This is a genomic window from Bradyrhizobium sp. Leo78 (genome assembly GCF_059512425.1).
Genome location: NZ_JCAMOT010000021.1, coordinates 1 through 56,253 on the forward strand (window position 1 = coordinate 1; position 56,253 = coordinate 56,253).

49 protein-coding genes, 1 other RNA gene and 1 riboswitch (1 of these 51 only partly in view) are annotated in these 56,253 nt (G+C 64.4%); of the genes, 23 read left to right on the top strand and 27 right to left on the bottom strand.

Annotated elements, in window-relative coordinates; all coding sequences use genetic code 11:
• Positions 1-120: 120 nt before the first annotated feature.
• Positions 121-717 (bottom strand): gamma-glutamylcyclotransferase, encoded by a 597-nt coding sequence (locus AC5ZG1_RS24535; protein WP_028163760.1) that lies wholly within the window; start codon positions 715-717, stop codon positions 121-123.
• Between the two features lie 108 nt (positions 718-825).
• On the opposite strand from AC5ZG1_RS24535, the gene AC5ZG1_RS24540 reads away from it, so the two are divergent.
• Complete coding sequence (locus AC5ZG1_RS24540) at positions 826-2,013, top strand: DUF2125 domain-containing protein (protein ID WP_496134312.1); 1,188 nt, start codon at positions 826-828, stop codon at positions 2,011-2,013.
• Between the two features lie 105 nt (positions 2,014-2,118).
• Here the strand turns inward: AC5ZG1_RS24540 and AC5ZG1_RS24545 are convergent, their stop codons facing one another.
• The 3 genes from AC5ZG1_RS24545 to AC5ZG1_RS24555 are packed head-to-tail and all read right to left on the bottom strand — an operon-like array spanning position 2,119 to position 5,007.
• Positions 2,119-3,054 carry a prephenate/arogenate dehydrogenase family protein gene (locus AC5ZG1_RS24545; RefSeq protein WP_496134313.1) on the bottom strand — a complete coding sequence of 312 codons (936 nt, stop codon included), beginning with the start codon at positions 3,052-3,054 and terminating at the stop codon, positions 2,119-2,121.
• A complete protein-coding gene (gene hisC / locus AC5ZG1_RS24550) occupies positions 3,051-4,148 on the bottom strand; it encodes a histidinol-phosphate transaminase (RefSeq protein WP_496134314.1) in 1,098 nt (365 codons plus the stop codon). The genes AC5ZG1_RS24545 and hisC overlap by 4 nt, the downstream gene beginning before the upstream one ends.
• A 10-nt stretch (positions 4,149-4,158) precedes the next feature.
• Positions 4,159-5,007 carry a chorismate mutase gene (locus AC5ZG1_RS24555; protein WP_496134315.1) on the bottom strand — a complete coding sequence of 283 codons (849 nt, stop codon included), beginning with the start codon at positions 5,005-5,007 and terminating at the stop codon, positions 4,159-4,161.
• A 307-nt stretch (positions 5,008-5,314) separates the two neighbouring features.
• Positions 5,315-5,394, top strand: a riboswitch (SAM riboswitch).
• Between the two features lie 82 nt (positions 5,395-5,476).
• Here AC5ZG1_RS24555 and metX point away from each other — a divergent pair.
• The gene (gene metX / locus AC5ZG1_RS24560; RefSeq protein ID WP_496134316.1) at positions 5,477-6,682 is read left to right on the top strand and encodes a homoserine O-acetyltransferase MetX; all 1,206 of its coding nucleotides are present in this window, start codon (positions 5,477-5,479) and stop codon (positions 6,680-6,682) included.
• On the top strand, positions 6,682-7,350 hold the full coding sequence (gene metW / locus AC5ZG1_RS24565) for a methionine biosynthesis protein MetW (protein ID WP_130229631.1): 669 nt from the start codon (positions 6,682-6,684) through the stop codon (positions 7,348-7,350). Before metX ends, metW begins: the two co-directional genes overlap by 1 nt.
• A 276-nt stretch (positions 7,351-7,626) precedes the next feature.
• Here the strand turns inward: metW and AC5ZG1_RS24570 are convergent, their stop codons facing one another.
• Positions 7,627-8,487 (bottom strand): alpha/beta fold hydrolase, encoded by an 861-nt coding sequence (locus AC5ZG1_RS24570; RefSeq protein ID WP_130229632.1) that lies wholly within the window; start codon positions 8,485-8,487, stop codon positions 7,627-7,629.
• Between the two features lie 258 nt (positions 8,488-8,745).
• Between AC5ZG1_RS24570 and AC5ZG1_RS24575 the strand changes: the two genes are divergently transcribed.
• Positions 8,746-9,393, top strand: a complete 648-nt coding sequence (locus AC5ZG1_RS24575) for a TIGR02594 family protein (RefSeq protein WP_496134376.1) — start codon at positions 8,746-8,748, stop codon at positions 9,391-9,393.
• A gap of 404 nt (positions 9,394-9,797) precedes the next feature.
• Here AC5ZG1_RS24575 and AC5ZG1_RS24580 read toward each other — a convergent pair whose 3' ends face one another.
• Positions 9,798-11,174 carry a lipopolysaccharide biosynthesis protein gene (locus tag AC5ZG1_RS24580; RefSeq protein WP_496134317.1) on the bottom strand — a complete coding sequence of 459 codons (1,377 nt, stop codon included), beginning with the start codon at positions 11,172-11,174 and terminating at the stop codon, positions 9,798-9,800.
• A gap of 220 nt (positions 11,175-11,394) precedes the next feature.
• Complete coding sequence (locus AC5ZG1_RS24585; protein WP_028163749.1) at positions 11,395-12,234, bottom strand: protein-disulfide reductase DsbD domain-containing protein; 840 nt, start codon at positions 12,232-12,234, stop codon at positions 11,395-11,397.
• A gap of 135 nt (positions 12,235-12,369) precedes the next feature.
• On the opposite strand from AC5ZG1_RS24585, the gene AC5ZG1_RS24590 reads away from it, so the two are divergent.
• A complete protein-coding gene (locus AC5ZG1_RS24590) occupies positions 12,370-13,020 on the top strand; it encodes a YqgE/AlgH family protein (protein WP_456640916.1) in 651 nt (216 codons plus the stop codon).
• Between the two features lie 115 nt (positions 13,021-13,135).
• Here the strand turns inward: AC5ZG1_RS24590 and AC5ZG1_RS24595 are convergent, their stop codons facing one another.
• The gene (locus tag AC5ZG1_RS24595) at positions 13,136-14,023 is read right to left on the bottom strand and encodes a TauD/TfdA dioxygenase family protein (protein WP_496134318.1); all 888 of its coding nucleotides are present in this window, start codon (positions 14,021-14,023) and stop codon (positions 13,136-13,138) included.
• Positions 14,024-14,154: 131 nt separating this feature from the next.
• On the bottom strand, positions 14,155-14,934 hold the full coding sequence (locus AC5ZG1_RS24600) for an SDR family NAD(P)-dependent oxidoreductase (RefSeq protein WP_496134319.1): 780 nt from the start codon (positions 14,932-14,934) through the stop codon (positions 14,155-14,157).
• 102 nt (positions 14,935-15,036) lie between these two features.
• On the opposite strand from AC5ZG1_RS24600, the gene AC5ZG1_RS24605 reads away from it, so the two are divergent.
• Both AC5ZG1_RS24605 and AC5ZG1_RS24610 read left to right on the top strand, forming a co-directional pair.
• Complete coding sequence (locus tag AC5ZG1_RS24605; RefSeq protein ID WP_456640919.1) at positions 15,037-15,771, top strand: SDR family NAD(P)-dependent oxidoreductase; 735 nt, start codon at positions 15,037-15,039, stop codon at positions 15,769-15,771.
• A 61-nt stretch (positions 15,772-15,832) separates the two neighbouring features.
• A complete protein-coding gene (locus tag AC5ZG1_RS24610) occupies positions 15,833-16,201 on the top strand; it encodes a CsbD family protein (RefSeq protein WP_028163744.1) in 369 nt (122 codons plus the stop codon).
• 116 nt (positions 16,202-16,317) lie between these two features.
• Here AC5ZG1_RS24610 and AC5ZG1_RS24615 read toward each other — a convergent pair whose 3' ends face one another.
• Together AC5ZG1_RS24615 and AC5ZG1_RS24620 are read right to left on the bottom strand one after the other, a co-directional pair.
• Complete coding sequence (locus AC5ZG1_RS24615) at positions 16,318-17,997, bottom strand: SGNH/GDSL hydrolase family protein (RefSeq protein ID WP_496134320.1); 1,680 nt, start codon at positions 17,995-17,997, stop codon at positions 16,318-16,320.
• A 147-nt stretch (positions 17,998-18,144) separates the two neighbouring features.
• Complete coding sequence (locus tag AC5ZG1_RS24620) at positions 18,145-19,479, bottom strand: lytic murein transglycosylase (protein WP_496134321.1); 1,335 nt, start codon at positions 19,477-19,479, stop codon at positions 18,145-18,147.
• Between the two features lie 249 nt (positions 19,480-19,728).
• Between AC5ZG1_RS24620 and AC5ZG1_RS24625 the strand changes: the two genes are divergently transcribed.
• Positions 19,729-20,610, top strand: coding sequence for a UTP--glucose-1-phosphate uridylyltransferase (locus tag AC5ZG1_RS24625; protein WP_130226494.1), 882 nt, complete (start codon positions 19,729-19,731; stop codon positions 20,608-20,610).
• Positions 20,611-20,746: 136 nt separating this feature from the next.
• On the opposite strand, the gene AC5ZG1_RS24630 is transcribed toward AC5ZG1_RS24625, so the two are convergent.
• Positions 20,747-22,240 (bottom strand): GGDEF domain-containing protein, encoded by a 1,494-nt coding sequence (locus AC5ZG1_RS24630; RefSeq protein ID WP_496134322.1) that lies wholly within the window; start codon positions 22,238-22,240, stop codon positions 20,747-20,749.
• A 137-nt stretch (positions 22,241-22,377) separates the two neighbouring features.
• Between AC5ZG1_RS24630 and AC5ZG1_RS24635 the strand changes: the two genes are divergently transcribed.
• Complete coding sequence (locus AC5ZG1_RS24635; RefSeq protein WP_456640923.1) at positions 22,378-22,656, top strand: DUF7662 domain-containing protein; 279 nt, start codon at positions 22,378-22,380, stop codon at positions 22,654-22,656.
• 101 nt (positions 22,657-22,757) lie between these two features.
• Here AC5ZG1_RS24635 and AC5ZG1_RS24640 read toward each other — a convergent pair whose 3' ends face one another.
• Positions 22,758-25,634: an EAL domain-containing protein gene (locus AC5ZG1_RS24640; protein ID WP_496134323.1), complete on the bottom strand. Its 2,877-nt coding sequence runs from the start codon at positions 25,632-25,634 to the stop codon at positions 22,758-22,760.
• 119 nt (positions 25,635-25,753) lie between these two features.
• Positions 25,754-26,755 carry an NAD(P)H-quinone oxidoreductase gene (locus tag AC5ZG1_RS24645; protein ID WP_496134324.1) on the bottom strand — a complete coding sequence of 334 codons (1,002 nt, stop codon included), beginning with the start codon at positions 26,753-26,755 and terminating at the stop codon, positions 25,754-25,756.
• A gap of 154 nt (positions 26,756-26,909) precedes the next feature.
• Between AC5ZG1_RS24645 and AC5ZG1_RS24650 the strand changes: the two genes are divergently transcribed.
• On the top strand, positions 26,910-27,101 hold the full coding sequence (locus AC5ZG1_RS24650; protein WP_496134325.1) for a DUF1192 domain-containing protein: 192 nt from the start codon (positions 26,910-26,912) through the stop codon (positions 27,099-27,101).
• Positions 27,102-27,368: 267 nt separating this feature from the next.
• Here AC5ZG1_RS24650 and AC5ZG1_RS24655 read toward each other — a convergent pair whose 3' ends face one another.
• The gene (locus tag AC5ZG1_RS24655; protein ID WP_456640924.1) at positions 27,369-27,560 is read right to left on the bottom strand and encodes a hypothetical protein; all 192 of its coding nucleotides are present in this window, start codon (positions 27,558-27,560) and stop codon (positions 27,369-27,371) included.
• On the opposite strand from AC5ZG1_RS24655, the gene rcdA reads away from it, so the two are divergent.
• Positions 27,559-28,071: a protease adaptor protein RcdA gene (gene rcdA, locus AC5ZG1_RS24660; RefSeq protein ID WP_028163735.1), complete on the top strand. Its 513-nt coding sequence runs from the start codon at positions 27,559-27,561 to the stop codon at positions 28,069-28,071. The genes AC5ZG1_RS24655 and rcdA overlap by 2 nt on opposite strands.
• A gap of 207 nt (positions 28,072-28,278) precedes the next feature.
• Here rcdA and rpmE read toward each other — a convergent pair whose 3' ends face one another.
• On the bottom strand, positions 28,279-28,506 hold the full coding sequence (gene rpmE / locus AC5ZG1_RS24665) for a 50S ribosomal protein L31 (RefSeq protein WP_028163734.1): 228 nt from the start codon (positions 28,504-28,506) through the stop codon (positions 28,279-28,281).
• 185 nt (positions 28,507-28,691) lie between these two features.
• Between rpmE and AC5ZG1_RS24670 the strand changes: the two genes are divergently transcribed.
• A complete protein-coding gene (locus AC5ZG1_RS24670) occupies positions 28,692-30,551 on the top strand; it encodes an ABC transporter ATP-binding protein/permease (RefSeq protein WP_028163733.1) in 1,860 nt (619 codons plus the stop codon).
• An 18-nt stretch (positions 30,552-30,569) separates the two neighbouring features.
• Here the strand turns inward: AC5ZG1_RS24670 and AC5ZG1_RS24675 are convergent, their stop codons facing one another.
• The 3 genes from AC5ZG1_RS24675 to AC5ZG1_RS24685 all read right to left on the bottom strand — a co-directional run bounded on the left by AC5ZG1_RS24675 (position 30,570) and on the right by AC5ZG1_RS24685 (position 33,404).
• The gene (locus tag AC5ZG1_RS24675; RefSeq protein ID WP_456640925.1) at positions 30,570-31,064 is read right to left on the bottom strand and encodes a GNAT family N-acetyltransferase; all 495 of its coding nucleotides are present in this window, start codon (positions 31,062-31,064) and stop codon (positions 30,570-30,572) included.
• Positions 31,065-31,152: 88 nt separating this feature from the next.
• Positions 31,153-32,181 (bottom strand): peptidoglycan -binding protein, encoded by a 1,029-nt coding sequence (locus AC5ZG1_RS24680; RefSeq protein ID WP_456640926.1) that lies wholly within the window; start codon positions 32,179-32,181, stop codon positions 31,153-31,155.
• A gap of 221 nt (positions 32,182-32,402) precedes the next feature.
• Positions 32,403-33,404: a flagellar motor protein MotA gene (locus AC5ZG1_RS24685; RefSeq protein WP_130226488.1), complete on the bottom strand. Its 1,002-nt coding sequence runs from the start codon at positions 33,402-33,404 to the stop codon at positions 32,403-32,405.
• A gap of 590 nt (positions 33,405-33,994) precedes the next feature.
• On the opposite strand from AC5ZG1_RS24685, the gene AC5ZG1_RS24690 reads away from it, so the two are divergent.
• Positions 33,995-35,206 (top strand): efflux RND transporter periplasmic adaptor subunit, encoded by a 1,212-nt coding sequence (locus tag AC5ZG1_RS24690; RefSeq protein WP_456640927.1) that lies wholly within the window; start codon positions 33,995-33,997, stop codon positions 35,204-35,206.
• Positions 35,207-35,212: 6 nt separating this feature from the next.
• Positions 35,213-38,365, top strand: a complete 3,153-nt coding sequence (locus AC5ZG1_RS24695; protein ID WP_456640928.1) for a multidrug efflux RND transporter permease subunit — start codon at positions 35,213-35,215, stop codon at positions 38,363-38,365.
• A 53-nt stretch (positions 38,366-38,418) separates the two neighbouring features.
• Here AC5ZG1_RS24695 and AC5ZG1_RS24700 read toward each other — a convergent pair whose 3' ends face one another.
• The 8 genes from AC5ZG1_RS24700 to tkt form a co-directional block, all read right to left on the bottom strand.
• The gene (locus AC5ZG1_RS24700) at positions 38,419-39,210 is read right to left on the bottom strand and encodes an inositol monophosphatase family protein (protein WP_028163727.1); all 792 of its coding nucleotides are present in this window, start codon (positions 39,208-39,210) and stop codon (positions 38,419-38,421) included.
• A gap of 87 nt (positions 39,211-39,297) precedes the next feature.
• Entirely contained in the window at positions 39,298-40,398 is a 1,101-nt protein-coding gene (locus AC5ZG1_RS24705) for an SEL1-like repeat protein (RefSeq protein WP_496134326.1), read from the bottom strand.
• Positions 40,395-41,081 (bottom strand): thiamine phosphate synthase, encoded by a 687-nt coding sequence (locus AC5ZG1_RS24710; RefSeq protein ID WP_496134327.1) that lies wholly within the window; start codon positions 41,079-41,081, stop codon positions 40,395-40,397. Before AC5ZG1_RS24710 ends, AC5ZG1_RS24705 begins: the two co-directional genes overlap by 4 nt.
• The gene (locus tag AC5ZG1_RS24715; protein WP_456640931.1) at positions 41,082-42,107 is read right to left on the bottom strand and encodes a class I fructose-bisphosphate aldolase; all 1,026 of its coding nucleotides are present in this window, start codon (positions 42,105-42,107) and stop codon (positions 41,082-41,084) included.
• A gap of 286 nt (positions 42,108-42,393) precedes the next feature.
• On the bottom strand, positions 42,394-43,461 hold the full coding sequence (gene fba, locus AC5ZG1_RS24720) for a class II fructose-bisphosphate aldolase (RefSeq protein WP_130226481.1): 1,068 nt from the start codon (positions 43,459-43,461) through the stop codon (positions 42,394-42,396).
• A 46-nt stretch (positions 43,462-43,507) separates the two neighbouring features.
• Complete coding sequence (locus tag AC5ZG1_RS24725) at positions 43,508-44,701, bottom strand: phosphoglycerate kinase (RefSeq protein WP_130226480.1); 1,194 nt, start codon at positions 44,699-44,701, stop codon at positions 43,508-43,510.
• A 151-nt stretch (positions 44,702-44,852) separates the two neighbouring features.
• The gene (gene gap / locus AC5ZG1_RS24730) at positions 44,853-45,860 is read right to left on the bottom strand and encodes a type I glyceraldehyde-3-phosphate dehydrogenase (protein ID WP_496134328.1); all 1,008 of its coding nucleotides are present in this window, start codon (positions 45,858-45,860) and stop codon (positions 44,853-44,855) included.
• A gap of 142 nt (positions 45,861-46,002) precedes the next feature.
• Positions 46,003-47,988 carry a transketolase gene (tkt, locus tag AC5ZG1_RS24735; protein WP_496134329.1) on the bottom strand — a complete coding sequence of 662 codons (1,986 nt, stop codon included), beginning with the start codon at positions 47,986-47,988 and terminating at the stop codon, positions 46,003-46,005.
• 396 nt (positions 47,989-48,384) lie between these two features.
• Between tkt and AC5ZG1_RS24740 the strand changes: the two genes are divergently transcribed.
• The 9 genes from AC5ZG1_RS24740 to AC5ZG1_RS24780 all read left to right on the top strand — a co-directional run.
• Entirely contained in the window at positions 48,385-48,708 is a 324-nt protein-coding gene (locus AC5ZG1_RS24740) for a DUF4164 domain-containing protein (RefSeq protein ID WP_028163719.1), read from the top strand.
• The gene (locus AC5ZG1_RS24745) at positions 48,705-49,088 is read left to right on the top strand and encodes a cell division protein ZapA (RefSeq protein WP_028163718.1); all 384 of its coding nucleotides are present in this window, start codon (positions 48,705-48,707) and stop codon (positions 49,086-49,088) included. Before AC5ZG1_RS24740 ends, AC5ZG1_RS24745 begins: the two co-directional genes overlap by 4 nt.
• Before the next feature lie 96 nt (positions 49,089-49,184).
• Positions 49,185-49,345: non-coding RNA, 6S RNA (ssrS, locus tag AC5ZG1_RS24750), on the top strand.
• A gap of 250 nt (positions 49,346-49,595) precedes the next feature.
• Entirely contained in the window at positions 49,596-50,171 is a 576-nt protein-coding gene (locus AC5ZG1_RS24755; protein WP_496134330.1) for a 5-formyltetrahydrofolate cyclo-ligase, read from the top strand.
• Between the two features lie 6 nt (positions 50,172-50,177).
• Positions 50,178-51,002, top strand: a complete 825-nt coding sequence (locus AC5ZG1_RS24760; RefSeq protein ID WP_496134331.1) for a TIGR00282 family metallophosphoesterase — start codon at positions 50,178-50,180, stop codon at positions 51,000-51,002.
• 200 nt (positions 51,003-51,202) lie between these two features.
• Positions 51,203-52,591: a hypothetical protein gene (locus tag AC5ZG1_RS24765; protein ID WP_496134332.1), complete on the top strand. Its 1,389-nt coding sequence runs from the start codon at positions 51,203-51,205 to the stop codon at positions 52,589-52,591.
• Positions 52,592-52,764: 173 nt separating this feature from the next.
• Positions 52,765-53,223 (top strand): hypothetical protein, encoded by a 459-nt coding sequence (locus AC5ZG1_RS24770; RefSeq protein WP_130226475.1) that lies wholly within the window; start codon positions 52,765-52,767, stop codon positions 53,221-53,223.
• 122 nt (positions 53,224-53,345) lie between these two features.
• Positions 53,346-55,100: a type I secretion system permease/ATPase gene (locus tag AC5ZG1_RS24775; protein ID WP_496134377.1), complete on the top strand. Its 1,755-nt coding sequence runs from the start codon at positions 53,346-53,348 to the stop codon at positions 55,098-55,100.
• Positions 55,097-56,253: the 5' portion of an HlyD family type I secretion periplasmic adaptor subunit gene (locus tag AC5ZG1_RS24780; RefSeq protein ID WP_496134333.1), read on the top strand. Its footprint extends 268 nt past the window's final position; 1,157 of the gene's 1,425 nt are visible here — the first part of the coding sequence; the start codon lies at positions 55,097-55,099; the stop codon falls past the right edge of the window. The genes AC5ZG1_RS24775 and AC5ZG1_RS24780 overlap by 4 nt, the downstream gene beginning before the upstream one ends.

Here is a 56,253-nt window from a genome sequence, read left to right on the forward strand (position 1 = left end):
CAACAGACCTGAACGAAACGAGAATTGTGTTACCTATGTCGTCGGTCTGAACTGTTACCTATGTCGCCGGTTGCTCAAAACGCTGCCACGCCGATTCAAACAAGAGCCATCCCGCTTTAGCTACGTTCCTTCCTGCAGCGGCAGCTCGATGGGATGCGCGTCGTGCAGCATCGTCGCGAGCTTGTGCAACTGCGGATCGCGAAAACCCTGCTTCTCGATCGCGAGCACCGTGGACAGCACATAGTCGCGGTTGTTGCCCGAGCGGCCGTGGCCCTGCTGCACGTAGCGGAGCTGGTCGGCCAGCGTCAGCCGGCCGGCGTACTGCACATGGCTGCGGTCTACGACGTAAGTCAGCGCGGCCACCCGTGACCGCGGGTCGTCTTCGAGCCACACCGAGCGGTGCACCTCGCGATAGACGTTGGTGGTCTGCTCGCGGCCGCGCAGATAGGCGATGGTCTCGCTGCGCCGCTTGGCCGCGACGCGGAACGCGATGCCGCGGCAGGCGCCGCCGCGGTCGAGCCCGAGCACCAGCCCCGGCTTTTCCGGCGTGCCGCGATGGTCGAAGGAATACACGCAGAGCGCGCGATGCTCGCCGATCAGCCGCGCCTGCACCTGTTCCTCGAAGTCGAAACCCGGCTTCCACATCAGCGAGCCGTAACCGAATACCCAGAGGTCGCTGTCACCTGATTCGGGCGGGGAGAGGAGTTGCGCGGACATCGGCGCAAGGGCTAGCAAAAGCGCGGAGCGAAGCGAAGCGGTTTCATCGGCTTTCCGGCCGGCATTTGCCGCTTACATTTGCCAAAATTGACAGCCAGAGGTCGCCGCATGCCTGATATGACCCCCGCGCCGCACCGGCGCTCGCGTTGGCGTCTCTTTGCCGCCCCCGTCCTCGTCCTGATCCTCGCCGTGGCGTGGAGCGCGTTCTGGTTCTATGCCTCGTCCCAGGTCTGGGTGCAGGCCGATGCCTGGCGCGCGCAGGAGGCGAAGGCGGGCCGGGTCTATGATTGCGGCAAGCGATCGGTCGCGGGTTACCCCTTCCGTCTCGAGATCAGCTGCGAGGACGCCAGCGTGACCTTGATCTCGCAGACGGCCGGCGCGCAAACGCCGTTCACCGCGCGGCTCGGCGAGATCCTGGTGGTGGCGCAGGTCTACGACCCCACACGCGTGATCGCCGAATTCAAGGCGCCGGCGACGCTCGCCGAGCGCGGCGCGCAGCCGTCGCTTGCTGTGAACTGGCGCTCGGGGCGCGCCAGCGTGGCGGGCCTGCCGGCGGTGCCGCAGCGCGCCTCGCTGGTGTTCGACGATCCCGCGATCGACCGCGTCAACGGCTCGGTGCAGACGCCGCTCGGCCGCGCCAGCCACGTCGAGTTGCACGGCCGCCTCGCCGAAGGCTCCTCCCTGGACAATCCGGTGATCGAGACCGCGCTGCAGATCAATGGCGGCAGCCTGCAGGACGTGCATCCGGTGCTGGCAACGCCGTTCGATGCCGACATCCGTACCAAGATTTCCGGCTTGAAGGACTTCACGCCAAAGCCGTGGCCGGAGCGTTTCCGCGAGATCCAGGCCGCCGGCGGCCATGTCGAAATCGTGCAGTCGCGCATCCAGCAGGGCGAGATGATCGCGATCTCCGCGGGTACTTTGAGCCTCAACGCGAGTGGCCGCATCGAGGGCGAATTGCAGATGACGGTCACCGGCCTCGAGCGCGTGATCCTGGCGCTCGGCATCGAGAAGATGCTGGAGGAGGGCGTGCCGCAATCAACGCTCGACCGCGTCGCGCCCGGCGTGAAGACGCAGGACCTCAACAATCTCTTCGGCGCGCTCGACCGCGCGGTCCCAGGTCTCGGCAAGATGGTCAAGCAGAACGCCAATGTCGGCGTTGCCGCCAGCATCAATTCGCTCGGCAGCGAAGCCATGCTCGAAGGCAAGAAGGCGCGCAGCTTCCCGCTGCGCTTCGTCGACGGCGCAGTGCTGCTAGGCCCGATCAAGGTCGGACAAATCCCGCCGCTGTTCTAGCTTCCGTAGCCCGGGTGAGGCGCAGCGCAACCCGGGGTCTGCTGGTGACGCGGATAAACCTGCCCCGGATTGCGCTTCGCTCCACCCGGGCTACCAAGCCCCGCGCTATTTCTTCTCCAGATTCGCATGCGGCCGGCCGAAGTCCGGCGCGGCCGAATCCTGGCCGATCTCGACGATGCCGCGGCGGATGGCGCGGGTGCGGGTGAAGTGGTCGAACAGCGCTTCGCCGTCGCCGCGGCGGATTGCGCGCGTCAGTTTCGAGAGATCCTCGTTGAAGGTGCCGAGCATCTCCAGCACCGCGTCCTTGTTGCTCAGGAACACGTCGCGCCACATCGTCGGATCGGACGCCGCGATGCGGGTGAAATCGCGGAAGCCGCCGGCGGAGAATTTGATCACTTCCGACGACGTCACCTGCGCCAGCTCGTCGGCGGTGCCGACGATGGTGTAGGCGATCAGATGCGGCAGGTGGCTGGTGATCGCGAGCACGAGGTCATGATGATCAGGCGTCATGATCTCGACCTTGGCGCCGAGTGCGGCCCAGAAGTCGCGCAGCCTGTCGACCGCGCCCGCCTCAGTGCCCTCGGGCGGCGTCAGGATGCACCAGCGGTTGATGAACAACTCGGCGAAACCGGAATCGGGACCTGAGTGCTCGGTGCCCGCCACCGGATGCGCGGGCACGAAGTGCACACCATCGGGGATATGTGGCCCCATGTCCCTGACGATGGCGCCCTTGACCGAGCCGACATCGGAGACGATGGCGCCCTTCTTCAGGTAAGGCGCGATCTCCGCCGCCACGGGTCCGCAGGCGCCGACGGGAATGCAGAGGATGACGAGATCGGCGTCTTTGACCGCCTCCGCATTGTTCTCCACCACGCGGTCGACGATGCCGAGCTCGGCGACCCGCGCGCGCGTCTTTTCCGAGCGCGCGGTGGTGACGATCTCGCCGACGAGCCCCTGCGCCCGCGCGCCGCGCGCGATCGAGCCGCCGATCAGGCCGAAGCCGATCAGCGCGATGCGTTGAAAGTGCGGCGCGGCGTTCACTTCTGATCCATGAAGTCGCGCAGGCCCTCGACCACGAGGCGGTTGGCCTCCTCGGTGCCGATGGTCATGCGCAGCGCGTGCGGCAGGCCGTAATTGTTCACGGCACGCAGCACCAGTCCGCGCTTGGTGAGGAACGTGTCCGCGTCGGCCGAGGTCTTGCCCTTTTCGGTCGGGAAATGGATCAGCACGAAATTGGCGACGCTCGGCGTCACCTTCAGCCCGAGCTTGCGGACCTCGTCCGTCACCCAACTCCGCCATTTTTCGTTGTGCACCCTGGACATCTCGACATGCGCGGTGTCCTCGACCGCGGCCACCGCCGCGAGCATCGCCGGAGTAGAAACGTTGAAGGGGCCGCGAATCCGGTTCACCGCATCGACGATATGCGCCGGGCCGAACATCCAGCCGACGCGGAGCGCCGCGAGCCCGTGGATCTTGGAAAAGGTGTGGGTCATGACCGTGTTCTCGGTCGTCGCACACAGTTCGAGGCCGAGGCCATAGTCGTTGCGCACCACGTAATCGGAATAGGCGGCGTCGATCACCAGGAGCACGTCCGACGGCAGGCCTGCGCGCAAGCGCTTGACCTCGTCGAACGGCAGATAGGTGCCGGTCGGGTTGTTCGGATTGGCGAGCCAGATCAGCTTGGTCCGCGGCGTGACCGCCTCAAGGATCGCATCGACACTTGCGGTGTAGTCGGTCTCCGGCACGACCACGTTCTTGGCGCCGTTCGCCTTGGTCGCGATCGGATAGACCAGGAAGCCGTGGGTGGTGGAGATCGCCTCCGAGCCCTCGCACAGATAGGTATGGGCGAGCAGGTTGAGGATTTCGTCCGAACCGGCGCCGCAGATGATGCGGCTCGGGTCGAGGCCATAGGCGCGGCCGATCGCCTCGCGCAGCACCTTTGAGGTGCCTTCCGGATAGTCCTCGAGATGTTCGGCGGCGTGCTTATAGGCCTCGATCGCCTTCGGCGAGGGACCGAAGGGCGTTTCGTTGGCGGAAAGCTTGAACACCTTGCGCCCCGGTTCCGCCACCGGGCTCTTGCCGGGGGTGTAGGGCGCAATATCGAGGATGCCGGGATTCGGCACGGGGCGGGACATCTCTAACTCTCTAGCTCCGGACTGTAGGGGCGGGGGGCACCGTATAGCGCGTTGCGTGGCTGCCGACGAGTGCCGATGAGCGCACCGAGGCCCCGGCGCGGATCAGGGCCATTTTGATCTCCTCGAAGCCGCGGCCGGCGACCGATACCAAAAGCGCCGCGCCGTCGAAGGCCGTATCCGGCACCGCGACGATCTCGGCGAGCGGGGCCAGCGCGCGGGCGATCTCGGCGTTCCAGCCGGAGACGCGGACGCTCCACATCTCGACCTCGGTCACCATCGCGTCGTCGGCGACGCGCGAGATCACGAACACGGGCAGCGCCGCGGGATGATCGGCGCGCTCCAGGAACGGCAATCGCGCGATGATCTTCGGCGCGCCCTCGGCCTCGAGGTCGATCCACCATGGCGTGCGGCTGGAAATGGCCGACACCAGCGCGAGGTCGCCCTTCGATTTCGCCACCGCTTCGACCGCCGCCTGCGCGCTGAAATGCGAGACGTAAGGCACCACGAAGCCGAAATGGAAGCGCGCCGAATCCCGCATCATGGATTCGCCGACCGAGACATCGGCATGCACCGAGAACGGCGCCTGGACATAAGTGAAGGTCGAGATGATGACGCGCCAGATGCTCTCGATGGTGTCGAGCGGCAGGATGCCACGATGGCGCTCGACCAGGCTGCGCATCATGGAGGCCTCGCGCGCCGGCCGGAATGCGGAGCCGACTTCCTGGGTCTGCTTCACCCTGATCAGGCGGTCGATGATGTCGCCGCGCGCCATCAACAGGCGGTGGACCTGCTCATCGATCGCGTCGATCTCTTTGCGCAACTCGGCCAGCGAGGGCGGCGCCGGAGGCGGTTTTGACATGCTAGGGCCCGTCGTTTCTCTTCAATCAGCAAGCAGACTCTTCACCTCTCCCCGCCTGCGGGGAGAGGTCGAAATTCAAGCGCAGCTTGAATTTCGGGTGAGGGGGAGCCTCCGCGAATCCGTCTGGTACCGTGTTCGCGGAGAGAGCCCCTCACCCCAACCCTCTCCCCGCAAGGGCGGGGAGAGGAAGAAAGTGCGAGCCCCCGTTCTGTCCCATGGGGCCAGATGGCGCAAGCTCGGCCTAAAGGTCACGGTTAGGTTAACGGCCCCACTTGCCTTGACGCAGGCCGGGTAAGGGACTACTTTCCCAGCACTCCGTGGTCATTTGAGCCGGCCGGCTTGCAGCCACGTTAAAGAATTCGCTAAACAGGCCGGGGACAGATCGATCCCGGCCGAACCTTTGTTCAGGCCGGGTTTTTCATGGCCTGATTTCTGTCCGGGACCTCCGCGTCGGAGGAAGGCGCCACAAATGACCAAGGTGCAGTCGATCAAGAGTCCGTCGATTCAGGGTGAGGATCGCGCCCATGAGGCCGATCATCCGTCCTCGCCGGTGGCGAAGTTCGGCATGGATCAGCCGTTGAAGCTCGACTGCGGCATTGACCTTGCGCCGTTCCAGATCGCCTATCAGACCTATGGCGAGCTCAATGCCGAGCGCTCCAACGCCATTCTGGTCTGCCACGCCCTGACCGGCGACCAGCATGTCAACAATTTGCATCCGGTGACCGGCAAGCCTGGCTGGTGGGAGACCATGGTCGGCCCCGGCCGGCCGCTCGACACCTCCAGATACTTCATCATCTGCTCCAACGTGCTTGGCGGCTGCATGGGTTCGACTGGCCCTGCCTCGCTGAACCCTGCGACCGGCAAGGTATGGGGCCTGGATTTTCCGATCATCACCATCCCTGACATGGTGCGTGCGCAGGCGATGCTGATCGACCAACTCGGCATCGAGACGCTGTTCGCGGTGGTCGGCGGCTCCATGGGCGGCATGCAGGCGGTGCAATGGGCGGCGGCCTATCCGGAGCGCGTGTTCTCGACGCTCGCGATCGCCTGCTCGACGCGGCATTCGGCGCAGAACATCGCCTTTCATGAGCTCGGCCGGCAGGCCGTGATGGCCGATCCGGATTGGCGTGGCGGAAGCTATGTCGACCAGGGCACGCATCCGCATCGCGGGCTCGCGGTCGCGCGGATGGCCGCGCATATCACCTATCTCTCTGACGCGGCGCTGCATCGCAAGTTCGGGCGGCGGATGCAGGATCGCGAGTTGCCGACATTCTCCTTCGATGCCGACTTCCAGGTCGAGAGCTATCTGCGCTACCAGGGCTCGTCCTTTGTCGAGCGCTTCGATGCCAACAGCTATCTCTATCTGACGCGCGCGATGGACTATTTCGACATCGCCGCCGACCACAATGGTGTGCTGGCGCAGGCGTTCCGCGGCGTCGAGACCCGCTTCTGCGTAGTATCGTTCACGAGCGACTGGCTGTTTCCGACTTCGGAGGCGCGGGCGCTGGTGCACGCGCTGAATGCCTCCAGCGCGCGGGTCTCGTTCGCGGAGATCGAGACTGACAAGGGTCACGACGCCTTCCTGCTCGATGTGCCCGAATTCTTCGACATCTCGCGCGCCTTCCTGCACTCGGCGGGCAAGTCGCGCGGCCTTGGCGATGCGGGGCTTAAGTGATGGCGCTTCAGGAGCAAACTCTGCCGCTGCCCGGCTTGGCGCCGCAGGCGAGCACGAGCCTTCGTCCGGACCATCTTCTCGTCGCCGAAATGGTTGAGCCCGGGTCGCGCGTGCTCGACGTCGGCTGCGGTGACGGCGATCTGTTGCAGCTTCTGGAGAGTCGCGGCATTGATGGCCGCGGCATCGAGCTGTCGCGCGAAGGCGTCAACCACTGCGTCGCCAAGGGACTCGCGGTGGTGCAGGGCGACGCCGACACCGACCTCGGCAACTATCCCGACGATGCGTTCGACTACGTAATCCTGTCGCAGACGCTGCAGGCGACGCGGCAGCCGAAGGCTGTGCTGGAAAATCTCCTGCGCATCGGCCACCGCGCCATCGTCTCGTTCCCGAATTTCGGTTTCTGGAAGATGCGGCTGCAGCTTTTGATCGGCGGGCACATGCCGCGCACCGAAAATCTGCCGGCCACCTGGTACGACACCCCCAACATTCATTTCTGCACCATCAAGGATTTCGTGCAGCTCTGCGACGAGATCCACGTCAAGATGGAGCGCGCCGTCGCGCTCGACCTCTACGGCCGCCCGGTGCCGCTGAACCTGCCGTGGTGGGTCTGGAACATGTTCGGCGAACAGGGCGTGTTCCTGCTGAGCAGGGGCGGGAAGGGACGCTGAGTACTCTCCCCGTCATTCCGGAAGACCTCTCCTCCGTCATTCCGGGGCGATGCGAAGCATCGAGCCCGGAATCCATTTCCTCCACGAACTCTGCGGCTCGATGGATTCCGGGCTCACGCTTCGCGTGCCCCGGAATGACAGGCTAAACTGTTGCCGCGAGCACCTCCCCTCGTCATTCCGGGATGCGCCGAAGGCGCAGGCCCGGAATCCATTGCGCCGCAAAACGCGTGGATGAATGGATTCCGGGTTCACGCTTCGCGTGCCCCGGAATGACGGTTACACCATCGACCGCGGATCGCGCGGCAGCCACCTTCCCGCTTCCACCAACGCAATAAACCGCTCGACCATCTCGTTGAACAGCGCGGGTTCCTCGAGATTGAGCACGTGTCCCGATTTCGGGAAGAACGTCAGCCCCGCCGCGGGCAAATGCTTCTTCAAAAACAGGCTCGGCTCGACGCAATTGTCGTCCTCGTCGCCGCAGATGATCAGCGCCGGCGTCGGCACGCGTCCGATCGCTTCCGCCATGGTGTAGATCGAGGGCCGGCCGCCTTGAAAGCTACGCATGGTGTTGGCCGATCCCTTGGCATCGTGGCGCGCGAGTGCGGCATAGAAGTCGGCATGTCCGCGCGGATCCTTGACCAGGAACGGAATCCGGCCCGGCGCCTCGCGCGTCACCTTGGCGACCGCTTCCGATCCAATCGTCTCATACTGCTCGGCATTGGCCCGGCATTGCGCACGGAAGGCGTCGAGGTGTTCGAGACTTGAGCCGGAGCCGACGCCTGCGAGCGTCATCGACATCACGCGCTCGGGCGCATTCAGCGCAACCTGCAGCGACGAATAGGAGCCCATCGACAGCCCGACGAAATGCGCGCGGGCGATGCCGAGATGATCGAGCACTGCGAGCGCATCGGTGTAGAAATGCTTGTAGCTATAGACCTCGGCCGATGGCGGGACGTCGGAGGGCGTGTAGCCGCGCGCGGAATAGGCGATGCAGCGGTGGCCGCGCGAGAAATAACGCATCTGCGGCTCCCAATTGGTGTGGTCGGCCGCGAACTCGTGCAGGAAGATGATTGGCGTTCCGCTCCCAACCTCTTCGAAATAGAGGCGGACATTATCCTTGGCGACGGCATAGGGCATTTTAACCTTTTCCTTCTTGTGAGCCTGCGCGGCGAGGATTGCAATTAACCTTCACGGCTGCAATGCGGCGGCATCGTTTCTTTTTCGCCGCCAAATGTTCGCGAAATCGTCCCGCAATTTTTCGCCGCAGCGCGGCACGACATCTTTGTCTTGCCACATTGAGCGGCACAAAACGCGCTGCGGCTGTCATCCAGATGTCATCCACAGACGGGCGCACCTGGGAAAACGGGGGTGTAACAGAAGGAAAAAATGGGAAGTATGGTTCAGTTGCGTGCGTTCCGCCGGTTGCTTCGAGTTCTGGCGCTGGCGTTGTGTTCGACGGTTATCGTCGCTTCTATTTCTCCCGCTTCGGCACGGCCTCATCACGGCGCAGGGCGCCACGCCAGGGCCTATCATGCCGGTCATCATGCCAAGCATCACCATGCGCATTATCGTCACCGCCACATGACGCGCGCCTCGCGCTGGGAGCGCGGCGTAGCGCGGATGCAGGCGCAGGATCTTGCCGATAGCAATGCGAGTCTGTCGCCGGAGCCTCAGCAGGCGGCAAGCCTCGGTTCGTCGAACATCGTCGATGAAGCCCGCCGTCACCTCGGCGGCAACCCGACCAGCCGCGGCAGCCTGTGGTGCGCGCGCTTCATGAACATGGTGCTGCAGCATTCGGGTTATCGCGGCACCGGCTCCGACATGGCGAGCTCGTTCGCCCGTTACGGGCAGCGAGTCTCCGGCCCGCAGGTCGGTGCCATCGCCGTGATGTCGCGGGGACGCCGCGGCGGCCACGTCGGCATCATCACCGGCATCGATGCCAAGGGAAATCCGATCATGATCTCCGGCAACAACGGCAACCGCGTCCGCGAAGCCCCGGTCTCCCGCGGCCGCATCTACGCCTACGTGATGCCGACGAATTAGCCGCTACACTCTCCACCGTCATCCCGGGCTCGATGCTTCGCATCGCCCCGGAATGACAGCCTTCGTCATTGCGAGCCAACGGGTCGCCCGAACGCGCGCCCGACGACAGGCTCCGCGAAGCAATCCATGCCTCCACTTGCGGCGCTATGGATTGCTTCGCTTCGCTCCACTTCGCGGTCGGTCGCAAAGTCGTCGGCATCGATCGAAGCTATGGCGTCGTCGATCGCGCACAGTTTGCCACAAGTGACGACATGGGCGTCGCCTCGCAGTTCACTCTCGATTTGCTCCGCAACGGCAGCAAGCTCGCCTTGCGAGCCTCGGCCACGCCTGAACGCGTTCCAGAAGATCTTTCAGGTCTGCTGCGGTCATGCTGCGATTACATGTGGCGCGGCCCGGGATTGCTATCAGCCGGAACCGATCTTCCCGAACGCCAGCACGTGCAGCCCGAGCCGCCGGCGGACGATCCAGAACAAGAGCACGGTCTCGAAGCTCAGCGACGTCGATATCGCTATGGCGGCGCCGTGGCCGCCGAAGCGCGGTACCAGTGCGACGCACAGCACCAGGTTCATGACGAAGGCGAGCGCGTAGGCGAGCGCGCAGATCTTCTGGTGGCCGAGCATGTTGAGCAGACGTTCGACCGGGCCGATTGCAGCGCGCACCACGAGGCCGATGGCGGCCAGGAACATGATGTCGTAGCCGACGACGAATTGCGGCCCGAACAGCCAGAGCAGCGGCTTGCCAAAGGCGAGCAGGAGGACGGTCGCGGCGAGCGAAGGCCAGAACGTCCACTGGATCGCATGGGTGACATAGGCCGATAGCCGCGCCTTGTCGCCGAGCGCGTTGTATTCGGCGAAGCGATGCGCCGTCGTCGCCGACATCGCGTAGTGGATGAAGGACACCAGCGCCAGCGTCTTCACCACGGCAAAGTAGACGCCGACCTCCTCGGAGGAGCGGAACTGCTGCAGCACCAGCACATCGGTGTAGGAGAGCAGCAGATAAAAGCTTTCGACCAGCAGGATTGGCAGTGAGACCGCAAGCCAGCCGCTGATGTCGTAGGCCTTCTCGCCCGGCTCGACGTGGGCCGCGAGGCGGCGGTTCAGCACCAGCATCTGGCCGATCATGGCGATCCACACCGCCGCGGCGCTGGCGAGCATCGCGGCGGTGGCGCCGAGATCGAAGCCGAGCACGACGGCGCCCGCGGTGAAGCCGATGATCAGTCCCTGGCGCACGATGAATTGCGGCATCAGCCCGAGCCGCATCCAGTCATGCGACCGGGCAATCCCGTCCTGGGTATTGGCGACCACGAACGCCGGCAGCGTCAGGCAGCCGATATAGAGCGGCACGACCGTATCCGTGCCGATCCATGGCGACAGCAGCTTGACGAGGCCTACGAGCAGCAGCGAGACGGCGGTCGACACCGCAAAAGTCAGCCAGCGGCTGCCGGAGAGAAAACCGCGCAATAGCGCGTGCTCGCCTGCCGTGCGGTATTCCGGAATGAGCTTCTGCGCCGAGCCGGAAATGCCGAAATCCATCATGCTGCCGAGCAGCAGCACCCAGGTCCAGACATAGACATAGACGCCATAGTCCGAGCTGCCCATCCAGCGCGCGAGCAGGATTTGCGAGAGATAGGCGGCGACGGCGCTGACGACGCGGATGACGAAGATCGTCCCCGCGAGCCGCCGCGTGACGGATGCCTCGCCGGAGCCGCCGATCAGGCCGCGCATACGCGCCATCATGCCCGTGGGCGAAGCGGTTGCGGATTGGGCGTCCATCACGGCCAAGGCGAAAATTCCCAAAATGCCGCGCGTTTGCGACAGGGGCCCTGAACTATCAACGAAACGTTAAGAATGGGTTGGGTGGATAACGGTGAAACCGTAGCCCGGATGGAGCCAACGGGTCGCGCGATGCGCGCCCGATGACAGGCTCCGCGCAATCAGGGGCCCGTCTTTCCGCGGGGCCACTGTCCCCGGGTTACGCTTGCGCTTCACCCGGGCTACAAATTCACTCCAGATTGGTGTTGAACTCGTAGGCGCGGTCGCCGCCGACCAGGGTCAATTTCAGCGCGGCGCCGTCCGGATTGGCGCCCGGCGGCAGGCCGTCGAGCTCGAAGGAGAACCGTTTCACCCCGGGTGGGGAGTTCGGCTCGAGCTTCGGCACCGGCAGGGCCCAGTCCGGCGTCGGTCCCTCGACGTACAGGCTGACGTCCTTGCCTTCGGGCGCGGCGACATCGACCAGCACGGTCGACTTGCCGCTGCGTTTGACGTCGCGGATCGTCACCGGGTTGGGATCGCCGATATTGGCCGGCTTCGGCACGGTGTCGAGCGCGGACGACAGCGCGCCGTCCTCGGTGGAGGCGACGCTCGCAAAAGCAAGCTCGACGCTGGTCTCCACAGGGATGCACAGCTTCTCGCACACCGCATAGTTAATGTTGGCGCGCAGCGTCAGCGGCTTGTCCGCACTCTTGGCGACGATCCGAAGCGGCAGCACCACCTGGTGCTTGTAGCCGAGCGAGGTGCCGCCGGCGCCGTCGTCAAATTTCATAGGCGCCGGCCACAACACTGTCACCGCGTCGACATTTTCCGACTTCGAGAAATCGAAACGCGGTGGCACACCGGAATCGCCGGGGGTACGCCAATAGGTTTTCCAACCGGGCTCGAGTTGGATGGCTATACCGCCTAGCAAAACCGCGCCGCTACGCGAACCTGCAAGCAGCCGTACCGCCGAATGGGCGTCCCGCTGCCAGGGCGAGGAATCCTCGGCATGTACCTCCGTCGCGGGCCAGACGACTGAAAGAGTGGCTAGCAGGCCGAGCGCAGCCCGCATGGGAACTATGGCGATCATGGAACGTCTTTACCGGCTGGTTATTGCGTAAACCATTGAATTGCGTGTGATGGATGGCGCGAATACGGCGCTCTGCTTGATTGACAGAAGCCTCACCCAATATCAGGATATCAAATCAGCATGGAGGCCTTTCAGATGACTCCTGAAGGCAAAGCACCAAAGACCGCCCGCGGCAAGGTGGCCGGCGTCGGCGACAATTCGTCGGGCAGCGGTTATCTCGACGGCCAGATCCTGATCGCCATGCCGGTTATGAGCGATCCCCGCTTCGAGCGCTCCGTCATCTACATGTGCGCGCATTCCGCCGAGGGGGCGATGGGCATCATCGTCAACCGTCCGGCCGGAAGCATCGATTTCCCGGGGCTCTTGGTGCAACTCGACATCATCCAGAAGGCCGACCAGATCAAATTGCCGGAAAATGCCGAGACCATGAAGGTGATGAAGGGCGGCCCGGTCGATACCGGCCGCGGCTTCGTGCTGCATTCCAGCGATTTCTACATCCAGGATGCGACGCTGAATATCGACGACGATATCTGCCTGACCGCGACCGTCGACATCCTGAAGGCGATCGCCAAGGGCTCCGGCCCCAGGCATGCGATCCTGGCCCTGGGCTATGCCGGCTGGGCCCCGGGGCAGCTCGAAAACGAGATCCAGCACAATGGCTGGCTGCATTGCGACGCCGATGCGGAATTGATCTTCGGCGACGATGTCGAGGACAAATACGACCGCGCCCTGCGCAAGATAGGCATCGACGTCGGCATGCTCTCGAACGAAGCTGGCCACGCGTGAGGCTGTCATTGCGGGGCTTGACCCGGCAATCCATCGGTCAAAAATTGCGTTCTTGAAGAGGTGATGGATGCGCGGGTCAAGCCCGCGCATGACGAGCGTTGATTGCGTACAACAGCTACTCCGCCGCCTGCTGCGCGACGGTCGGCTCGGTGCCGGCCACGGTTGCGCGGCGCATGTCGCGCGGCTGGGACTGGTCGTAGCGGCGGACGCGATGCATGGTCTGGCGATTGTCCCACATCACGAGGTCGTGCAGCTTCCACCTGTGGACATAGACGAATTCAGGCTGGGTCGCATGCTCGGTGAGGTCGCGTAGCAGGAGCCGGCCCTCCGGCATGCTCATGCCGCGCACCGCGCCCGCGTGCGACGAGAGATAGAGCGACTTGCGGCGATGCACCGGATGGGTCCGCACCAGGCGCTGCAGCACCGGCTTGAACATCTCCTTCTCCTCGTCGCTATAGTCGAGAAAGCCCAGCGAGCCGCGTGAATACATCAGCGAGTGCTCGCAGATCAGGTCCTCGATTTCAGACTTGGTCTCCTCGTCCAGCGCGTCATAGGCCGCGCGCATGTCGGCGAATTCGGTGTTGCCGCCCTTCGGGTTCACCACCCGCGCCGACAACAGCGAGAATTTCGCCGGAATCGGCCGGAACGAGCTGTCGGAATGCCACAGGCAGTTGCCGAGATTGAACAGATGGGTGCGGTGATCCTTGGGTAGCGGCTTGCCGTTCTTGCCGAGGTTGGAGACGTCGTTCAGCCCGGAGGAGAGGCGATAATCCGCCTTCTTGGTCACGTTGCCGCCGCGCGCGTTTTCGCGCTCGCCGAAGTTCAGCGCAAAGGCCAGTTGCTGCTCGTCTGTTATGTCCTGGTCGTGGAAGACGAGCACGGCGTATTTGTCCATCGCCGCCTCGACTTCGATCGCTTCCTGCCTGGTCAGCGGCTTTCGCAGATCGAGGCCTGTGACCTCACCGACAAAATGCGGATGAAGCTGTCGGATCGCGATGGCCATGGCGTTCTCTCCTCATGTGCAGGCGGTTTTTCCGCTTCGTTTGAGGAAAGGCTATCCTGTGAACTTGCCAAGTCAACGCGGCGCCGGCGCATGGCCCCTTGCACGCGGCGGCCCGGACACGTTGCAGCGCATCACGCATTTCGCGCCATCAGCCCGCCATCCACCGGGATCACCGCGCCGGTCAGGAACGACGCCGCCGGTAGGCACAGGCTCAAGGTCATGTGCGCGACCTCCTCCGGCTCGCCATAGCGGCCGAGCGCTGTGCGGCGCTTGGCATAGATCGTCTTATGCTCTTCCGGAATCCGGTCGGTAATCCCGGTGCGGATCGGGCCCGGGCAGATGCAGTTCACGGTGATGCCCTCGCGGCCCAGTTCCACGGCAAGCGAGCGTGTCAGCCCGGTGACGCCGGCCTTCGCCGCGGAATAAGGACTGTGCAATGCGGTAGCGCCGAGCGCCTCGGTGGAAGCGATATTGACGATGCGCGGGCATTTCGATTTTCGCAAATGCGGCAAAGCGGCGCGGATGATGCGCTGATGCGCGGTCAGCATCACCGCGATCGCCTTGGCCCAGGCGTCATCATAGCCGTCGTCGTCGATTGCGACGCGCACGGAGATACCGGCGTTATTGACGAGGATGTCGAGCCCGCCGAAATGCGCGGCGACGCTGCCAATCACGGCCGGGATTGCATTTCGATCGGCGACGTCGAGCACCCACGCCTTTGCCGTCCCTCCACTCTTGCCGATCTCCTGCGCGACCGTTTCCGTGCCTTCGGCGGTGATGTCGGTGACGGCGACATTGGCGCCCTCAGCGGCGAACACCAGCGCGGTGGCCCGGCCCATGCCGCTGGCGGCGCCGGTGACGAGAACGGTCAAGCCTTTCACCGAGCGGCTGAGCTGTTTGAATTCGGACATCGTGTGACCAGTGGGATGGAGGGAACAGGTTGCAGGATTGACAAGGCTGGCATCGATCCGCAGACAGGTCAAACAAGCAAGAAGCAAGGGAGAAAGCGCGCGATGAACGAGCTCGATTTCAGCGGCAGGCAGGTTCTCGTGGTGGGCGGCTCCAGCGGCATCGGCAACGGCATCGCGCAAGCATTCCGCGCCAAGGGCGCGCGCGTGCATGTCTGCGGCACGCGCGCCAAGGCGAGCGACTATTCGGCAGAGGAAGGTTCGCATCTGGACGGGTTGGAATACTCGCAGCTCGACGTCGGCGACGCTCGTGCGATCGCGCAATTCAAGCCGACCTTCGACCGGCTCGATGTGCTGGTGCTGGCGCAAGGCGCGGTGATCTACCGCCGCGGCGAGTTCGAGATGGAGGGCTTTCGCAAGGTCATGGAAGTCAACCTCATGAGCCTGATGGCGTGTGCGACCAAATTCCAGGCGATGCTGAGCGCGAGCAAGGGCTCGCTCATCATCGTCAGTTCGACCGCCGCCTATCATTCGACGATGGGAAATCCCGCCTACAACGCCTCGAAGACCGGCGCGATCGGACTGACGCGGACGCTTGCCGAGGCCTGGGCCGAGGATGGCATCCGCGTCAATGGCATCGCACCGGGCCTGGTCGATACCAAGATGACCAAGGTGACGACGGCGAACCCGAAGCGGCTCGAAGGCGCGCTGGAGCGGATTCCGCTGAGGCGGCTCGGCACGCCGCAAGACATGGCGGGTGCCGCGCTGTTCCTGGCCTCGCCGCTCGCCGCCTACATCATCGGCCAGACCATCGTCGTCGACGGCGGGTTGATTTTGTAGGCGCAGGAACCGCGGCTGGGCTCGCCGGTTACTTTCCCGGAGAAGGAGAGGAGTGACCGCGATGGATACTGATCGGATCGCTGGTGCCACCAAGGAGTTTGCCGGCAAGGCGGAAGGCACCGTCGGTGAAATGGCCGGTGACAGCAAGACGGAAGCATCAGGCCGCGCGCGCGAAGCCGCCGGCACGGTGCAGAATCTCTATGGCCAGGCCAAGGATGCCGCGCGCGACGCCGCGGACACCGCCGTCAACTACGCCAGGGATGCTTACGAGAATCGCGGCGAGACCGTTCGAAGCGGCCAGCAGGCGCTGACCAAGACCGTGCAGGACAATCCGATCGGCGCCTTGCTGGTTGCCGGCGGCCTCGGTTTGGCGCTCGGGCTATTGCTGTCGCGCCCGCCGCGCCGTCCGCCACCGCGCTGGCGCTATTAGCCGTCATTCCAGGGCGCCGCGTAGGGGGCAAAGCGAAGCGTGCCCACCGCCTAACATTCCGCTCGCGATGGTGGGTACGCTTCCTTTTGCCCACCCTATCTTTGGAATGACTGCCGTCACCATCTCATGAAATTGCCGAACGGCGCTTCCGCGGATCGTCCGACATCCGCCGGTGGACGTGGAACGATCGAGGCCGGCGGCCGCGGCGGCGCTGTCTGCTGACGTGGCCCGGGGGCAGGCGGCGAGCCGAAGCCGAAGAAATCGCCAAAGGTCGAGGCAGGCGGCGGATTGGGCTGGGCCGGCCGGAACACACGCTTCTGCGCTGCCGGCTTTGGCGGCGCGGGAGCTGCGGCCGTCGCCGCCGGCGCTGTTCCGGCGCCCGCACCTGCGCCAGTCCCCTCGGGGGTGGTCGCGGCAACCGGCGTTTCTCCCTTGGCCTGCTCGCGACCGATTTCGCGGCGCGGCCAGGCAAAATCGTCGGCGCGGCCGGCGGGTGGCGCGAGCGGTTCGCCCTTCACCAGGGTTCGTGCCGTGAGCGGATCGACCGCGGCTGGACGCGAGCCGGGGCCGCCGAGCAACTGATCGGTGCCGACGGAGGAGGCGACCAGCGGCACAATTGGTCCCGCCAATGGCCGCGCAGGCTGGCCGGGCGTAGCACTGGCGTCAGGCGGCGCCGGCTCGGTCGGCAGCGCGATCGGTGTGGAGCGGGCGAGCAGCCGCGTCACCTCGCGGTCCACATAGTGCGCCAGCTTGCGCGCGCCGGCCTTGGTGAAGAAGACGCCGTCCGAGGTGCGGAGCTGGCGAATCTGGCCTTCGAAATCCGGGCCCTTCTGCATGAAGCGACCGGCCTCGTCGACGAAGCCATCCCAGACATCGACGTAGGTAATGCCGGCCTTGGCCGCGCTGTCCCGGTACAGCGAATCCAGGAACAGCATGTCCGACGTTCCCTTCTGGCCGCGGATCGCCGGCAGGCCGACCCACAACACCGGCACGCCCTTGCTCTTCAGCACGCCGATCAGTTCATCGATCTTCTTGTTGTAGAGCTCGACCCAGCGTTCGTCGCGGAATTCATAGACGCCGTTTGCCGAACGCGCGCTGCGCTCGGGCGCCGCGGCCTGCGGCGCGTCGGCGGCATCCTCGGGTGATAATTCGGCATCGACCGGCTTGTCGTCCGGCTTGGCGGCGCCATCCGAAGGCTTGGCGTCCTTCTTCTCGGTTTTCTTGTCGTCCTTCTTGTCGACGACAGGCTCGCGGATCGAAACGCGGTCATTGAGACCGAGTATAACCACGATCGCATCCGCTTTTTCGGTGGCGAGGATGCTCCGCGCGGCGGCGGCCCAATCGGAGGGCTCGCCCTTGGGCTGGTATTTGATCAGGCCGGACACGGTCTTGTGCTTGCGGATCACGCCCATGTCGGGCTGTTCGGAATAGGTGTCCTCGAGGCCATAGGCGAGCCAGTCTGCCATGGCATCGCCAAGCACCAGCACGTTGCGCTCCGGCGCCGTGTCGCGCTTCGCCGGCGGTGGCGCTCGCGAAAAATCCTGACGCGGCGCCTGTTGCTGCTGTTGTTGCTGCGGCGGCGCATGCTGGAAGGGAGCGAAGAAATCCCCGCCGAACCAGCCGCCGCCATTGTTGCGCGGCGCCGAGCGCTGCGGTGGACCGCCAAAGCCCGGAAAGCCGAAGAACTGCGCCGAGGCGGGGCCGGCGATCCCGACCAGCAGCGCGATCGCAACCGCGAGCGCGACCAGCGGGCCGCTCTCGGTGAACATGCGCAGGAAGGACTTTGGCTTCGGCATCAAAGCTCGGTCGAAATGGATTTTGAGGACAACGCCATACTACCGGAATCGGGCCTCAAGCGGGCATATTTTCCAGCATGGATCGGGCATCCGCCCAGGTCGTCAAGGCGGCGGCCAAATAGCGGTATTTGGGTGATTTTTGGGGTCTTATCGCCCTCTCAGGCGCTCCAGCATGTCGGAAGTGGCAAATCCGTCGGCGGGCGTGCCGATCGAGGCCTGGAAACCGCGCAGCGCTTCCCTGGTCTGGCCGCCGATCTGGCCGTCCGGCGTGCCGCGGTAAAAGCCGCGCTGGGCGAGCAGTTGTTGCAGTTCCAGCCGTTCGGCCCGCGACAGCACCCGTTCCTGGCGTGGCCAGGGCTGCACGAAGGGCGGCCCGCCGCGCAGGCGGTCGGCGAAATGGCCGATCGCAAGCGCATAGGCCTCCGCCGGGTTGTACTTCATGATCACCCGGAAATTCTGCATCATCAAGAAGCCCGGACCTTCAGCGCCGGCAGGGGCGAGCAGATAAGCCTTGTCGGTGGAGCGCGGGAACGGCTGGTTGTTGGCGCGCCGCAGTCCAAGCTGCTGCCATTGCGCGAGCGTCATCGCCTTGGCACGGTCGGCCATCATGTAGTTGAAGTCCTTGGGAACCACGACTTCGTAACCCCAGCTCTGCCCGGTCTGCCAGCCGTCCTTTTTCAGGTTGTTGGCGGTTGAGGCGATCAGGTCGGCCGGGTTGTCGACGACATCGCGCCTGCCGTCGCCGTCACCATCGACCGCGTAGCGCTTGAAAGCGGTCGGCATGAATTGCGTCGGACCGAACGCGCCGGCCCAGGAGCCGCGGAGCTGCTCAGGGCGCAGATCGCCGCGATTGAGGATCTCCAGCGCCGAGAGGAATTCATCCTTGAAGTAGGCCTGCCGGCGGCCGATGCAGGCAAGGGTGGCGGTCGATTGCACCACGCTGCGGTCACCCATCTGGGTCGAATAATTGGATTCGATCCCCCAGATAGCCGCGATCGCGTAGCGGTCGACGCCATAGGCTTTTTCCGCGGCGTCGAATTGCGCCTTGTATTTGGCGAGGATCTCGCGGCCCTTGGCGAGACGGTTGTCGTTCACGAGGATGTCGAGATAGTCCCAGATCGCCTTGGTGAATTCGGGCTGCGAATCCAAGAGATCCATGATGCGCAGGTCGGGCGTGAGCCCCGCGGTGAAGCGCTCGAAATTCTCGCGTGTGACGTTGCGTCGCGCCGCATCGGGCCACATCGAGGCGACACAATTGTCGAAATTGGCCGCCGCCTGCCGAATCGCGGCCGCCGTCATCAATGGGTGGCCGGAAGCGCCGTCCTCTCCGCTCCAGGGCGGAGCCGAGCCGTCGCCGGTGGCGGCTGCGGGCGGTGGCGAGGGGTTGGGTCCCGAGAACAGATTGCCGAACAGATCCGCGAGCCCACCCTGGGACTGGGCCAAGGCCTGATTGGAAACAAGCAGAACCGCCGCGATTATCATCGCGCTGGTTCGGCTCCTGGTCGCTGTTCCCGTCCGCCGCATGGCTCGATCTGCCCGTTCCAACGATTGGTTCAGAAGGCCTTGTGACGGTTTCCAACAGCTTAACAAAGGCGAGATTTTGTTTTGATCGGTCACAACGACAAAAGCGACGCGGCATCACACATCCGCCTTTGTTCCCGGCTGCAAACCGGATAGCAAGGTGCGATACCCGTCTCACACATTTCAAGGCTCAAGGCGCCCGACATTCCCATGAAAATCCGTAAAGCCGTCTTCCCCGTCGCTGGTCTCGGCACCCGGGTCCTGCCCGCCACCAAGGCGATGCCGAAGGAAATGCTGACCATCGTCGACAAGCCGCTCATCCAATACGTGTATGACGAGGCGAAGGAGGCCGGGATCGAGCATTTCGTCTTCGTCACGGGTCGTAACAAGGCCATCATCGAGGACCATTTCGACCGGATGTTCGAGCTCGACACCACGCTTGTCGCGCGCGGCAAGAAGGCGGAGTTGGACGTCCTGGCGCAGTATCAGCCGGAAGCAGGTGCCGTGAGCTTCACCCGCCAGCAGGCGCCGCACGGGCTCGGCCACGCGGTATGGTGCGCCCGCGACATTATCGGCAATGAACCTTTCGCGGTGGTGCTGCCGGACGAACTGGTGCTGAACACGCCGGGCTGCCTTGCCCAGATGATCGAGGCCGCGAGCAAGCTCGGCGAGAAGTCAAACCTGATCGCGGTCGAGGAGGTGCCGGACCATCTCACCCACCAATACGGCATCTGCGGCGTCGGCCCGCGCCACGCCCATCCCACCATGTTCGAGATCAACGGCATGGTGGAGAAGCCGCCGAAGGGCACGGCGCCATCCAACCTCTCGATCACCGGCCGCTATATTTTGCAGCCGGAGATTTTCGAAATCCTGGCGACGCAGGAGCGCGGCGCCGGCGGCGAGATCCAGCTCACCGACGCCATGATCGGCCTGGCGAAGACGCAGAAATTCTATGGCGTGGAGTTCGAAGGCGAGCGGCACGATTGCGGCTCCAAGGCCGGCTTCCTGCGCGCCAACCTCGCCTATGGCCTGCGCCGCCCCGAACTGCGCGACGGCCTGCTGGCGGAGATGAAGAAGTATCTGGAGAAGTGACGGCAAACGAGCTGTCGATTGCCGTCATTGCGAGCGTAGCGAAGCAATCCATTTCGCCGCTTGTGGAGGCATGGATTGCTTCGCTGCGCTCGCAATGACAAGACCTGGAGAAACGGGGCCGTAACGGCGGCCTCTCTTACGCCACCAGCGACATTGTCTGCAGGCTTGAGACCACACTCTGGTTGCGGCCATTGGCCTTGGCGGCGTAGAGCGCCCGGTCGGCGGCTTCCACCAGATCGGTCCAGTTCTGGCCGGCCAGGGGCGTCAGGCTCGCGACGCCGATGCTGACGGTGGTGATGGTCTCTCCGTCACACCATTGTTCGACCTTGCGGCGGATCATCTCCGCCACGCCGAACGCTTCCACGGCGCTCTGGCCGGGCAGCAGCACGGCGAATTCCTCGCCGCCCAGGCGTGCCGTGCAATCGCCGGCGCGCCGGACCGAATCCGAGATGCAGATCGCGATGCCGACCAGCACCTGGTCGCCGGCCTGGTGACCATAGGTATCGTTGAAGGCCTTGAAATGGTCGGCGTCGATGATGAGCAGGGCGAGCGGCGTCTCATGCCGGCCGGCGCGGCGCCATTCCGTATCGATATCGGCATCGAACTTGCGCCGGTTTCGCAAACCGGTCAGCGCGTCGGTGGTCGCGAGCTCCTCGAGCTTCTCCTCGGCCTCGGCGCGGCGGCCGATCTCGCGCGCCAGAAACAGCGTGGTGCCGAGCACGAACAGGACCAGTGCCGCCATGATGGCGCCGATCCGGGTCGCCTCCTTGCGCCACAGGCTGAAGACGCCGTCCAGCGGCTTTCCGACCACGGTAAACAGCGGGCCGTTTCCGCTGCGGCGAACATAGAGCCGCGGGGTCTGGTCGATCGGGCCGGCACCGGCATAGGAGCCGTTGTTCTTCAGGTTGTCTGGAGTCCAGTTGCGCCGCTCCGCCAGGTTGGTGCCGATGACATCGAGATCGAACGGCGTGCGCATGATGATCGTGCGGTCGCGACGCAGCACCGTGATGGTGTCGCCGGGGGCAAGCGTCAGCCGTCCGAACAGTTCGTGGAAATAGCTGAAGCGGATCGAGCCCGCGACGACGCCGAGAAAACTTCCGTCTTCGCCGCTGATGCGCCGGCTCAGCACGATCGCGTAGGCGCCGCGGTGGAGCATCGGCTTTGAGATGTAGAGGCCCGTGTAGGGCTGGTCGCGATGGATGTGGAAATATTCTTCGTCGCTGCGGTTCTCGATCAGGGGATCGAGCGTCGATGCATCGTCTACCAATTGCCCCGTGCTGTCGAAGACCTGGATCGCGCCAAAGTGCTTTGCGGTGGCGGCGTGGTCGAACAGGATCAGGTGCCGGACCTCATTGCTGACTTCCTTGATCTCCGGCATCACCATGGCGCCGGCGACCGCGCGCAGCGAGAGGTCGTACAGTTCGATGTTGCGGCTGATATCGGAATCGATGCCGGAAGCGAGGTTTTCCAGCGTCTGCCGGGCCAGTTCCTCCTCGCCGCGGCGCATGTCGAGCATGACGCTGGTGCAGATGGTCGAAAAGCCGATCACGGTCGCGACCGAGGAAGCGATCAGGAGCTTCGTCGATAGCCGCCAGCGCCGCTTTGCTTGTTGTCGCCGTTCGTGTGGCATGTTTCGTCCCGGGCCACCCTTCATGCACCGGAAACATTGTTGCCGCCTTAAACGGCGACAGCGAACCGCGAATGGGTTAACGGTTGGTTGGTTCGACTGACAATTTTCGGCAATGACGTGAATTCAAGGGACCTGAGGTGAACGATTACGGCCCATTGCGGGACTATCTGAAGAGGCAGACGCTGACCGAACTGGTGCTCAGCTTCGAGGAGATCGAGGCCATCATCGACGCGCCGCTGCCGCGCGCGGCGCAGCGCGCCTCCTGGTGGGATAGCCTGCGTAGTCCACAGGAAAGGATGCCGCAGCGTGAAGCGTGTCTCGAGGCCGGCTATGCCGCCATGCGCCAGGCCGACGGCAACAGCGTGAAGTTCAAGCGGCTCCCCCAGCGTCGTTCCCGCGCAGGCGGGAACCCATAACCACAGGGCGTTGTTGTTAAGCTCGCTGTGGCTCCAGCGTGCTGCAAAATGCACACTTGTGGTTATGGGTCCCGGCTCAAGGCCGGGACGACAGCGGAAGATCAGCTCGCGGCTTCCAGCCGCTCCTCGGTGAGCAGGCGCATTGCGGCGTCGGCATCCATCGGTTCGCCGAAGGCGAAGCCCTGCGCGTATTCGCAGCCGAGCTGGTAGAGCTCGACCGCATCCGAATCCGTTTCCGCACCTTCCGCCACCACGTCCATGCCGAGGTCGTGGGCGAGCGCGATGATCGATTTCAGGATCACGGGCCGGGTGCCGCGGCTGGTGGTGCGGACGAAGGACTGGTCGATCTTGATGGTGTCGAACGGGAAGCGTTGCAGGTAGGACAGCGAGGAGTGGCCGGTGCCGAAATCGTCCAGGGAGAGCCCGGTGCCGAGCTCGCGGATGCGCGCCAGCATCTGCGCGGCGTGCTCCGGATTCTCCATCACCAGCGATTCCGTCAATTCCAATTTCAGCGTGCCGCGCGCCACCGAGGAGCGCGACAGCACGGTCCTGATGTCGTGGATCAGGTCGTGGCGTAGCAATTGCCGTGAGGAGACGTTGACGGAGGCAAAGATCGGCTCGCGCGAGCGCATCGCGCGTTGCCAGATCGAAAGCTGCCGCGCGGTCTGGTCCATCACGAACGTGCCGAGGTCGACGATCAGGCCGATCTCCTCCGCGATGGAGATGAATTCGGACGGCGACATCCGCCCGAGTTTCGGATGATCCCAGCGCGACAGGGCCTCGAAGCCGGCGATCGAGCGGTCCTCGAGCCGCACGATCGGCTGGTAGAGGATGGTGATCTCCTGCCGCTCGATGGCGCGGCGCAATTCGCTCTCCAGCGTCAGCCGGTCGGTCTTGCGCGCGCGCATCGCCGGCTTGTAGACGTCGATGCGGTCGCCGCCGATGCGCTTGGAATGATACATCGCAAGCTCGGCGTCCTTGATGATCTCGTCGGTGAGCTGCGTCTGCGGGTCGGAGAGCGCCAGCCCGATCGAGGCGGTCAGGAATATCTCGCGGTCGTTGAAGGCGATCGGGGCGCGGATGGTCTTGCGGATGGTCTCGGCAAAGGCGGTGATCCGTGCCGGGTCCTGCTCCGACAACAGGATCAGGCCGAACTGGTCGCCGGCCAATCGCGCCAGCGTGTCCTGCGGTTTGAGGATGCGGGTCAGGCGGCGCGCCAGCGTCAGCAGGATGGAGTCGCCGACCGCCATGCCGACGGAGTCGTTGACCTGCTTGAAGCGGTCGAGGTCGATCACCATCAATGTCGGCCGCAGCGTCGGCACGGTCTTTGCGAGATTGGCGACCGCGCTGAGCCGGTCCATGAACAATTTGCGGTTGGGCAGGCCGGTCAGATTGTCGTGGACCGAGTCATGCAGCATCCGCTCTTCGGAGTTCTTGATGTCGGTGACGTCGGTGAGTGTGCCGACGACGCGCGAGACCTCGCCGTCGGAGCCGACGACAGGCCGCGCCTTCAGCGCGAACCACATGAAATGGCCATCCGGCGTGCGCAGCCGGAAATCCTGCATCAGGCGGCCACGGCGCTGGTCGAGCACGCTGTCGAGCGCGGCACGGAAACGGTCCTGGTCGAGCGGATGCAGCACCTCGAGCCATGTCGCCGCCGGTCCTTCCAGCGTGCCGCGCTTCAGGCCAAGCAGGGCCTCGGTCTCCGGGCTGGTGAACACCTTGTCGGCCGAGACGTCCCAGTCCCAGATCAGGTCGCCTGAGCCGGTCAGCGCCAGCGCCCGCCGCTCGACATCGGAGACGACGCCGGTGGTGGCGCCGCCGCCGGCAAACGCGTGCTGCATCACCGTGAAGCCGATCAGCATCACGATCAGCACGAGGCCGCCGAGCAGCGCCGGGCCGACGATGTCGTTGGTGACGCTGCCCGCCACCGTCATGCCGGCCGCGACCACCCAGACCACCAGCAGGAACCAGGTCGGGATCAAGAGCACGGCGCGATCGAAGCCGTGGGTCGAGAGATAGACGATCAGGGCAAAGCCGGCGAAGGCGATCATGACGAGCGACATGCGCGCGATGCCGGAAGCCACCGCCGGATCGAACAGCGCCAGCGCCACCAGCGATCCCAGGAACAGCAGCCAGCCGATGGTGATGTGGGAATAGCGCACATGCCAGCGGCTCAAATTGAGATAGGCGAACAGGAACACGAGCAGCGTCGCCGCCAATATCGCCTCGCCCGCCGCGCGCCAAACGCGCTCGGCGTTGTTCGACATGTCGAGCACCTTGCCCCAGAAGCCGAAATCGACGCCGATATAGACCAGCACCGCCCAGGCGAGTGCGGCTGCCGCCGGAAACATGATGCTGCCCTTGACCACGAACAGGATCGTCAGCACCAGCGCTAGCAGGCCGGAAATACCGATCACGATGCCCTGGTAGAGCGTGAACGAGTTGACCTTGTCCTTGTAGGACTCCGGCTCCCACAGATAGAGCTGCGGGAGCTTGTCGGTGCGCAATTCCGCGACATAGGTGACGACCGCGCCCGGATCGAGCGTGATGCGGAACACGTCGGCAGTCGGGCTTTCCTGCCGCTCGGGACGGTCGCCGACCGACGGCGTGATGGTGGCGATGCGCGACAGGCCGAGATCCGGCCAGAACAGGCCGGATGAGACGATGCGGTAATGCGGCGCGACGATCAGGCGGTCGAGCTGGTCGTCGGTATTGTTGGCGAGCGCGAACACCACCCAATATTGCCCGCCCTCGCGGGCGCGGACCTCGATGCGGCGGACGATGCCGTCGGTGCCGGGCGCGGTCGAGACCTGGATGCGGTCGGTCTCGCTGCGCTGGTGGTCGAGAACGGCGGTGAGATCGATCGCGGGCGCGTCGCTGCGGACGCTGACGGCGTCAACTGCGCGCGCCGGAGCGGCGCCGACAACCATCATGAGGGCCAGCGCAAGCGGCGCAAGCCACCTGATCAGACGCAATGTCAGTACTCCGCGCTTTCACGATTCATGCGGGCGAACCAGCGCCCCGCCGCTCCCGGATAAATGCCACGAAAGCGAAGGAAATCAAAGGGTTTCCGGCTAGGCCGGCAGTGGAAGCGTTAAACGACCAACACAATTTTGCCAATATGTGCGCTGGTTTCCATTCGCCGGTGAGCGTCGGCCGCCTTTTCCAATGGGAAAGTGCTGTCCATCAGCGGCTTTACCCGCCCCTCGCGGAGTAGCGGCATTACCTTGGCCTCGATCGCCGCGACCATTGCCGCCTTGTCCGCATTACTACGGGGGCGGAGCGTCGAGCCCGTATGGTGCAGGCGCTTCACCATTAGTTTCGCGAAATTGGCGCTCGCTTTTGGCGCTCCGGCCAGGAAGGCAATCTGCACGATTCGACCCTCGACGGCGGCTGCGTCGTAGTTGCGGTCGATATAGTCGCCGCCGACCATGTCGAGGATGACATTGGCGCCGGCGCCATCGGTTGCGGCCTTCACCTCGGCTACGAAATCCTCGGTCCTGTAGTTGATCGCGCGATCGGCGCCAAGCTTGAGGCAGGCCTCCGCCTTGTCCTGTGAACCGACGGTGACGATCACCTTGGCGCCGAACGCCTTCGCAAGCTGGATCGCCATGGTGCCGATGCCGGAGGAGCCACCATGGATCAGCAGCGTCTCGCCTTTTTGCAGGCCGCCGCGCTCGAACACATTGTGCCACACCGTCATCAAAGTTTCGGGAAGCGCGCCGGCTTCCTCGATCGATAGCGACGGCGGCACCGCCATCGCCTGCCCGTCCTGCGCGATGCAATATTGCGCATAGCCGCCGCCGGCGACCAGCGACATCACGGTGTCGCCGACCTTGTGCCTGGTGGCGCCGGGACCGACCGCCACCACCTCGCCTGATACCTCGAGGCCGGGCAGGTCGCTCGCGCCGGGCGGCGGCGGATAGGAACCGGAACGCTGCGCCACGTCAGGCCGGTTGACGCCGGCCGCCTTCACCTTGACCAGGATTTCGCCCTGGCCTGGTAGCGGCACCGGGCGCGTCTCCGGCAGCAATACTTCCGGCCCGCCGGGCTTGCTGATGCCGACGACGGTCATTTGCGCGGGCAGCTTTTCCATGGTTTTTCCTTGGCGAAATGGGAGGATTCCAGACGCGGCACGTTGATTACCCAGCCTGCATCGCGCTGGCAACCGCCGCAACGGGATCGTGACAGAGCATGGCCGGAAAGTGGAGACCGGCTTTCATACTCGAAGCAAAGCACGGAGAACGCGCATGGCGATGGAAGATGACGACCGGCCGAGGAAGAAGATTTCGCACGAGATCGGGCAGGACCTGTCGCTGCTCTCGGTCGAGGAATTGACCGAACGCATCGCGATGCTCTCGGCCGAAGTGGAGCGCCTGCGCGAAGCGATGACAAAGAAGCGCGCCTCCAAGGAAGCCGCCAACAGCTTCTTCAAATCGTAGCGCTCACCCGTAGCCCGGATGGAGCGCAGCGCAATCCGGGACCGGTGCATCCGGCTCGCACCGATCCCCGGATTATGCTGCGCTCCATCCGGGCTACGAAACTGGTATCCTGTCCCAAACTAGGCCAATGGCCGATATGGCAAACGAAGCTTAAACAAAATCGCTCATTTACGATCAATTAAGCTTTCTCGTTTATGACTGCATCGTCCTCGTTTGGACACCGAGTGGCTCCTGTCCACTCTGTTTGACGCCTCCCTGTTATCAACTTCAAAGCCGCCGGAAACGGCGGCTCTTTTTTGGCTTTGTCACAGGCTTGTCGTCGCCGCCATGCGGCCGGAAACCATAAATCCGGATGCGGCTGGACTCTTCGCCCGGCAAGCGCAATGATTTGTTCATCATAAAGCTGGCGCAAAAGCCGGCGGTGTTCAAAATTAAAAGTGGCGTGAGGGCGTTAACCATGCTGGAGCGGTCGCAAAGCGATTCCGCACTTGTTCTGTTCAGCGAGCGGCTGACCAATTCTGCGGCATTCGGAGCCCTGTTCCGTGAGGGCATGGACCTGGTCGAGGAGACCGCCGCCTATCTCGATGGCGACGGCCGCGGCCAGGCCAAGGCGCTGGAACGGTCCGTCAGCCTGACCTATGCGACCGAAAGCATGCGCCTGACCACCCGTTTGATGCAGCTTGCCTCCTGGCTGCTGCTGCATCGCGCGGTGAAGGAAGGCGAGATGACGCTGACCCAGGCCAATCGGGAGAAGACCAAGGTCAAGCTCTCCGCAGCCGATCCGGGTCCGGCGGAACTGATCGAGAAACTGCCGCAACAATTGCAGGACCTGATCACCCGCTCGATGGACCTGCAGGCACGCGTGCGCCGGCTCGACACCACGATCCATGCGCCGCCCGCCGATCGCGCCGCGATCGGCAACCCGCTGGTGCCGCAGCTCAACCGCCTGAAGGCCGCGTTCGAACGGTAACTGCAACTCTAACCGTCATTGCGAGCCACCGGGTCGGCGCGAAGCGCCGCCCGATGACAGGCTCCGCGAAGCAATCCATGCCTGCACCCGCGGCGCTATGGATTGCTTCGCTGCGCTCGCAATGACGCGTGGAAACAAAAAACGCCCCTGATTTGGCAGGGGCGTTCGTTGAACGTCGAAAAGGAAGAAGGAAGCGCAGTCTTGCGCTCAGTCCTTTTTCAAAAAGCCGGAAAACTTCTTCTGGAACCGCGACACGCGGCCGCCGCGATCCAGGATCTGCTGCGAGCCGCCGGTCCAGGCCGGGTGCGACCTGGGGTCGATGTCGAGCTGCAGCTTGTCGCCTTCCTTGCCCCAGGTGGAGCGGGTCTGGTACTCGGTGCCGTCGGTCATCACGACCGTAATCGTATGATAATTCGGGTGAATATCGGCTTTCATGGCAGTTCCTTCGGCGCGCCGGCGCCCGTCGCAAGTGGTCCAAAGATACGGGATTTGGGCCGCTCTATAGCGTAAGGAAACCTGCAAAACAAGCCACCGGGGATCACCGGATTAGGACTCTTCCGGATTTGCCAGCCGCTTCCGCGGGGCCTATCTGGAAAACATAAAAACTGGTCCTTGTCCCGATGAGCGCAGCCGAACAGCTTGACCACCCGCCCAGTCCGATGCCGCCGCGGCGCGATGCGTTGCTCGAAGGCGAAGCGCTGGTTGAAGCCACCTTGACCGAGACGGAAGGGAAGAGCCGCGCCAGGCTGAAGCCGCTGCTGGCGCTTGCGCCCTATGTGGCGCGCTACCGCGGACGGGCGATCCTCGCTTTTATTTCTCTGACGGTTGCGGCGATCACGACGCTGATCGTGCCGGTCGCGATCCGGCGCGTGATCGACTTCGGCTTCACGGCCGAAGGCATCGCCATGATCAACAACTACTTCAGTGTGATGATCGCGGTGGTGGCGGTGCTCGCCGGCGCCAGCGCCTCCCGCTATTACCTGGTCATGACGATCGGCGAGCGCATCGTCGCCGATCTCCGGCGCGACGTGTTCGCGCATCTGATCTCGCTGTCGCCGTCCTTCTTCGATTCCGCGCGCAGCGGCGAATTGGTGTCGCGCCTGACCGCCGATACCACCCAGATCAAATCAGCGGTCGGCGCCTCCGTGTCGATCGCGCTCCGCAACATGATGCTGTTCCTCGGTGCCGCCGCGATGATGGTGGTCACCAGCCCGAAGCTTTCCGGATTCGTGCTCTTGGCGATCCCGATCATCGTGATCCCGCTGGTCGCGTTCGGGCGCTGGGTGCGACGCTTGTCGCGCAATGCGCAGGATACGCTCGCGGACGCCAGCGCCTATGCTTCCGAGCTGGTCGGCGCCATCCGGACCGTGCAGGCCTTCACCAGCGAGCGGCTCGCCGCCACGCGCTTCGGTGGCGAGGTCGAGCAGGCCTACGACGCCGCGCGCAGCTCCACCCGCGCACGGGCCGTGCTCACCTTGATCATCATCTTCATCGTGTTCTCGAGCGTGGTGCTGATTCTCTGGGTCGGTTCGCACGACGTGCTCGCGGGCGCGATGACGCCGGGACGTTTGGGCCAGTTTATTCTCTACAGCGCCTTTGCTGCGAGCGCCCTCGGCCAGCTCAGCGAAGTCTGGGGCGAAATCTCCGCAGCTTCCGGTGCTGCCGAGCGGCTGTTCGAGATCCTGCGGGTCAAGCCGGAGATCACGGCGCCGGCCGCGCCGCTCGCGCTGCCGCAGCCCGCGCGTGGTGACGTTGCGTTCGACAATGTCAGCTTCGCCTATCCGACGCGGCGGTCGGTGAAGACCGTTGACGGTGTCTCGTTCTCGGTGCGATCAGGCGAGAAGGTCGCGATCGTCGGTCCCTCCGGCGCGGGCAAGAGCACGCTGTTCCATCTGTTGCTGCGCTTCTATGATCCCGCCTCGGGCACGATTTCGTTCGACGGCGTGCCGATCCGGCAGGCCGATCCAAGCGTGGTGCGCTCGCGCATGGCATTGGTGCCGCAAGACACCGTGGTGTTCGCAGCGTCGGCGCGCGAGAACATCCGTTTCGGGCGGCCCGATGCTTCCGATGCCGAAGTCGAGCGCGCCGCCGACCTCGCGCACGCTACCGAATTTCTGCGACGCCTGCCCGGCGGCTTCGAGGCCCAGCTCGGCGAACGCGGTGTGACGCTGTCGGGCGGCCAGCGCCAGCGCATCGCGATCGCGCGCGCGATCCTGCGCGACGCGCCGCTCTTGCTGCTCGATGAAGCCACCTCCGCGCTCGATGCCGAAAGCGAGACGCTGGTGCAGACCGCGCTGGAGGAGTTGATGCGCCACCGCACCACACTGGTCATCGCACACCGCCTCGCCACTGTGCTGTCCTGCGACCGCATCCTGGTGATGGAGCATGGCAGGATCGTCGAGCAGGGCACCCATGCCGAGCTGGTCGCCGCCAACGGGCTCTATGCGCGGCTGGCGAGGTTGCAGTTCGAAGGGATTTGAGAGCTCACGATCTCGGCTCTACGGCTTCCACCGCATCTTCAGTACCGGACGTCCTGACGTCGGGTTGAGGTCCTCGCCGGCATGCACAAAGCCGTTTCGTTCATAAAAACGGATGGCCCGCGCATTGTCCTTATTGACCAGCAGCGTGACGCCATCAGGCGAAAGGCGCTTGGTTTCATCGACCAGCGCGCTTGCCAGCTTTGAACCCCAATGTGCGGGATCGACCACGAGCTGGTCGAGATAGCCGCTTGCATCGATGGTCACGAAACCGATCAGCGCGCTTGCCTCTTCCGCGACGATGATGGTTGCCTTCGGCACCAGTTCGCCGCGCCAGCGCTCGCGCCACCACGCCACGCGCGCATCGAAATCGATCGTCGGATAGGCCTGCTGCCAGGTTCGCCGCCAAAGCTCGATCGCCGCGTCCTCGTCCTCGGCGCGATAGGGGCGGAGGTCAAAAGCCCCGCTCAAGCCGCCACCAACGCCGTCATGCCCGGGCTTGTCCCGGGCATCCACGTCCTTCCTGCTCGCGACGCCGGAGAACGTGGACGGCCAGGACAAGCCCGGCCATGACGCTGTGGCGAGAGCCTGCCCAACATCGCCGTTACCGTTCCGTCAGCTTCAGTTCGATGCGGCGGTTACGCTTGTAGGCGTCCTCGGTCTGCGCGGCGTCGAGCGGCTGGAATTCGCCAAAGCCGGCGGCGACGAGCCGCTGTGCGGGCACCCCGAGCGAGATCAGATATTGCACCACCGAGATCGCGCGTGCGGCGGAGAGATCCCAGTTCGACTTGAACACCGGGCTGTTGATCGGCCGCACGTCGGTGTGGCCGTCGACGCGGAGCACCCAGGCGATCTCACTCGGGATCTGCTTGTCGAGGTCGATCAGGGCAGCCGCGAGCTTGTCGAGCTCGGCGCGGCCTTCGGGCAGCAGCGTGGCCTGTCCGGTATCGAAGAAGACTTCGGACTGGAACACGAAGCGGTCGCCGACGATGCGGACGTCTGGCCGATTGCCCAGGATGGCGCGCAGGCGGCCGAAGAACTCCGAGCGGTACCTCGACAGTTCCTGCACCCGCTGCGCCAGCGCCACGTTCAATCGCTGGCCGAGATCGGCGATGCGCCCCTGCGATTCCTTGTCACGTTTCTCAGAAGCATCGAGCGCTTCTTCGAGGGCGGCAAGCTGGCGACGCAATGCGCTGATCTGCTGGTTCAGCACTTCGATTTGCGCCAGCGCCCGCGCGGAGACCAGCTTCTCGGAATCGAGCGCCTTGGTGAGCTCGGTGGCGCGGCCCTGCGCGTCGCTGCCGGCATTGGCCAGACCCTCATAGAGGCCCTTGACACGGTCGCGCTCGCCTTCGGCCGAGGCAAGTCCGGCGCGGAGCTGCGCGATCTGTTCGCCGAGGCTGAGCTTGCCGAGCTTTTCAAGCGACAGCATGTCGTTGAGCTGGGCGATCTTGGCGTTGAGCTGTTCCAGCGCCTTGTCCTTGCCGGAGACTTCCTGCGACAGGAAGAATTGCACCACCAGGAACACCGAGAGCAGGAACACGATCGACAGCACCAGCGTCGACAGCGCGTCCACGAAGCCCGGCCAGTAGTTGAAGCCGGATTCACCGCGGCGGGCACGGGCAAGGGCCATTTTGACTCTCTACTAGCGTTAGCAAGGGTACCTCCAGGGAGGCCGCAAGTTACACCTCTCCCGGAGGGAGAGGTCGGATCGCCTCGGCGATCCGGGTGAGGGGTTTTGCTCTATCGATAGACCGGGCGCCCTCACCCGGCGCTACGCGCCGACCTCTTCCTCCGGGAGAGGTAACCGTGTGGCTCTCGTCCGTCTTCAAGATCGACACCGTCCCCGTCTCTCTAACTCTTCTCCGGCTGACGCGCGAGGCGTTCGAGCAGGCGCTTGATCTCGCGGTTCTGTTCGCCCTGGCCGTCGGCCCATTCCCGGATCATCTGTTGCTCGGTGCGCATATGCGCAACCAATCCCTGGATCGCTTCGGCCAGATTGGCCATCGCCGCGGTGGTGCCGCGGGTTCCCGCGCCTTCCTCCACCGCGACACGCAGCCGCTCGATCGCGTGCTGCAGGTTGCCGCCACCACCTGCGGCGGCCACGACGCCGTCACCGGCGTATTCGCGCACCGTGGTCGCAAGCCAGTCCTCGAGATCGGTATAGAAACGGTTCTGTGCCTGGCTGGATTGCAGGTCGAGGAAGCCGAGGATCAGGGAACCGGCGAGGCCGAACAGCGAGGACGAGAACGAAATGCCCATGCCGCCGAGCGGGGCGGCGAGGCCCTCTTTCAGCGTGTCGAACAGCGCGCCGGCGTCGCCGCCGACCTTCAATCCATCGATCACCTTGCCGACCGAGCCGACGGTTTCGATCAGGCCCCAGAAGGTGCCGAGCAGGCCGAGGAACACCAAGAGGCCCGTCATGTAGCGCGAGATGTCGCGTGCCTCGTCGAGGCGGGTCGCGATGGAGTCGAGCAGGTGCCGCATCGTCTGCTGGCTGATCGACATCCGCCCGCTGCGCTCGCCGCCGAGGATCGCCGCCATCGGTGCCAGCAAGGTCGGCCGCCGGTCGATCGCGAGTCCGGGATCGGCGATCCGGAAATTGTTGACCCATCGCACCTCGGGATAGAGCCGGATCACCTGGCGGAAGCACAGGATGATGCCGATCAAAAGCACCGCGCCGATCAGCGCGTTCAGCCCGGGATTGGCGAAGAAGGCGACGAGGATCTGCTTGTAGAGGACGATGGCGATCAGCGCGCACAGCACCAGAAATACCAGCATCCGCACCAGGAAGATCCGTGGAGAGGACAGTTTGCTGAGTTCGGTCTCCATGTCGGAGCGGGGAGAGGAGGGCATTGCCGGCATGTCCGTTGCGAAAAGCCGCGTTGGGCAGCCAATATGGCACAGCGGCCAAGGGAAGAAAGACAGGAAACCAGTGATTCGGGGCGGAAGCGGAACTGGATGGCGACCGCCGCGATATCATCCACCGAAATCGTCCCGTTCGACGATGTTCCGCGCATCATCAATTGGGCGAATCCCCGATGTCGGTTCAGCGGGACGTACACCGATCCTCGTTCGGCCTTGATCGCGAAGGCCGGCGGACGGATGCCTGCACCGGATCGCGAGAGACGGAGAAACCATCGGGAAAACGCCGGAAGCTGATTCTCCCCCGCATGCGGGTTCGAGAAATCGGTTTCGGCCGCTGCGTCGGAGAAGGCGCAGTCCGTTACCCCCACAAGCTCCGATGGAACTGGTTTCACAATCCGGTGAATCGGAGAAAAATATGCTAATTCAATATGTTCTCCGTATGTGACATTGAGCCGCCGCCGTCATGTATTGCGTCGCAGCACCCCCACCTTATCCTGAATAGCGTGACAAGGCGGAGTCGGCAGAGACACCGCGTGTCCATGTGTGTTCAACAATTCAAACTCGGGGCGACGCTTTCAATGTCCGGACTACGCGCACGAACGGCATGCATTCTCCTGATGCTGGCCGCCACGGCGCCACTGCTAGCCGGCTGTGATGAGCCGACTGCCGCGACCGCTGCGTCGGAGGCGGCGCCCGAACCCGAGGTGAGCGTTGTCGTCGCCAAGCCGCAGCCGCGCGCGGTGCTGCGCGAGCTGCCCGGCCGCGTCGCGCCGACGCGCGTCGCCGAAGTCCGCCCGCGTGTTTCCGGCATCGTCGTCGAGCGCCTGTTCCACCAGGGCACTGAGGTGAAGGCCGGCGATCCCCTGTATCGCATCGACCCGCGGCCATTCGAGGTCGAGGTGCAGTCCAATCAGGCTGCGCTCGCGCGCGCCAAGGCTGTGCTCGATCAGGCCGCCCAGCATGCGCATCGCGTTACGACGCTCTACAGCCAGAAGGCGATGCCCGAGGCCGAGAACGAGAAGGCGATTGCCGCGCAACGCCAGGCCGAAGCGGATGTCGCGGCCCGCGAGGCGGATCTCGCGCGCGCCAAGCTCAATCTGGATTACGCCACCATCCGCGCGCCGATCGACGGCATCGTCGGCGCCGCGCTGGTCAGCGAAGGCGCCCTGGTGGTGCAGAACGATTCCACCTCGCTTGCGACCATCCAGCAGATCGACCCGATCTATGCCGACTTCACCCAGTCGGTCACCGAGCTCAACCAGCTACGCCGCGCATTCGAGACCGGCGAACTCGACCGCATCGCGCCTGACGCTATGAAGGTGCGCCTGTTGCAGGACGATGGCACGATCTATCCGATTCCTGGCAAGCTCTTGTTCTCCGACGCCAAGGTTGACGCCTATACCGGGCAGGTGACGCTGCGTGGCGAGTTCCCCAATCCAAGGCGCGAATTGTTGCCGGGCATGTATGTGCGCGTGCTGATCGAGCAGGGCATCGATTCCGACTCGATCGCGGTCCCGCAGCAGGCGATTCAGCGCAATGGCGGTGGCGGCAGCGAGGTGTTCGTCGTCAAGGACGACGGTCGCGTCGCGGTTCAGCCCGTGCGTACCGGCTCGCTGCAGAATGGGCAGGTGTTCGTGACCGAAGGTCTGAAGTCCGGCGACCGCGTCGTGGTCGAGGGCTTCCAGAAATTCGCGGCAGGCGACAAGGTCCGGCCGCAGGCATTCACCGAGGCGGCGGATGCTTCGATCGTTGTGCCGGGGGAAAATAAAGCCGCGCAAGCGCTGCGGTGATCCGAGATGGCGAGCTTTTTCATCGACAGGCCGATCTTCGCCTGGGTCGTCGCGCTCTTCATCTGCCTGATCGGCGCGATCTCGATTCCGCTGCTGGCGATCGCGCAATATCCGATCATTGCGCCGCCCTCGATCTCGATCTCGACCAGCTATCCCGGCGCCTCGCCGGAAAATCTCTATAACAGCGTCACCCGGCTGATCGAGGAGGAGCTGAACGGCGCCTCCGGCATCCTCAATTTCGAATCCACCAGCGACTCGCTCGGCCAGGTCGAGATCATCGCCAATTTCGTTCCGGGCACCGAAACCAGCCAGGCATCCGTCGAGGTGCAGAACCGCCTCAAGCGCATCGAGGCGCGCCTGCCGCGTGCCGTGATCCAGCAGGGCATCCTGGTCGAGGAAGCGTCCAGCGCCGTGCTGCAGATCATCACGCTGAACTCGACCGATGGCAGCCTCGACGAGATTGGCCTCGGCGACTTCATGATCCGCAACGTGCTCGGGGAAATCCGCCGCATCCCCGGCGTCGGCCGTGCCACGCTGTATTCGACCGAGCGCTCTTTGCGCATCTGGATCGATCCGGCAAAGCTGGTCGGCTATGGCTTGACCGCCGACGACGTCAACAAGGCAATTGCCGCGCAGAACGCGCAGGTCGCCTCGGGCAGCATCGGTGCCGAGCCGGCGACGGACTCGCAGCGCGTCTCGGCGCTGGTTCTGGTGAAGGGCCAGCTCTCTTCGCCGGACGAGTTCGGCGCCATCATCCTGCGCGCCAATCCTGATGGCTCGACCGTGCGCCTGCGCGACGTTGCGCGGCTTGAGATCGGCGGCCTCAGCTACCAGTTCCAGACCCGCCTCAACGGCAAGCCGACGGCGGGCCTCTCGGTGCTGCTGTCGCCGACCGGCAACGCGCTCGCGACCGCAAGCGCGGTGGAAGCCAAGATGAAGGAGCTGTCGCGCTTCTTCCCGGCCAACATCTCTTATGAGATCCCCTACAACATCACGCCCGTGGTCGAGGCTGCGATCGAGAAGGTGCTGACGACGCTGGTCGAAGCCGTGGTGCTGGTCTTCATCGTGATGTTCCTGTTCCTGCAGAACATCCGCTACACCATCATCCCGACCATCGTCGTGCCCGTCGCGCTGCTTGGCGCCTGCGCCACGCTGATGCTTCTCGGCTATTCCATCAACATGCTGACCATGTTCGGCATGGTGCTGGCGGTCGGCATCCTCGTCGACGACGCCATCGTGGTGGTCGAGAACGTCGAGCGCATCATGGCCGAGGAGGGCTTGCCTCCGAAGGAGGCGACCCGCAAGGCGATGTCGCAGATCACCGGCGCCATCATCGGCATCACGCTGGTGCTGGTTGCCGTGTTCATCCCGATGGCGTTCTTCCCGGGATCGGTCGGCATCATCTACCGCCAGTTCTCGGTCACCATGGTCGCCGCCATCTCGTTCTCGGCGCTGCTGGCGCTGTCGCTGACGCCGGCGCTGTGCGCGACATTGCTCAAGCCGGTCACGGCCGGGCACGGCCATGCCCGCCGCGGCGTGTTCGGCTGGTTCAACCGCACGCTCGATGCCGGCCGCGACGGCTATACGCGCACGGTTGGATGGACGCTGAAGCGCACCGGACGACTGATGCTGATCTATGTTGCGCTTCTGGTCGGGCTTGGCTGGGGCTTCATGCGGCTGCCCGGCGGCTTCCTGCCGGTCGACGACCAGGGCTTCATCACCACCGACGTGCAGACGCCCTCGGATTCCTCCTTCGCCCGCACCGAGGCGGCGATCGAGAAGGTCGAGAAGTATCTTTTGGCACGCTCCGCCATCGAGAACGTCACGTTCCTCACCGGCTTCAGCTTCCTCGGCCAGGGCTTCAACACCGCGCAGGCCTTCATCACGCTGAAGGACTGGTCGGAGCGCGGGCCGAAGGATTCGGCGGCCGCAATCGTCGCCGACATCAACCGCGACCTTTCATCGATCCGCGACGCCAAGATCTCGGCGCTGCAGCCACCTCCGATCGACAACCTCGGCAACTCCTCGGGCTTCTCGTTCCGCCTGCAGGACCGCGGCCAGAAGGGTTACGCCCAGCTGATGGCTGCCGCCGACCGCCTGATCGCGGAAGCCAATGCCAGCCCCGTGCTGCAGAAGGTCTATATCGAAGGCCTCCCGCCGGCGCCGCAGGTCAATCTGGTGATCGACCGGGAAAAGGCCGGCGCCTTTGGCGTCACCTTCGAGGACATCAACAATACGATCTCGACCAATCTCGGCTCGAACTACATCAACGATTTCCCGAACCGCGGCCGCATGCAGCGCGTCGTGGTGCAGGCGGACAAGTTCACCCGCATGAATGCGGATGATATCCTGAATTACAACGTCAAGAACAACCGCGGGCAGCTCGTGCCGTTCTCGTCCTTCGCCACGGTCGAATGGCAGAAGGGACCGACCCAGATCGCGGGCTTCAACTATTATCCCGCCGTGCGCATCTCCGGCGAGGCGCGAGCCGGCTACACCTCAGGCGATGCCCTGAACGAGATGGAGCGGCTCGCGAACAGATTGCCGCGCGGGTTCGGCTATGAGTGGACCGGACAGTCGCTGCAGGAGAAGCTGTCGGGCTCGCAGGCGCCGTTCCTGCTAGGCTTGTCGGTGCTGGTAGTGTTCCTCCTGCTCGCCGCGCTGTACGAGAGCTGGACGATTCCGATCGCGGTGCTGCTGACCATACCGCTCGGCGTCACCGGCGCGGTGATCGCCGCGAGCATGCGCGGGCTCGCCAACGACGTCTATTTCACCGTCGGCCTGATCACCATCATCGGCCTTGCCGCCAAGGACGCCATCCTGATCATCGAATTCGCCAAGGACCTGCGCGCCCATGGCAAGCCGCTGCTCGAGGCGACCATCGAGGCCTGTTCGCTGCGTTTCCGCCCGATCCTGATGACCGGCCTCGCCTTCGTGTTCGGCGTGTTCCCGATGGCGATCGCCAGCGGCGCCGGCGGCGCCAGCCAGCAGGCGCTCGGCACCGTCGTCATGGGTGGCATGATCGCGGTCGTGATCCTGGCGCTGTTGATGGTCCCGGTGTTCTTCGTCAGCGTTCAACGCGTGCTGGCCGGCGACCGCGAGCCGAAGGAGGCGGCGCCGCAGCAGCCGCATGCGGCACCGGCACGGCCAACGCACTGACATGTCATTGCCGGGTCAAGCCCGGCCATGACGACTTGGTTGCAAAGAAGCAACTACCCCAGCGGCTTCAAAATCTTCACCAGTTCGCCGTGCACGAATTCGTTACCGCAGACCACGTGTCCGGTTTGCAACGGATCGTCATTGCCCTCGATGCCGCTCACGGTGCCGCCGGCCTCGCGCACCATGATCTGCCCGGCTGCGATGTCCCACGGGGAGAGGTTGCGTTCCCAATAGCCGTCGAGGCGGCCGGCGGCGACGAAGGCGAGGTCGAGCGAGGCGGCGCCGAAGCGGCGGAAGCCGGCGACCTTGTTCTGCAGCACGGCCATCTCCTTCAGCGCCAGTCCATGGTCGCCGCGGCCGATATGGGGCAGGCCGCAGGCGACCACGCATTCGTCAAGCCTGCGGCGGCCGGCGACGCGCAGGCGCTGGTCGTTGAGGAAGGCGCCCTTGCCGCGCTCGGCGATATAGAGCTCGTCATTGGCGGGGTTGTAGATCACCCCCGCAATCACCGTGCCCTCGCGCGCCAGCCCGATCGAGATCGCGAATTGCGGGATCCCGTGCAGGAAGTTGGTGGTGCCGTCGAGCGGATCGACGATCCAGCTATGGCTCTTGTCGGTGCCCTCGCGGGTGCCGCCTTCCTCGCCGATGAAGCCGTAGCCCGGGCGGGCCTTGGCGAGGTCGGTGTAGAGCATCTCCTCGGCGCGCTTGTCGGCCAGCGAGACGAAGTTCGCCGGCCCCTTCAGCGACACCTGTAGGTGCTCAATCTCGCCGAGATCGCGCTTGAGGCTGCGGCCGGCGCGGCGCGCGGCCTTGACCATGACGTTGATGAGGGCGGAATAGAGCATGATGGAGGGCTTGTCGGTGGGAAAACGGCCCAAGCGCCGTCGGGGATTTCCGACTGCGTGCCCTCTCGGGATGGCGCCGTCAAGGCGTCATTTGCCGGTGCCGAGCCAATTGCGTGCGGCCTCCTCGGCCTTGGCGCGGTCCTGCGGGCTCATGTCCAGCAGCATCTCGTCCAGTTCCGGATCGCCCTTGCCTGCGGTCTTGGCGACGGTGTGCCATTTCAACGCCTCGACCTTGTCCTGCGGCACGCCCTGGCCGGTGGCGAGCAGGCGGGCGAGGCGGTTCTGCGCGATTGGCGAGTTCTGCCGGGCCGCCTTGCGCAATAGCGCCACCGCCGCCGGCTGGTTCCGCGGCGTGCCGGAGCCGTTGTAGAGCGCGATCGCATATTCGACCTCGGCATCGACATTGTCGGCGAGCGAGGCGGCCTGCAACAGCCGCACCGATTTCTCGAGATCCTTGGGCACGCCGGTGCCCTCCTTGTAGAAGGTCGCGAGCGCGTACTGCGCCTCGGGACTGCCGGCGTCGGCCGCCATCCGCAACAATTCGGCACAGCGCTTGAGGTCCTGCGGCAGCGTCTGGCCGTCGAGATAAAGCAGCGCCAGATTATAGGCCGCCTTGGGATTGCCGAGTTTGGCCGAGGACGCCAGCAGCTTGACCGCCTCGTCCTTGTTCACCGGGCCGCCGCGGCCGGCAAGCCGCATCATCGCGAGCGCGAACATCGCCTCGCGGTCGCCGGCATCGGACCCGCGCTGGTACCATTCGGCGGCCTTGCCGTAATCGCGCTTGACGCCGAGCCCGTTGGCATAAAGCTCGCCCAGCATCGTCATCGCCTTGGGGTCGCGGGCGTAGTTTGCGCGGTTGGTGGCGAGGTCGAAGGCGGTCTTGTAGAGGCCGCGCTGATAGGCGCCATAGACGAGATCGACATTGGGATCGTCGAACGGGTGCGTCGGGGTCGGCGATGGCGAAGGTGAAGGCGACGGCTTTGGCGCGGCCGGCTTCTTTTCCGCCGCGCTCTTCGGCTTTTCCGCTGCTGCCTTCGGCTTTGGCGCAGGCTTCGGCGCCTCCTTTTTCGGAGCCGGCTTGCTGGCTGGCGCCTGTGCGGCGGGCGGCGTCAGCGAAATCTGCGCGACCGCACCCGTCGTCAGCACGGCGCAGCCGAGCACCACCGCTATCGGACGCAGCAGGCTCATTCCGGAGTCAGTCCTGCCCTTGGCTTCCCAAGCGCGCTCGCATGTGCTTCGCGGATGGTCGCGCCGACCTCGGCGAGCGCTGTGCCAGCGCCGCGCTGGTCGGCGAAGATGAAATCGCCGACCAGGACGAAGTCTGCGCCGGCGGCTGCAAATTCGAAAGCCTCTTCACGCGAAATGGCGTAGCCGACGCAGGGCGGCTCGAACAATTCGTCCCACCAGTTGAGCCGCTCGGCGATCGCCTGCGTCGAGGGCCGCTGCCCGCTCGCATCGGGCTCGCCGAACAGCACGTAATCGGCGCCGAGCTCGCCGGCGGCCATGGACTCGTGGCGCGTCGGCAGCCCGCCGACGCCGGCGATGCGGTCCGGCTTCAGCGACGGCAGCGCGTCCTCCAGCGCGGCAAGACCGGTGAGATGCGCGCCGTCGGCGCCGGCGCGCGCGACGAGTTCGACATGGCCGTCGATCAGGAGCGCCGCGCCGGCGCTCTGGACCACCGGCGCTAGCGCTTTCACGCGCGAGATCATCGTGCGTTGGTCGGTCTCGCGCAGCCGCACCAGCACTGCCGCGACATCGGCCGCGGCGAGCAAAGCGGGCAGGCTTGCGATGAGTTCGGAGGGATCTTCCACCACCGGCGTCGCGAGATAGAGGCGCGGCGCCGGGCGCGGCGGAACGGGCTTTGCGGCCAATTATGCCACCTTCTTTTCCAGGCCGGTCTCCCACTCGCCCTTGCTCGCGAGCGCGTTCATGCGTGCGCGGTGGGTGAAGGCGCGCTGGCCGGCCGCGACATTCCCGGCCTTGCCGGACCACGCCTTCTGCGGCGCCGCCTGCAGCGCACGGCCGTAGGAGAAGGTGAGTTTCCAGGGCAGGCCGCCGATCCGGTTCATGGCGTCAAGATGCGCGGTTGCCTCCTCATCGCTCTGGCCGCCGGAGAGGAAGGCAATGCCGGGCACGGCTGCCGGCACGCAGGCCTTCAGGAGGCGAATGGTCTTTTCCGCGACGTCCTGTACCGATGCCTGCTTCGGGCTCTTCTTGCCCGATACCACCATATTCGGCTTCAGCACCATGCCTTCGAATGCGACGCGCTGCACGAACAGTTCGTGGAATACGGTGTTAAGCACCTGCTGCGTCACCTCATAGCAGCGGTCGATGTCATGGCCGCCGTCCATCAGCACCTCCGGCTCGACGATCGGCACGATCTGCGCCGCCTGGCACAGTGCGGCGTAGCGCGCGAGCGCATGCGCGTTGACATGGATCGCGGTCGTGCTGGGAATCCCCTGTCCGATGTCGATCACCGCGCGCCATTTCGCAAAGCGCGCGCCGCGCTCGTAATACTTCTTCAGCCGCTCGGCCAGCTTGTCGAGGCCGACGGTCACGAGTTCGCCGGGGCAGGCGGGCAAGGCTTGCGTGCCCTCGTCCACCTTGATGCCGGGGATGCTGCCGGCCTGCTCGATCAGCTTGACCAGCGGCGTGCCGTCCTTCGCGTTCTGCCAGATCGTCTCGTCATAGAGGATGACGCCGGAGACATATTTGCTCATCGCCTCCGTCGAGCGAAACAGCATCTCGCGGTAGTCGCGCCGATTCTCCTCGGTCGATTCCACGCCGATCGCGTCGAAGCGCTTCTTGATGGTCCCTGAGGATTCGTCGGCGGCCAAAATGCCCTTGCCCGGGGTGACCATGGCAAGCGCGATCTTGTTGAGGTCAGCGAGATTCATGGAACGTCCTCCAGATGGTTCATGCCCTTGCAAACCAAAATAGGCGGTTATCGGGCAATTGCCTAGAAAACGTTCGCCGCGGCCGACGCCGCGCGCAAGCCGGAGCAGGATTAACATTAAAATCGAACAGCGACTACAAATCGAACGACCCTCCGCCTTCCGGGTGCGAGGGGAGGGTGGAGAGCTTGTAGCCCGGGTGGAGCGGAACGCGTAACCCGGGACATCTGTGTCCGCGTTGCAAGTGGCCCCGGGTTTACGCTTCACGCGGGCTACGGCAGCGGCGGCTTCACGCCACCTTCGGATCGAGCTCGCCCTTGGCGTAGCGCTTGGCCATTTCCGCCGTGGTCAGCACTTTCTTGATCTTGCTGGCCTGGCCGGCGGTATTGAACTCCTGCAGCCGCTGCTTGCACAGCTTGGTCATCGCTTCCATCGCGGGCTTCAAATATTTGCGCGGGTCGAACTCTTCCGGGTGTTCCTTGAACACCTTGCGGATCTGCCCGGTCATCGCCATGCGGTTGTCGGTATCGATGTTGATCTTGCGCACGCCGTTCTTGATGCCGCGCTGGATCTCGGAGACAGGCACGCCCCAGGTCGGCTTCATCTTGCCGCCGAACTCGTTGATGATGTCCTGCAGATCCTGCGGCACCGAGGAGGAGCCGTGCATCACCAGATGCGTGTTCGGCAATTTACGGTGGATCTCCTCGATCACGTTCATGGCGAGGATGTCGCCGTCCGGCTTGCGGGTGAACTTGTAGGCGCCGTGCGAGGTGCCCATCGCGATCGCGAGCGCGTCGACCTTGGTCTCCTTCACGAACTTCACGGCTTCGTCCGGATTGGTCAGGAGCTGGTCGTGGGAGAGCTTGCCTTCGGCGCCGTGGCCGTCTTCCTTGTCGCCCATGCCGGTCTCGAGCGAGCCGAGCACGCCGAGTTCGCCTTCCACCGAAATGCCGCCGAGATGGGCCATGTTGGTGACCGTCCTGGTCACGCCGACATTGTAGTCCCAGTCGCCGGGCGTCTTGCCGTCGGCTTTCAGCGAGCCGTCCATCATGACAGAGGTGAAGCCGGACTGGATCGCGGTCATGCAGGTGGCGGGCTCGTTGCCGTGGTCGAGATGCACGCAGACCGGGATCTGCGGATAGATCTCGGTCAGGGCGTCCATCATGTGCTTGAGCATGACGTCATTGGCATAGGCCCGGGCGCCGCGTGAGGCCTGGATGATGACCGGCGCGTCCACGCTCGAGGCTGCCTCCATGATCGACAGCGCCTGCTCCATATTGTTGATATTGAAGGCCGGCACCCCGTAATCGTGCTCAGCCGCATGGTCGAGCAGTTGCCGCAAGGTAATGCGCGCCATCCGAATTCTCCCTGTATTTGCAGTGCGTTCGCGCGTGAGCTGGTAGTCAGCGGATTTTCAGGACTTCGACGCCCGGCAGCGGCTTGCCTTCCATCCATTCAAGAAATGCGCCGCCGGCGGTCGAGACATAGGTGAAATCGTGCGCCACGCCGGCCTGGTTCAGCGCCGCGACGGTATCGCCGCCGCCTGCGACCGAAATCAGCTTCTTGGCCTTGGTGCGTTCGGCGGCGTGCTTGGCGGCCACCACGGTGCCGCGATCGAACGGGGGCAGCTCGAAGGCGCCGAGCGGGCCGTTCCACACCAGCGTCGCCGCATCGTCGATCGCGGCATGGATGCGGGCGATCGATTGCGGGCCGACGTCGAGGATCATGCCCTCGGCCGGGATCGCGTCCAGGCCGTAGGCATGCGATGGCGAATTGGCCGCGAAGTGGAAGGAGACGACGGCATCGACGGGAAGGATGATGGCGCAATTGGAGGCCGCGGCCTTGTCCAGGATGCGCAGCGCGGTCGCGGCGAGATCCTTCTCCGCCAGCGACTTGCCGATGCCGACGCCCTGCGCATGCAGGAAAGTGTTGGCCATGCCGCCGCCGATCACGAGCGCGTCGACCTTGGTCACGAGATTTTCGAGCAGGTCGATCTTGGTGGAAACCTTGGCGCCGCCGATGATCGCGATCACCGGCTTGCTCGGGGCTTCCAAGGCCTTGCCGAGCGCGTCGAGCTCGGCCTGCATGGTGCGTCCGGCATAGGCCGGCAGCTTGTGGCCGAGGCCTTCGGTGGAGGCATGGGCGCGGTGCGCCGCCGAGAACGCGTCATTGACCCAGATGTCGCCGAGCTTTGCCAGTTCCGCGACGAAGGCCGGATCGTTCTTCTCTTCTTCCTTGTGGAAGCGGGTATTCTCCAGACAGAGGATCTCCCCGTCCTTCAGCGCCGCCACAGCGTTTGCCGCGGCCTCGCCGATGCAGTCCTCGGCGAAAGCGACCGGCTTCTTGATCACTTTCGACAGCGCCTCAGCGACGGGCTTCAGCGATTCCTTGGGATCGCGTCCCTTGGGGCGGCCGAAATGCGCGAGCAGGATGACCTTGCCGCCTTTGTCGGAAAGCTCGGTGATCGTCGGCGCCACACGGTCCAGCCGCGTGGTGTCGGTGACGCGGCCATTTTCCATGGGCACATTCAGATCGACGCGGAGCAGCACGCGCTTGCCCTTCACATCGACGTCGTCGAGGGTGCGGAAGTTTTTCATGTCAGGGCTTCCTCTGTCATGGCCGGGCTTCGCCGTCCGAAGGACGGCGTCGCTTTCGCTCGCCTATGTCCCGTCCATCCACATCCTTGCTCCTATGGAAACAAGGACGTGGATGCCCGGCTCAAGGCCGGGCATGACGACAAACAAATGGTTACAGCAGCTTCCCGATCGCGACGGCAGTGTCGGCCATGCGGTTGGAGAAACCCCACTCGTTGTCGTACCACGACATCACGCGCACGAGCGTACCGTTCTGCACCTTGGTCTGGTCCATGTGGAAGGTCGACGAATGCGGATCGTGGTTGAAGTCGATCGAGACGTTCGGCGCGGTGGTGTAGCCGAGGATGCCCTTGAGCTGCTGCTCCGAGGCGCGCTTCATCGCCTCGTTGATTTCCTTGGCGTCGGTTGCGCGCTTGGCGACGATCTTCAGATCCACCACCGAGACGTTCGGCGTCGGCACGCGGATCGCAACGCCGTCGAGCTTGCCCTTCAGTTCAGGCAGCACCAGGCCGATCGCCTTGGCTGCGCCGGTCGAGGTCGGGATCATCGACATCGCCGCCGCGCGGCCGCGGTAGAGATCCTTGTGCAGCGTGTCCAGCGTCGGCTGGTCGCCGGTATAGGCATGGATCGTGGTCATGAAGCCGGTCTCGATGCCGACCGTGTCGTTCAAGACCTTCGCCACCGGCGCGAGACAGTTGGTGGTGCAGGAGCCGTTGGAGATCACCAGGTGCTCCTTGGTCAGCGTCTCATGGTTGACGCCGTAGACGATGGTGGCATCGGCACCGTCGGCAGGCGCGGAGACCAGCACGCGCTTGGCGCCGGCGGTCAGATGCGCGGACGCCTTATCCTTCGCCGTGAAGATGCCGGTGCATTCCAGCGCGACATCGACGCCGAGCTCCTTCCAGGGCAGCTTGGACGGATCGCGCTCGGCGGACACCTTGATCTTGCTGTCGCCGACACTGATCGTATCGCCATCGACGGTGACGGTGCCCGGGAAGCGGCCGTGCACGGAGTCGAAACGGAGCAAATGGGCGTTGGTCTCGACCGGGCCGAGATCATTGATCCCGACCACTTCGATGTCCTTGCGGCCAGACTCGGCGATGGCTCGAAGCACATTGCGGCCGATGCGGCCGAACCCGTTGATTGCGACCCGGACTGCCATGCTGTTTCACTCCTCTAATAGCTGTTGCCGTCCCCGCTGGCGCGTGCTCCAGCGAGGGTGTTACGGCGGATCGCCCGGTTCGGCCGGACGAGGACGGATTAGATAGGAGTTACCTAGTCCTTTTTCGGGGCAAGCTCAACCGCTAGCCGACGCGCTTCAGGGCAGCGTTAACGGCGGCCTCGGCGGTAATTCCGAAATGCTTGAAAAGGTCCTTGGCAGGCGCGCTGGCGCCGAAACCGTGCATGCCTATGAACTCGCCGTCCTGGCCGATCACGGCATCCCAACCCCAGCGCACGGCCGCCTCGATCGCGATCTTGATCGGCGCGTTGCCGATGATGGCCTTTTTCCGCTCTTCCGGCTGCGCCAGCAACAATTCGAGCGAAGGCACCGACACAACCCGCGACGGGATGCCGCGTTCCGCGAGCTGTTTCTGCGCGTCGACAGCGATCTGAACTTCGGAACCGGAGGCGAAGAATGACACTTTTGCGTCACCTTGCGCCGCGACCAGCTCATAGGCGCCATGGCTGCACGGATTGTCGGCAGGCGCGGTGGTTCGAAGCTGCGGCAGGTTCTGTCGCGTCAGCGCCAGCACCGTCGGGCCGTCGATCCGGTTCAGCGCGAGCTCCCAGCATTCTGCAACCTCGACGGCATCGCAGGGGCGGAACACGCGCATGTTGGGAATGGCGCGCAGCGCCGAGAGATGCTCCACCGGCTGGTGCGTCGGGCCGTCTTCGCCGAGCCCGATCGAGTCGTGCGTCATGACATAGACGACGCCGGTGCCCATCAACGCCGCAAGTCGCATCGCCGGCCGCGCATAGTCGGTGAACACCAGGAAGGTGGCGCCGTTCGGCGCAAAGCCGCCGTGCAGGAAGATGCCGTTCATCGCCGCGGCCATGCCGTGCTCGCGGATGCCGTAGTGGATGAAGCGGCCCTTCGGCGTCTTGGCGGAGAAGTTGACCGCCGATTTCGCCTTGTTGTTGTTGGAGCCGGTGAGGTCGGCTGAGCCGGCCAGAAATTCCATCGGCATCGCGGCGGCGATCACCTCGATCGCGGCCTCCGACGATTTGCGGGTCGCGACGTTGAGCGGGTTTTCGAGCAGCGCCTTCTTGTGTCCCTTCAGCGCCTTCGCCAGCGACGCCGGCCGTTCGTGCCGCAGCCGGCGCTCGAATTCCGCGCGCTTGCGGCTGCCGAGCTCGGCGTAGCGCGCGTCCCACTCCTGGCGCTCCGCCGCGCCGCGCGCACCCGCTTCGCGCCAGGCCTTCAGCACGTCATCGGGCACCGAGAACGGTTCGAGCGAGATGCCGAGCTTTTCCTTGGCGGCCTTCAGTTCGTCGGCGCCGAGCGCTTCGCCATGGACTTTGTTGGTGCCGGCCTTGGTCGGCGCGCCGTAGCCGATCGTGGTCTTGCAGGCGATCAGCGTCGGCTTGCTCGATTTCTGCGCGCGCGCAATCGCGTCCGCGATCGCTTTCTGATCCTGGCCGTTAATGTGCTCGGCGGCCCAGCCCGCCGACTTGAATCGCTTCACCTGGTCGACGGAATCCGCAAGCGATGTCGGGCCGTCGATCGAGATGCCGTTGTCGTCATAGAGCACGATCATCTTGTTGAGCCGCCAGTGGCCGGCGAGCGCGATCGCTTCCTGCGACACGCCTTCCATCAGGTCGCCGTCAGAGGCGAGCACGTAGGTGTGATGGTTGACGATCTTCTTGCCGAATTCGGCAGCGAGCATCTTCTCCGCGACCGCCATGCCGACCGCCGTCGAGATGCCCTGGCCGAGCGGGCCGGTGGTGGTCTCGATGCCCTTGGTGTGGAAGTTCTCCGGATGCCCCGGCGTCAGCGAACCCAATTGACGGAAGTGCTTGAGATGGTCGAGCGTCATGTCCTTGTTGCCCGTGAGGTACAACAGCGAATAGAGCAGCATCGAGCCGTGGCCGGCCGAGAGCACGAAGCGGTCGCGGTCCGGCCAGGCCGGGTCGGCCGCATCGAATTTCAGAAACTGTGTAAACAGGACGGTCGCGACGTCGGCCGCACCCATCGGCAGCCCGGGATGGCCGGATTTCGCCTTCTCGACCGCATCCATTGCGAGCCCACGAATGGCGTTGGCCATACGGGTGTGATCGACTTGCGTCATGATGAAAATCCGTCTGAAATGAGAGGCTTGGCTTGCATGCGCGCTGCCCGGAGGGCCGCCATATGCGGGTGGTAGGCACGGGGAAAGGCTGGATAGCACCTCAATTCCGGAAGTCCAAGGGAAGTCGAAGGCAAGGAAACGCGCTTTCGGCCGCAAAGTTGCCTCCGGTGTGTCCGGCCGAAGGGGGCACGAACCCCCTAAGCGCCGGTTTCCCGAGCGGACGGGCCTGGGTAAAACCGACAGGTGCGACCCCCGGGGCGGCTCCATCTATCGGTGCATAGTTTACCGGCGGCGTTGCGCCGGCCTCGCTCACCACGTAAATTTCATCGCCTAAGCGCTTGCCGAACCGCAAGGATTCGCGGACGGCCACGCCATCGAGGATGTACGTTGTCTCGTATGAGCGATCGTTCCACCAACGCGGCTGCCAATGCCGAGCCCGCTATCGCCGACGTCGACGCCGCCACACGGCGGCTGATGGCGGCGCTGGATGCTCTGGAAAGCGCCGTTGAGCGGCGGCGCGAGGCTGACCGCGACGAGAACGAACTGGCGAGCCGGATCCAGGCGCTCGGTGCCGATCGCTCGCGGCTTGCGGACGAGCTCGATAGCTCATTGGTGAAGACGCGCAAGCTCGAGCGCACCAATCGCGAGATCGCCGAGAAGCTGGATGCGGCAATCGGCACCATCCGCGCCGTGCTTGATGGCGAGGAGAACACGCGATGAGTCACATCAACGTCACCATCAACGGCCGGCAATACCGCATGGCGTGCGAAGAGGGGCAGGAAGTTCGTCTCTTGAAGCTCGCGGAGAACCTTGAATCGCGCATCGAATCGCTGCGCGGCAAGTTCGGTGAGATCGGCGATGCGCGCCTGACCGTGATGGCGGCGCTCACCGCCTGCGACGAACTGGTCGACGCCGGCGCACGCATCCGCAGCCTGGAGCAGGAAATCGAATCCTTGCGCGACTCCGGCGCTGCGGCGGTCGATCGCGCCCGCGCCACGCAAGTCGCGATCTCGAACGCACTCAACGCCGCCGCTGAGCGGATCGAGAAAACCACGCAGGTGCTCAACCGCACCATCGGCGGCGGTATCGCGATCGGCTAGCCCGCTGTCTTACCCTCCCCTTTCAGGTGAGGGTAACGTCCACCCGAAATCCATTCCCGCTGGCGGAACGCCGCGCGCATCGCTACATTAGCCCCTGCGAAGCTGCGTTGCGCGTCAGGAGCCATATATCCCCGGGGCCTTATCGATCCTTTAGGGAACTGTCCCTGGCCGGGTCCGTGGACCCGGACATATGGTGCCCACCTACTTTCGTAGGGAACTCCGGGATCGAGCGCTCCAACGGCCTCTGCGGCTTCGCGCTTTGTTTTTTGCATGCGATGTTCACGGGTACCCGGCGTCGGTCATACCCCGGAAAGCGGGGTATCCAGTACGCCGCGGCTTCGCAGGTTGATCACTGGAGCATCGGTTCTGATTGATCCGAAGCTCTTCATTTTTGTTTGACGCGTTTTCTTTACGCGAACCGGTATCCACTTCGCTTGAAAACGCTCTGACGGCTCTGGAATACTGGATCACCCGCCTTAGCGGGTGGTGACCGTGGAGCAAGACATCATGCGCGCGATCTCTCCGAAGGCTGAGCTCCGCAGCGCCGCGCTCACCCGACGTGATGCGCTGAGCGAAGAGGAGCGCACTGCTGCCGCCGCGAAGATCGCCAAGCGCGGACTCCCGTTTGAGATCGCGCAGGGCACGATCGTCTCCGGCTATTCCCCGATCCGCAGCGAGATCGATCCGATGCCGCTGATGCTGAAGCTCGCCGAGCAGGGCGCACAGCTTGCGCTGCCGGCGGTCACCGCGCGCGGCCATTCCCTGCTATTCCGCGCCTGGGCCAAGGGCGACCGGCTGACGCTTGGTTCGCTCGGTATCCCCGAGCCGTCGCCGGTTGCGGCCGAGCTGATCCCCGACATCATGCTGGTGCCGCTCGCCGCTTTCGACCGGGTCGGTCACCGGATCGGCTATGGCGCCGGCTATTACGACTTCACCTTCACCCATCTGCGCAAGACCAAGCACGTGATCGGCATCGGGCTTGGCTTTGCGGTGCAGGAAATCAAGGCGGTTCCGGCTTTGTCGCACGACGTCGCGCTTGATTATGTGCTAACGGAGCGCAAGGCGTTCGATTTCCGGGAGTAGCTGAATTTGCGTATCCTCTTCGTCGGTGATGTCGTCGGCAAGACCGGCCGCACCGCCATCTTAGAACATCTTCCCGGCATGATCCGTGACTGGTCGCTCGATCTCGTCATCGTCAATGGCGAGAATGCCGCCGGCGGCTTCGGCATCACCGAGGCCATCTACCAGGACTTCCTGGATGCCGGGGCCGACGCGATCACGCTCGGCAACCATGCGTGGAATCAAAAGGAAGCGCTGGTGTTCATCGAGCGCGCCCCGCGCCTGATCCGCCCGCTCAACTTTCCGCGGCACGCGCCGGGCCGCGGCGCCACGCTCGTCGACACCAAGAACGGCAAGCGTGCGCTCGTCATCAACGCGATCGGCCGCGTCTTCATGGAGCCCTCCAACGATCCCTTCGCCGCGGTCGAGCGCGAACTCGAGGCCTGTCCGCTGCGGCAGGCAGCGGACGCGATCGTGGTGGATTTCCACGGCGAGGCGACCTCCGAGAAGCAGGGCATGGGCTTCTTCTGCGATGGCCGCGTCAGCCTCGTGGTCGGCACCCACACCCATGTGCCCACCGCCGATCACCAGGTGCTGCCCGGCGGCACCGCCTATATGACCGACGCCGGCATGACCGGTGACTACGATTCCATCATCGGCATGCAGAAGGAAGAGCCGCTGCAGCGCTTCCAAACCGGCATCCCCTCCGGCCGCTTTGAGCCGGCCGCCGGCGAAGCGACGCTGAGCGGGGTTGCGGTGGAAACCGACGACGCCACCGGCCTCGCGCTCCGCGTCGCGCCGGTACGCGTCGGTGGACGACTCGAGCCGGCTCTGCCGGGTTTTTGGGTGGGCTAGTTCAAGAACGCGTCGACTGCGAATGGGGTGCGCTAACGTGCGCGATACCGCCTCTTCGACCCGATTTCGTTTGTACAATCTCACCCGAAATGTTGCATCCGAATTGATGGCTCGGCTTTTCACGCATACGGCGTGACATTGCCTCACGGTCGGGAGTGGTCCGTCGCGTTGCGCGGAGCGATCCCGCCAGGGAGGCGACTATGAAGTTCGATTGGATGTCGGACAGCATCCGGCTGCATGATCAGCCGCAGCATTATCCTTGGGATGATGGAGATCCCGCGTACGGTACCAAGTTCTCGCCGGCCCGTTTGCATCATCTTACGGCCGATAGCCATGACGGCGCCGGCGGCTCCTCGTTCGGCTCGCCATCTAATGCGTCCGTCCCGTCTCTCGATTCGACTGGAGATGGAGGCGGCAGCCTTCATGGCAACGCGGATGTCCACCAGCCCAATAACGCCGATCAGTTCGGCGGCGCTCCCGCGCACCAATCCAATTCGGGTAACAGCAATACTGGCACGATCGATACAGGAGCGAACGAGGCCGGCAACGGCGGCGACGGATTTTTCTATGGCGGCATCATTCACGCCTCCCTGGTGATCTATCAGCCGAGCAACGTCGCGGTATCCGTGGGATATGGTTCAATCGCCATCGCCGAGCAGACCAACGATGTTGATATCAACCAGTCCGCGCTGCAGATGGCCGGCATCGGAGGCAATGGCGGCGACGGTAACATGGCCGCGGGCGGAAACGTCGACCTCTCTTCCTTCGGCGCCAGTGGGATCACGACAGGCGACAATCACGCCGGCAACGGCGGCGACGGTCATTTCCTTGGAACGCTGCTGGATGCGCCCGTCGTCATCTACCATCCCGTCAACTTCGCGTTTGCGGCGCCCGGCGGCAGCGTGCATGCGAGCCAGTCGAACACGGTCGAGATCGATCAGTCCGCTGTGCAGATCGCAGGGATCGGCGGGCAGGGCGGAAACGGCAATGCCGCAGGCAGTGGCGACGTATCCGTTCATGGTCAATCCAACGGCAACGGACAAGGTTCAATCGACACCGGCGGCAATCAGGCCGGCAACGGCGGCGATGGCCAATTTCATGGCGACCTCGTCCACAAGTCCGTCGCTGTCTATGATCCCGTCAACATCTCGATCGCCGGATATAATTCCACCAACCAGGCATACCAGCTCAACGACGTGCATCTCGATCAGTCCTCGTTCCAGATGGCCGGCAGCGGGGGCGACGGCGGCAGCGGCAATGTCGCGGCGGGCGGCAGCGCAGCGCTCATCTCTGCGCTCCTGGGCGGCGGCTCCAATGCGATCGCAACCGGACACAACAGCGCGGGCAACGGCGGCAGCGGCCATTTCTCCGGCAGTCTCATCGACGTCAGCGTCGCGATCTATGCTCCCATCAACATCGCCATCGCCGGGCCGCATTCGACAGCCGAGGCGGATCAGATCAACAATGTCCATATCGATCAGAGCGCGGTTCAGATCGCCGGAATCGGCGGCAACGGCGGCCACGACAATCTTGCGCTGGGCGGCGACGTCGCGATGCATCTGTTGTCCGATCTTCATCTGATCGGATAGGGCGCCGAATTTCGATAGGGCATGTAATCCTTTCGGGCGTAGTCCGCGGAATCGAATGACATCCCATTTGGCATCTATCGCGGGCCCGTCGTCGGCGGACAAACTCGCATCGCGCATCCGCTTCCAGGACAGGGAGGAATGTCGCGCGAGGTAAACTCAGCACGGAGGCTCAAATGTCGAAAGGCAAGGGATTTCTCAAGGTTTCCGATTCGATCGACTTCAAGTCAATCAACACAGGCGGTCAGAGCGTCGGAAACGGCGGCGACGGCTACTTCAAGGGAAGCATCAGCAATTCACCATCGATCAAGTTCGATCCGTCGAACAAGGCCGATGGTGCCGACGTACACGTGAAGACGGGCGACTACGTCAGTCAAAAGGCATCCTGGGATGCCGACGGCGGTGACGCCAAGGCGTCGAAGTACTCGAAGGCTTATGGCGGCGACGCCAAGTCGAACGGCGATCAGAGCTCGTCCAGCGGGTACGACACGTCCAAGGTGTATGCCAACACGACGGCGCATCAGTCGAACTACCTGAAGGCGGACATGCACCAGGAAGTCGCGGCGGGCATCGGCGGCAATGGCGGGAGTGACAACCTCGGCATGGGCGGCGACGTTGACGTGCATATTGGTTAGTACTTTCTGATCGGCGGCCTCATTGAGGCGGCTGAGGCCGGCGGTCCATGCCGCCGGCCTCAGATCTCCCGCAAAACGATCCGCGCAAAAGGTCAAGCCTTGAAGCTCTGGCGGTGACGATCATGCTGGTGCCGCTGCTTCGGTTCAGTCTGCTGCAGACGCCCTGGACGCCGTTGCAGGCGGCGCTGCGGACCTGCGCAGGCTCGCTCGCCATCGTGCTCGCCTATAGCTGCAGCTACAATCTGCTGCTGTTCGCTCCCTCGATCTATCTGCTCCAGATCTACGATCGCGTGCTGCCGAGCCGGAGCAATGAAACGCTCCTGATGCTCACTTTGATCGTTGCACTCACGGTTGTGGTGGGCGGAGTGCTTGACGCGCTGCGTCGCTCGGTCCTGGTGCGCCTGGGTGCCTGGCTGGAAGACCGGCTTCGGCCCACCGTGCTCTCCGCCTGCCTTGATCATGCGTTTCGTAACGATTCAGCACGCGCTTCGGATGCCTATCGCGATCTCACGGCCGTGCGTCAGTTCGTCGAGTCAGGCGCGTCCCTGACGCTGCTCGATGCGCTCTGGATTCCGCCATTCCTCGCCGTGCTGTTTTTCGTGCATCCATTGCTTGGAGGCATTGGCGCCTGCAGCGTGCTGTTTCTGTTCGGCCTCACGGTGGTCGGCGATCTTCTCACCGAAAGCGCGCTGGCGAAATCCGCGATCGCCCTGTCCAGAAGTTACGGCCGCCTTGCGATGGTCGCAGGCCACGTTCACCTGATCCGCAGCATGGGAATGCTGGACGACGTGGCGCGCCGGGTCTACGTGGATGCGCGCAACGCGCAAAGCGAGCACGACCTGGCGCAGCGGCGGAACGAGATCATCATGCTGATCGCCAAGCCGACGCGTTCATTGGCGCAAGTTCTCATCATGGGCGCAGCCGCGTGGCTCGTCCTCGATCACGGCAAGAGCGCGGCGATCATCTTTGTCACGATGCTGATGTTCAGCCGGGCGCTGGCGCCGGTCGAAGGCGCCGTTGCAAGCTGGAAAGCGCTGAAGAGAGCGCTGGATGCCTATCAGCGGCTGACCAACGTCCTTGCCGCCGTTCCACCTACGACCGAAAACACGGACAGTCTGCCGGAACAGTCGACGGGCGATCTTGTCGTCGACAATATCGGCGCGAAGATTTCGGAAGGCGAGTGGTTTCCCATCAAGACCATCTCGTTCCGTCTCGCACGCGGAGAGTGCCTCGGCATCATCGGTCCGTCCGGCTCCGGCAAGTCCACACTCGCAGGCATCATTGCCGGAATCTTGTTGCCGGGGCAGGGGCGCGTCCTGCTCGGCGAGACCGACATCTCGGCCCTGCGCGGAGGGCGGCAGGGCCGTTACCTCGGCTATTTGCCGCAGGACATCGATCTCGTCGGAGAGACGATCAAGGATATCATCGCCCGACTGGACGACGCCGATCTGCCAAAGGTCATACATGCCGCCAAGCTCGCCGGGATTCACGAGAGTATCCTGCGGCTGCCGCTGGGATACGATACCGTCGTCGCCAATGACGGCGGCATATTCTCGCGCGGATTTCGCCAGCGCCTGGGGCTGGCGCGGGCATTTTTTGGCGAGCCGCGGCTGGTCGTGCTGGATGAGCCGAATGCCAGCCTGGACTACACCGGCGAGCGGGTGCTGCTGGATGCTATCGAACAACTGAAGATCGCCAGCGTCACGGTGGTCATCGTCACGCACCGGATGGGCATCCTCGCGGCGACGGACAAGATCGCCATCATGCAGGACGGCGCGGTCACGGCGTTCGGCGAGAGCGAGGATATCTTCGAGCGGTATTTGAGCCGGCCGCAAGTGGCTTCCCAAGTGGCATCGCAGGAAACGGCTCTCCCATGATCGCAAACCTCCGAGCCCTCGTGCGGTTGCCGCCCGCGCTCCTGCCGAAGCGCGAGAGCGGCGTCGTGATCACCGCGATCGACGAATTCGAGCCGCGGCAGTTTCCCTGGTGCCCGGCGCCGACGCAAGCCTCGCCGCGCTACAGGCTCGGCCACGTCACCCTGGCCGGCAATCTATTGGTCGTCGGCTTTGTGCTGGGTCTGGGAATCTGGTCGGCCTTTGCTCCGCTTGAAAGCGCGGCGATCGCGTCCGGCGTGGTCGAATCGGAATCGAGCCGGAAGACGATCCAGCACCTCGAGGGCGGCATCATCAGGAAAATATTGGTCGCCGACGGCGACGCCGTGAGTGCGGGACAGACGCTGATCGCGCTCGATGACACCAGGGCCCGCGCCGAGGTGCAAAGCCTGCAGGGGCAGTTGTGGGACGCGGCCGCACGCGAGGCAAGGCTTCTGGCCGAGCAGCAGGGGCAGGAGCAGATCTCGTTTCCGACATGGCTCGACAGGATCCGAAGCACGAGCGGCTCGGTCGATTCGGTGCTGGCGGCACAGCAGAACATCTTTGAAACGCGCCGGCAGGTGTTCCAGTCCCAGGCCACCATCCTCAGGGAAAAACGGCTTCAGGTCGCAAAGGAGATCGAGGGGCTCAAGTCGCAGGAGGACGCGGTGGCGCAGCGCGCCGCGATCGTGCGCGAAGAGCTCGACATGGTGACCATCCTGGTCAACAAGGGACTCGAGCGCCGTCCGCGCCTGTTGAACCTCGAGCGGGAGCTGGCCGATATCGAGGGACGGCGCGGCGAGATCATTGCGCATATTTCGCGCGCCAAGCAGGTGATCAGCGAATCGCAGGCGACGCTCCTGAAGCTCGAGAGCGACCGGCAGAACGAGATCGCACAGTCATTGCGCGAGGCGCAGAACCAGGGCTTTCAATTGCGCGAAAAATTGCTGGCGGCGCAGGACCAATTGTCCCGAACGGAGGTCAAGGCACCCGAGGACGGGGTGATAACCGACCTGCGGGTTCATACGCCAGGCGGCGTGATCGGCGCCGGCGCCGCGCTGATGGATCTGGTGCCCCGGCAGGACAGGCTGGTCGTGATCGCGCGCCTGAAGCCGGAGGACATCGACGTGGTTCATCCGGGGCTGAACGCCGACGTACA

Bases quoted from the DNA above. Each gene is read 5' to 3' on its own strand.
- AC5ZG1_RS24690 (WP_456640927.1), top strand. From the start codon at position 33,995: ATGTCCGGACTACGCGCACGAACGGCATGCATTCTCCTGATGCTGGCC.
- AC5ZG1_RS24590 (WP_456640916.1), top strand. From the start codon at position 12,370: ATGACTCCTGAAGGCAAAGCACCAAAGACCGCCCGCGGCAAGGTGGCC.
- rpmE (WP_028163734.1), bottom strand. From the start codon at position 28,506: ATGAAAGCCGATATTCACCCGAATTATCATACGATTACGGTCGTGATG.
- AC5ZG1_RS24650 (WP_496134325.1), top strand. From the start codon at position 26,910: ATGGCGATGGAAGATGACGACCGGCCGAGGAAGAAGATTTCGCACGAG.
- AC5ZG1_RS24755 (WP_496134330.1), top strand. From the start codon at position 49,596: ATGCGCGCGATCTCTCCGAAGGCTGAGCTCCGCAGCGCCGCGCTCACC.
- AC5ZG1_RS24725 (WP_130226480.1), bottom strand. From the start codon at position 44,701: ATGAAAAACTTCCGCACCCTCGACGACGTCGATGTGAAGGGCAAGCGC.
- AC5ZG1_RS24535 (WP_028163760.1), bottom strand. From the start codon at position 717: ATGTCCGCGCAACTCCTCTCCCCGCCCGAATCAGGTGACAGCGACCTC.
- AC5ZG1_RS24610 (WP_028163744.1), top strand. From the start codon at position 15,833: ATGGATACTGATCGGATCGCTGGTGCCACCAAGGAGTTTGCCGGCAAG.
- AC5ZG1_RS24680 (WP_456640926.1), bottom strand. From the start codon at position 32,181: ATGGCCCTTGCCCGTGCCCGCCGCGGTGAATCCGGCTTCAACTACTGG.
- AC5ZG1_RS24555 (WP_496134315.1), bottom strand. From the start codon at position 5,007: ATGTCAAAACCGCCTCCGGCGCCGCCCTCGCTGGCCGAGTTGCGCAAA.
- AC5ZG1_RS24595 (WP_496134318.1), bottom strand. From the start codon at position 14,023: ATGGCCATCGCGATCCGACAGCTTCATCCGCATTTTGTCGGTGAGGTC.
- AC5ZG1_RS24630 (WP_496134322.1), bottom strand. From the start codon at position 22,240: ATGCCACACGAACGGCGACAACAAGCAAAGCGGCGCTGGCGGCTATCG.
- AC5ZG1_RS24685 (WP_130226488.1), bottom strand. From the start codon at position 33,404: ATGCCCTCCTCTCCCCGCTCCGACATGGAGACCGAACTCAGCAAACTG.
- AC5ZG1_RS24600 (WP_496134319.1), bottom strand. From the start codon at position 14,934: ATGTCCGAATTCAAACAGCTCAGCCGCTCGGTGAAAGGCTTGACCGTT.
- AC5ZG1_RS24625 (WP_130226494.1), top strand. From the start codon at position 19,729: ATGAAAATCCGTAAAGCCGTCTTCCCCGTCGCTGGTCTCGGCACCCGG.
- AC5ZG1_RS24655 (WP_456640924.1), bottom strand. From the start codon at position 27,560: ATGGTTAACGCCCTCACGCCACTTTTAATTTTGAACACCGCCGGCTTT.
- AC5ZG1_RS24775 (WP_496134377.1), top strand. From the start codon at position 53,346: ATGCTGGTGCCGCTGCTTCGGTTCAGTCTGCTGCAGACGCCCTGGACG.
- AC5ZG1_RS24575 (WP_496134376.1), top strand. From the start codon at position 8,746: ATGGTTCAGTTGCGTGCGTTCCGCCGGTTGCTTCGAGTTCTGGCGCTG.
- metX (WP_496134316.1), top strand. From the start codon at position 5,477: ATGACCAAGGTGCAGTCGATCAAGAGTCCGTCGATTCAGGGTGAGGAT.
- AC5ZG1_RS24695 (WP_456640928.1), top strand. From the start codon at position 35,213: ATGGCGAGCTTTTTCATCGACAGGCCGATCTTCGCCTGGGTCGTCGCG.
- AC5ZG1_RS24745 (WP_028163718.1), top strand. From the start codon at position 48,705: ATGAGTCACATCAACGTCACCATCAACGGCCGGCAATACCGCATGGCG.
- rcdA (WP_028163735.1), top strand. From the start codon at position 27,559: ATGCTGGAGCGGTCGCAAAGCGATTCCGCACTTGTTCTGTTCAGCGAG.
- AC5ZG1_RS24705 (WP_496134326.1), bottom strand. From the start codon at position 40,398: ATGAGCCTGCTGCGTCCGATAGCGGTGGTGCTCGGCTGCGCCGTGCTG.
- AC5ZG1_RS24585 (WP_028163749.1), bottom strand. From the start codon at position 12,234: ATGATCGCCATAGTTCCCATGCGGGCTGCGCTCGGCCTGCTAGCCACT.
- metW (WP_130229631.1), top strand. From the start codon at position 6,682: ATGGCGCTTCAGGAGCAAACTCTGCCGCTGCCCGGCTTGGCGCCGCAG.
- AC5ZG1_RS24765 (WP_496134332.1), top strand. From the start codon at position 51,203: ATGAAGTTCGATTGGATGTCGGACAGCATCCGGCTGCATGATCAGCCG.
- AC5ZG1_RS24700 (WP_028163727.1), bottom strand. From the start codon at position 39,210: ATGCTCTATTCCGCCCTCATCAACGTCATGGTCAAGGCCGCGCGCCGC.
- AC5ZG1_RS24615 (WP_496134320.1), bottom strand. From the start codon at position 17,997: ATGCCGAAGCCAAAGTCCTTCCTGCGCATGTTCACCGAGAGCGGCCCG.
- gap (WP_496134328.1), bottom strand. From the start codon at position 45,860: ATGGCAGTCCGGGTCGCAATCAACGGGTTCGGCCGCATCGGCCGCAAT.
- AC5ZG1_RS24605 (WP_456640919.1), top strand. From the start codon at position 15,037: ATGAACGAGCTCGATTTCAGCGGCAGGCAGGTTCTCGTGGTGGGCGGC.
- AC5ZG1_RS24715 (WP_456640931.1), bottom strand. From the start codon at position 42,107: ATGAATCTCGCTGACCTCAACAAGATCGCGCTTGCCATGGTCACCCCG.
- AC5ZG1_RS24570 (WP_130229632.1), bottom strand. From the start codon at position 8,487: ATGCCCTATGCCGTCGCCAAGGATAATGTCCGCCTCTATTTCGAAGAG.
- hisC (WP_496134314.1), bottom strand. From the start codon at position 4,148: ATGTCCCGCCCCGTGCCGAATCCCGGCATCCTCGATATTGCGCCCTAC.
- AC5ZG1_RS24620 (WP_496134321.1), bottom strand. From the start codon at position 19,479: ATGATAATCGCGGCGGTTCTGCTTGTTTCCAATCAGGCCTTGGCCCAG.
- tkt (WP_496134329.1), bottom strand. From the start codon at position 47,988: ATGACGCAAGTCGATCACACCCGTATGGCCAACGCCATTCGTGGGCTC.
- fba (WP_130226481.1), bottom strand. From the start codon at position 43,461: ATGGCGCGCATTACCTTGCGGCAACTGCTCGACCATGCGGCTGAGCAC.
- AC5ZG1_RS24770 (WP_130226475.1), top strand. From the start codon at position 52,765: ATGTCGAAAGGCAAGGGATTTCTCAAGGTTTCCGATTCGATCGACTTC.
- AC5ZG1_RS24540 (WP_496134312.1), top strand. From the start codon at position 826: ATGCCTGATATGACCCCCGCGCCGCACCGGCGCTCGCGTTGGCGTCTC.
- AC5ZG1_RS24670 (WP_028163733.1), top strand. From the start codon at position 28,692: ATGAGCGCAGCCGAACAGCTTGACCACCCGCCCAGTCCGATGCCGCCG.
- AC5ZG1_RS24740 (WP_028163719.1), top strand. From the start codon at position 48,385: ATGAGCGATCGTTCCACCAACGCGGCTGCCAATGCCGAGCCCGCTATC.
- AC5ZG1_RS24645 (WP_496134324.1), bottom strand. From the start codon at position 26,755: ATGGAAAAGCTGCCCGCGCAAATGACCGTCGTCGGCATCAGCAAGCCC.